General features: G+C 70.0%; 50 protein-coding genes and 6 pseudogenes (1 of these 56 only partly in view). 21 read left to right on the top strand and 35 right to left on the bottom strand.

The window, feature by feature from the left end; translation table 11 throughout:
• Positions 1 to 75: 75 nt before the first annotated feature.
• On the bottom strand, positions 76 to 1,512 hold the full coding sequence (locus ABT137_RS35250) for an aldehyde dehydrogenase (RefSeq protein WP_351715214.1): 1,437 nt from the start codon (positions 1,510 to 1,512) through the stop codon (positions 76 to 78).
• Between the two features lie 360 nt (positions 1,513 to 1,872).
• On the opposite strand from ABT137_RS35250, the gene ABT137_RS35255 reads away from it, so the two are divergent.
• Positions 1,873 to 2,490, top strand: a complete 618-nt coding sequence (locus ABT137_RS35255; RefSeq protein WP_351715215.1) for a TetR/AcrR family transcriptional regulator — start codon at positions 1,873 to 1,875, stop codon at positions 2,488 to 2,490.
• A gap of 293 nt (positions 2,491 to 2,783) precedes the next feature.
• Here ABT137_RS35255 and ABT137_RS35260 read toward each other — a convergent pair whose 3' ends face one another.
• From ABT137_RS35260 to ABT137_RS35290, 7 genes are all read right to left on the bottom strand, one after another.
• A complete protein-coding gene (locus ABT137_RS35260; protein WP_351715216.1) occupies positions 2,784 to 3,746 on the bottom strand; it encodes an NAD(P)H-dependent flavin oxidoreductase in 963 nt (320 codons plus the stop codon).
• A 299-nt stretch (positions 3,747 to 4,045) separates the two neighbouring features.
• Positions 4,046 to 4,513, bottom strand: a complete 468-nt coding sequence (locus ABT137_RS35265; RefSeq protein WP_351715312.1) for a VOC family protein — start codon at positions 4,511 to 4,513, stop codon at positions 4,046 to 4,048.
• Between the two features lie 457 nt (positions 4,514 to 4,970).
• Entirely contained in the window at positions 4,971 to 5,546 is a 576-nt protein-coding gene (locus ABT137_RS35270) for a hypothetical protein (RefSeq protein WP_351715217.1), read from the bottom strand.
• 157 nt (positions 5,547 to 5,703) lie between these two features.
• Entirely contained in the window at positions 5,704 to 6,141 is a 438-nt protein-coding gene (locus ABT137_RS35275) for a DUF1153 domain-containing protein (RefSeq protein ID WP_351715218.1), read from the bottom strand.
• A gap of 153 nt (positions 6,142 to 6,294) precedes the next feature.
• The gene (locus ABT137_RS35280) at positions 6,295 to 6,891 is read right to left on the bottom strand and encodes a hypothetical protein (protein WP_351715219.1); all 597 of its coding nucleotides are present in this window, start codon (positions 6,889 to 6,891) and stop codon (positions 6,295 to 6,297) included.
• Between the two features lie 357 nt (positions 6,892 to 7,248).
• Positions 7,249 to 8,487: a 4-hydroxybenzoate 3-monooxygenase gene (locus ABT137_RS35285; protein WP_351715220.1), complete on the bottom strand. Its 1,239-nt coding sequence runs from the start codon at positions 8,485 to 8,487 to the stop codon at positions 7,249 to 7,251.
• 121 nt (positions 8,488 to 8,608) lie between these two features.
• Positions 8,609 to 9,253 (bottom strand): class I SAM-dependent methyltransferase, encoded by a 645-nt coding sequence (locus ABT137_RS35290; RefSeq protein WP_351715221.1) that lies wholly within the window; start codon positions 9,251 to 9,253, stop codon positions 8,609 to 8,611.
• 280 nt (positions 9,254 to 9,533) lie between these two features.
• On the opposite strand from ABT137_RS35290, the pseudogene ABT137_RS35295 reads away from it, so the two are divergent.
• Positions 9,534 to 9,881, top strand: a pseudogene (locus tag ABT137_RS35295) (methyltransferase domain-containing protein); the annotation flags it as partial.
• A gap of 42 nt (positions 9,882 to 9,923) precedes the next feature.
• Positions 9,924 to 10,043 (top strand): annotated as a pseudogene (locus ABT137_RS35300) (IS5/IS1182 family transposase); the annotation flags it as partial.
• A 410-nt stretch (positions 10,044 to 10,453) separates the two neighbouring features.
• Here ABT137_RS35300 and ABT137_RS35305 read toward each other — a convergent pair.
• Complete coding sequence (locus tag ABT137_RS35305) at positions 10,454 to 11,065, bottom strand: TetR/AcrR family transcriptional regulator (protein ID WP_351715223.1); 612 nt, start codon at positions 11,063 to 11,065, stop codon at positions 10,454 to 10,456.
• Between the two features lie 237 nt (positions 11,066 to 11,302).
• Between ABT137_RS35305 and ABT137_RS35310 the strand changes: the two genes are divergently transcribed.
• A complete protein-coding gene (locus tag ABT137_RS35310; RefSeq protein WP_143604809.1) occupies positions 11,303 to 11,749 on the top strand; it encodes a nuclear transport factor 2 family protein in 447 nt (148 codons plus the stop codon).
• Between the two features lie 65 nt (positions 11,750 to 11,814).
• Here the strand turns inward: ABT137_RS35310 and ABT137_RS35315 are convergent, their stop codons facing one another.
• From ABT137_RS35315 to ABT137_RS35360, 10 genes are all read right to left on the bottom strand, one after another.
• Complete coding sequence (locus ABT137_RS35315; RefSeq protein ID WP_351715224.1) at positions 11,815 to 12,507, bottom strand: 4a-hydroxytetrahydrobiopterin dehydratase family protein; 693 nt, start codon at positions 12,505 to 12,507, stop codon at positions 11,815 to 11,817.
• Between the two features lie 303 nt (positions 12,508 to 12,810).
• Complete coding sequence (locus ABT137_RS35320) at positions 12,811 to 13,470, bottom strand: CoA transferase subunit B (RefSeq protein WP_351715225.1); 660 nt, start codon at positions 13,468 to 13,470, stop codon at positions 12,811 to 12,813.
• Entirely contained in the window at positions 13,467 to 14,231 is a 765-nt protein-coding gene (locus tag ABT137_RS35325; RefSeq protein ID WP_351715226.1) for a CoA transferase subunit A, read from the bottom strand. The genes ABT137_RS35320 and ABT137_RS35325 overlap by 4 nt, the downstream gene beginning before the upstream one ends.
• A gap of 34 nt (positions 14,232 to 14,265) precedes the next feature.
• On the bottom strand, positions 14,266 to 15,018 hold the full coding sequence (locus ABT137_RS35330) for an SDR family NAD(P)-dependent oxidoreductase (protein ID WP_351715227.1): 753 nt from the start codon (positions 15,016 to 15,018) through the stop codon (positions 14,266 to 14,268).
• Complete coding sequence (locus ABT137_RS35335) at positions 15,015 to 15,986, bottom strand: fumarylacetoacetate hydrolase family protein (protein WP_351715228.1); 972 nt, start codon at positions 15,984 to 15,986, stop codon at positions 15,015 to 15,017. Before ABT137_RS35335 ends, ABT137_RS35330 begins: the two co-directional genes overlap by 4 nt.
• A 98-nt stretch (positions 15,987 to 16,084) precedes the next feature.
• Positions 16,085 to 17,023, bottom strand: coding sequence for a VOC family protein (locus ABT137_RS35340; protein ID WP_351715229.1), 939 nt, complete (start codon positions 17,021 to 17,023; stop codon positions 16,085 to 16,087).
• Between the two features lie 15 nt (positions 17,024 to 17,038).
• Complete coding sequence (locus ABT137_RS35345; RefSeq protein ID WP_351715230.1) at positions 17,039 to 18,049, bottom strand: amidohydrolase family protein; 1,011 nt, start codon at positions 18,047 to 18,049, stop codon at positions 17,039 to 17,041.
• A complete protein-coding gene (locus ABT137_RS35350; RefSeq protein ID WP_351715231.1) occupies positions 18,046 to 19,209 on the bottom strand; it encodes an FAD-dependent oxidoreductase in 1,164 nt (387 codons plus the stop codon). The genes ABT137_RS35345 and ABT137_RS35350 overlap by 4 nt, the downstream gene beginning before the upstream one ends.
• A gap of 201 nt (positions 19,210 to 19,410) precedes the next feature.
• On the bottom strand, positions 19,411 to 20,373 hold the full coding sequence (locus tag ABT137_RS35355) for a cyclase family protein (protein ID WP_351715232.1): 963 nt from the start codon (positions 20,371 to 20,373) through the stop codon (positions 19,411 to 19,413).
• Positions 20,370 to 21,353 (bottom strand): fumarylacetoacetate hydrolase family protein, encoded by a 984-nt coding sequence (locus ABT137_RS35360; protein ID WP_351715233.1) that lies wholly within the window; start codon positions 21,351 to 21,353, stop codon positions 20,370 to 20,372. The genes ABT137_RS35355 and ABT137_RS35360 overlap by 4 nt, the downstream gene beginning before the upstream one ends.
• 121 nt (positions 21,354 to 21,474) lie before the next feature.
• On the opposite strand from ABT137_RS35360, the gene ABT137_RS35365 reads away from it, so the two are divergent.
• Complete coding sequence (locus ABT137_RS35365) at positions 21,475 to 22,470, top strand: LysR family transcriptional regulator (RefSeq protein ID WP_351715234.1); 996 nt, start codon at positions 21,475 to 21,477, stop codon at positions 22,468 to 22,470.
• Between the two features lie 170 nt (positions 22,471 to 22,640).
• Here the strand turns inward: ABT137_RS35365 and ABT137_RS35370 are convergent, their stop codons facing one another.
• Entirely contained in the window at positions 22,641 to 23,906 is a 1,266-nt protein-coding gene (locus ABT137_RS35370) for an MFS transporter (protein ID WP_351715235.1), read from the bottom strand.
• Positions 23,907 to 24,704: 798 nt separating this feature from the next.
• Here ABT137_RS35370 and ABT137_RS35375 point away from each other — a divergent pair.
• On the top strand, positions 24,705 to 25,280 hold the full coding sequence (locus ABT137_RS35375; RefSeq protein WP_351715236.1) for a hypothetical protein: 576 nt from the start codon (positions 24,705 to 24,707) through the stop codon (positions 25,278 to 25,280).
• A 109-nt stretch (positions 25,281 to 25,389) separates the two neighbouring features.
• Here ABT137_RS35375 and ABT137_RS35380 read toward each other — a convergent pair whose 3' ends face one another.
• Both ABT137_RS35380 and ABT137_RS35385 read right to left on the bottom strand, forming a co-directional pair.
• Positions 25,390 to 27,378: a tetratricopeptide repeat protein gene (locus ABT137_RS35380; protein WP_351715237.1), complete on the bottom strand. Its 1,989-nt coding sequence runs from the start codon at positions 27,376 to 27,378 to the stop codon at positions 25,390 to 25,392.
• A 954-nt stretch (positions 27,379 to 28,332) separates the two neighbouring features.
• Complete coding sequence (locus ABT137_RS35385; protein ID WP_351715238.1) at positions 28,333 to 29,031, bottom strand: MBL fold metallo-hydrolase; 699 nt, start codon at positions 29,029 to 29,031, stop codon at positions 28,333 to 28,335.
• A 226-nt stretch (positions 29,032 to 29,257) separates the two neighbouring features.
• On the opposite strand from ABT137_RS35385, the gene ABT137_RS35390 reads away from it, so the two are divergent.
• The 5 genes and pseudogenes from ABT137_RS35390 (at position 29,258) to ABT137_RS35415 (ending at position 32,722) form a co-directional block, all read left to right on the top strand.
• Positions 29,258 to 29,875 carry a TetR/AcrR family transcriptional regulator gene (locus ABT137_RS35390; protein WP_351715239.1) on the top strand — a complete coding sequence of 206 codons (618 nt, stop codon included), beginning with the start codon at positions 29,258 to 29,260 and terminating at the stop codon, positions 29,873 to 29,875.
• Between the two features lie 905 nt (positions 29,876 to 30,780).
• Positions 30,781 to 31,053 carry a VOC family protein gene (locus tag ABT137_RS35400; RefSeq protein WP_351715240.1) on the top strand — a complete coding sequence of 91 codons (273 nt, stop codon included), beginning with the start codon at positions 30,781 to 30,783 and terminating at the stop codon, positions 31,051 to 31,053.
• Positions 31,054 to 31,572: 519 nt separating this feature from the next.
• Positions 31,573 to 31,815: a hypothetical protein gene (locus ABT137_RS35405; protein ID WP_351715241.1), complete on the top strand. Its 243-nt coding sequence runs from the start codon at positions 31,573 to 31,575 to the stop codon at positions 31,813 to 31,815.
• Positions 31,816 to 32,094: 279 nt separating this feature from the next.
• Positions 32,095 to 32,379: pseudogene (locus ABT137_RS35410) on the top strand (transposase family protein); the annotation flags it as partial.
• Positions 32,380 to 32,479: 100 nt separating this feature from the next.
• On the top strand, positions 32,480 to 32,722 hold the full coding sequence (locus tag ABT137_RS35415) for a transposase family protein (protein ID WP_351715313.1): 243 nt from the start codon (positions 32,480 to 32,482) through the stop codon (positions 32,720 to 32,722).
• 89 nt (positions 32,723 to 32,811) lie between these two features.
• Here the strand turns inward: ABT137_RS35415 and ABT137_RS35420 are convergent.
• The 5 genes and pseudogenes from ABT137_RS35420 to ABT137_RS35435 all read right to left on the bottom strand — a co-directional run.
• Positions 32,812 to 33,129 (bottom strand): annotated as a pseudogene (locus tag ABT137_RS35420) (hypothetical protein); the annotation flags it as partial.
• 38 nt (positions 33,130 to 33,167) lie between these two features.
• Complete coding sequence (locus ABT137_RS35425) at positions 33,168 to 34,091, bottom strand: IS5 family transposase (RefSeq protein WP_351715242.1); 924 nt, start codon at positions 34,089 to 34,091, stop codon at positions 33,168 to 33,170.
• 190 nt (positions 34,092 to 34,281) lie between these two features.
• Positions 34,282 to 34,788: a hypothetical protein gene (locus ABT137_RS35430; protein WP_351715243.1), complete on the bottom strand. Its 507-nt coding sequence runs from the start codon at positions 34,786 to 34,788 to the stop codon at positions 34,282 to 34,284.
• 193 nt (positions 34,789 to 34,981) lie between these two features.
• Positions 34,982 to 35,177: pseudogene (locus tag ABT137_RS51095) on the bottom strand (hypothetical protein); the annotation flags it as partial.
• Positions 35,178 to 36,387: 1,210 nt separating this feature from the next.
• Positions 36,388 to 36,546, bottom strand: a complete 159-nt coding sequence (locus tag ABT137_RS35435) for a hypothetical protein (RefSeq protein WP_351715244.1) — start codon at positions 36,544 to 36,546, stop codon at positions 36,388 to 36,390.
• A gap of 160 nt (positions 36,547 to 36,706) precedes the next feature.
• On the opposite strand from ABT137_RS35435, the gene ABT137_RS35440 reads away from it, so the two are divergent.
• A complete protein-coding gene (locus ABT137_RS35440) occupies positions 36,707 to 37,453 on the top strand; it encodes a hypothetical protein (RefSeq protein WP_351715245.1) in 747 nt (248 codons plus the stop codon).
• A 161-nt stretch (positions 37,454 to 37,614) separates the two neighbouring features.
• On the opposite strand, the gene ABT137_RS35445 is transcribed toward ABT137_RS35440, so the two are convergent.
• Both ABT137_RS35445 and ABT137_RS35455 read right to left on the bottom strand, forming a co-directional pair.
• On the bottom strand, positions 37,615 to 38,838 hold the full coding sequence (locus ABT137_RS35445; protein ID WP_351715246.1) for a glycosyltransferase: 1,224 nt from the start codon (positions 38,836 to 38,838) through the stop codon (positions 37,615 to 37,617).
• A gap of 545 nt (positions 38,839 to 39,383) precedes the next feature.
• Positions 39,384 to 39,647, bottom strand: a complete 264-nt coding sequence (locus tag ABT137_RS35455; RefSeq protein ID WP_351715247.1) for a DUF2630 family protein — start codon at positions 39,645 to 39,647, stop codon at positions 39,384 to 39,386.
• Positions 39,648 to 39,906: 259 nt separating this feature from the next.
• Here ABT137_RS35455 and ABT137_RS35460 point away from each other — a divergent pair, with 259 nt between their 5' ends.
• Together ABT137_RS35460 and ABT137_RS35465 are read left to right on the top strand one after the other, a co-directional pair.
• Entirely contained in the window at positions 39,907 to 41,679 is a 1,773-nt protein-coding gene (locus ABT137_RS35460; protein ID WP_351715248.1) for an ABC transporter ATP-binding protein, read from the top strand.
• 190 nt (positions 41,680 to 41,869) lie between these two features.
• Positions 41,870 to 44,890 carry a glycosyl hydrolase gene (locus ABT137_RS35465; RefSeq protein WP_351715249.1) on the top strand — a complete coding sequence of 1,007 codons (3,021 nt, stop codon included), beginning with the start codon at positions 41,870 to 41,872 and terminating at the stop codon, positions 44,888 to 44,890.
• 205 nt (positions 44,891 to 45,095) lie between these two features.
• Here ABT137_RS35465 and ABT137_RS35470 read toward each other — a convergent pair whose 3' ends face one another.
• Positions 45,096 to 45,677, bottom strand: coding sequence for a TetR/AcrR family transcriptional regulator (locus ABT137_RS35470; protein ID WP_351715250.1), 582 nt, complete (start codon positions 45,675 to 45,677; stop codon positions 45,096 to 45,098).
• Between the two features lie 105 nt (positions 45,678 to 45,782).
• Here ABT137_RS35470 and ABT137_RS35475 point away from each other — a divergent pair, with 105 nt between their 5' ends.
• Entirely contained in the window at positions 45,783 to 46,979 is a 1,197-nt protein-coding gene (locus ABT137_RS35475) for an MFS transporter (protein ID WP_351715251.1), read from the top strand.
• A 139-nt stretch (positions 46,980 to 47,118) separates the two neighbouring features.
• On the opposite strand, the gene ABT137_RS35480 is transcribed toward ABT137_RS35475, so the two are convergent.
• Together ABT137_RS35480 and ABT137_RS35485 are read right to left on the bottom strand one after the other, a co-directional pair.
• Positions 47,119 to 47,514, bottom strand: a complete 396-nt coding sequence (locus tag ABT137_RS35480) for a VOC family protein (RefSeq protein WP_351715314.1) — start codon at positions 47,512 to 47,514, stop codon at positions 47,119 to 47,121.
• A gap of 64 nt (positions 47,515 to 47,578) precedes the next feature.
• Positions 47,579 to 47,947: a VOC family protein gene (locus tag ABT137_RS35485; RefSeq protein WP_351715252.1), complete on the bottom strand. Its 369-nt coding sequence runs from the start codon at positions 47,945 to 47,947 to the stop codon at positions 47,579 to 47,581.
• Between the two features lie 63 nt (positions 47,948 to 48,010).
• Between ABT137_RS35485 and ABT137_RS35490 the strand changes: the two genes are divergently transcribed.
• Positions 48,011 to 48,469 (top strand): MarR family winged helix-turn-helix transcriptional regulator, encoded by a 459-nt coding sequence (locus ABT137_RS35490; protein WP_351715253.1) that lies wholly within the window; start codon positions 48,011 to 48,013, stop codon positions 48,467 to 48,469.
• 417 nt (positions 48,470 to 48,886) lie between these two features.
• Positions 48,887 to 50,314 (top strand): glutamate decarboxylase, encoded by a 1,428-nt coding sequence (gene gad, locus ABT137_RS35495; RefSeq protein ID WP_351715254.1) that lies wholly within the window; start codon positions 48,887 to 48,889, stop codon positions 50,312 to 50,314.
• 38 nt (positions 50,315 to 50,352) lie between these two features.
• Here the strand turns inward: gad and ABT137_RS35500 are convergent, their stop codons facing one another.
• On the bottom strand, positions 50,353 to 51,783 hold the full coding sequence (locus ABT137_RS35500; protein WP_351715255.1) for an MFS transporter: 1,431 nt from the start codon (positions 51,781 to 51,783) through the stop codon (positions 50,353 to 50,355).
• A 190-nt stretch (positions 51,784 to 51,973) separates the two neighbouring features.
• On the opposite strand from ABT137_RS35500, the pseudogene ABT137_RS35505 reads away from it, so the two are divergent.
• Positions 51,974 to 52,405: pseudogene (locus ABT137_RS35505) on the top strand (transposase); the annotation flags it as partial.
• On the opposite strand, the gene ABT137_RS35510 reads toward ABT137_RS35505, so the two are convergent.
• Complete coding sequence (locus tag ABT137_RS35510) at positions 52,372 to 53,316, bottom strand: alpha/beta hydrolase (protein WP_351715256.1); 945 nt, start codon at positions 53,314 to 53,316, stop codon at positions 52,372 to 52,374. The pseudogene ABT137_RS35505 and the gene ABT137_RS35510 sit on opposite strands and share 34 nt — an antisense overlap.
• A 571-nt stretch (positions 53,317 to 53,887) precedes the next feature.
• On the opposite strand from ABT137_RS35510, the gene ABT137_RS35515 reads away from it, so the two are divergent.
• The 3 genes from ABT137_RS35515 (at position 53,888) to denD (ending at position 56,472) form a co-directional block, all read left to right on the top strand.
• Positions 53,888 to 54,292, top strand: coding sequence for a hypothetical protein (locus ABT137_RS35515; protein ID WP_351715257.1), 405 nt, complete (start codon positions 53,888 to 53,890; stop codon positions 54,290 to 54,292).
• A gap of 414 nt (positions 54,293 to 54,706) precedes the next feature.
• Entirely contained in the window at positions 54,707 to 55,450 is a 744-nt protein-coding gene (locus ABT137_RS35520; RefSeq protein WP_351715258.1) for a pantoate--beta-alanine ligase, read from the top strand.
• Entirely contained in the window at positions 55,447 to 56,472 is a 1,026-nt protein-coding gene (denD, locus tag ABT137_RS35525; RefSeq protein WP_351715259.1) for a D-erythronate dehydrogenase, read from the top strand. Before ABT137_RS35520 ends, denD begins: the two co-directional genes overlap by 4 nt.
• Positions 56,473 to 56,694: 222 nt before the next feature.
• Here denD and ABT137_RS35530 read toward each other — a convergent pair whose 3' ends face one another.
• Positions 56,695 to 56,922 carry the final stretch of a hypothetical protein gene (locus ABT137_RS35530; protein ID WP_351715260.1) on the bottom strand. Its footprint extends 357 nt past the window's final position, so 228 of the gene's 585 nt are visible here — the last part of the coding sequence; its start codon lies beyond the right edge, outside the window; it ends in the stop codon at positions 56,695 to 56,697.

Consider the following 56,922-nt stretch of genomic DNA (forward strand, 5'->3'; position numbering starts at 1 on the left):
ATGGTGGCTCCCCCGCCCGGCGGGCATCCGCCGCCGGCACTCGCCCGAGCCGGGCGGCGGATGCCCGCCGTGGCATCAGGGGTGGTAGACCGACTGGAACTGCTGGTACGCCTGGAGTCCCTCGGGCCCCAGTTCGCTGCCGAGTCCGCTGGCCTTCCTGCCCCCGTAGGGGGAGGTGAGGTCGGGAAGGTAGCCGTTGAGCCCGACAGTGCCGGTCCGGATACGGCGGGCCACCTGGACACCGTGGTCCAGGTCCGTGGTCCAGACGGTGCCGGCGAGGCCGTAGGCCGACTCGTTCGCGAGGCGCACTGCCTCGTCCTCTCCGTCGTAGGGGGTGATCGTGAGGACCGGGCCGAAGATTTCTTCCTGCGCGATGGTCGATGAGTTCCCGACGTCGGCAAACACGGTGGGTTCGACGAACCAGCCTCGGTCGAGGCCGGGTGGCCGGCCTCCCCCGGTGGTGAGCCGCGCCCCTTCGTTGAGGCCGGTCTTGATGTGCCCCAGGACCCGTTCGCGCTGCTGTTCACTGACCAGAGGGCCGATCCGGGTGCCGGGGTCCAGCGCGTCACCGACGACGGCGTCACGGGCCATCGCCGTGCAGAACTCGACCACTTCCCGGTACCTGCTGCGGGGGGCCAGGATCCTGGCACTCGCGTAACAGGTCTGACCGTTGTTCAGCAGACTGGCCATGAAGAACTGCTCCGCGTTTGCGGCGAGGTCGGCGTCGTCGAGCACGACGGCGGCGGACCTGCCGCCCAGTTCCAGGGTCACCGGCCGCAGCAACTCGGCGCAGACGGCTGCCACTTGGCGCCCCGCGCCGGTGGATCCGGTGAACGACACCTTGTCGATGCCAGGATGGGAGACCAGATACGCGCCGGTCTCGCGACCGCCCGGAACGATGTTGATCACGCCGTCGGGAATGCCCGCCTCCTCGACCGCCTCCGCCAGCAGCACCGAGTCGAGGACCGTCTGCGGAGCCGGCTTGAGGACGAGCGCGCAGCCGGCCGCCAGAGCCGGGGCCGCCTTGAAGAAGGCGATGGTCTGAGGGAAGTTCCAGGTCATGATGGCGGCTACGACGCCTGCGGGTTCCCGGCGGACCAGGGTGGTGCCACGGGGCAGTCCGGTGCGCAGTTCCTCGGACGTCATGCTGCCGGCCAGCCCCGCGTAGTAGCGCAGCAGGGCTGAGGGCACCACACCTTCGAAGGACCGGGCGACAGTGATCGGCATGCCGTTCTGCGCGCTGACGGCGGCGGACGTCGCCTCCCTCCTGGCGTCGAGCGCATCCGCGAGACGGATCATGGCGGCCGCGCGGCGTTCAGGACCCCAGGAGGCCCATCCGGTCGGTGCGTCGAATGCGGCACGAGCGGCTCCGACCGCCCGGTCGATGTCGCCCTGGGAACCGTCCGGCACGGCACCGAGATGATCGCCGGTACTCGCGGATGCGACGTTGATGACACGGTCGCCGGACGTGTGCACCCAGCGCCCGCCGATGAACAGATGGTTGGGATCCATGGTGAACTCTCCCCACGGCATGGCCCTGGGACCACGGCACTCCGTGGTGTTCGATACGTGGATGACCAGCGGGCACGAGGGTGCCCAGCGCGGTACGCGGGCCGCTGCCGGTCATGGCTTTCCTGCGCGGTGGCCCTGCGCGCAGAACCTGCGGGTGGGCCACATCTGCGACGCCCCTTGCGCCTGGTATCGGCCCTGGGGAGCGCTTTCACGGTTCACGACTGAATGAATGCGACATTACACCCATCTGGGGTAATCTGTCACCAGATGAGAGGAATGTGGATAGAAACGCCGTGGCCGCCGCCTAGCGCGGAAGGGCCGGACGGACGGCTCAGACGCCTCAAGGAGAGGTGGCATCGCATGAGGACATATGGCGGGGCCACGGCCGAAGAGCGCGCTTCGCTCCGCCGTCGGCGCCTCATGGAAAGCGGCCTCGAACTCTTCTCCAGCCGGGGATACGCCCACACCTCCGTCCGTGCCGTACTCCGCCACGCCGGGCTGAAGGACAGGTACTTCGCGGAAAGCTTCACGTCCCTCGACGACCTCATGGCAGCGCTCATGAGAGACATCTACGAGGAACAGATCACCCGGTGCGCCGACGCGGTCGCCACGGACCGGCCGCTGCGCGACCGTGCCCGCAACGTCATCGACACCCTCGTCGGCCTTTCCCTGGAGGACCCCAGAAAAGGGCGCGTCAAACTCACGGAATCCCTGGGAGCCGGCCCCCTCACCGCACGCGAACGCCGTCTGGGCCTGCGGCGCATGAGCGGCCTCGTGGACTCCCTCCTGAGAGAAGGGCTGCACGACCCCCGGATCGACCCCGCCACCCTGTCCGTGGCCGTCGTGGGCGCGGTCAGCGAGATGCTGCTGAGCTGGTTCAACGAAGAACTGGGCATCTCAAGGGAGGAGCTGGTGGATCAGGGCCTCCTCCTGTTCGAGGCGATCACCGAGCACGCGCCGCCGGCATCACGAGAATGACGGAGCAGCCACCGTCAGCAGCTCCCCGGCTCCCCCGGCTCCCTGACTCCCTGACTCCCTGACTCCCTGACTCCCTGACTCCCTGACTCCATGGCTCCATGGCTCCATGGCTCCTTCAGATCATCCGGGACCCTGTGGTCCGCCCACGCGGGCGGCCGTGCCCACCGGCATTCCGTCGCCTCCCCAGCCGCCCTCCCAGCCGCCCTCCCAGCCGCCTTCCCGCCGGCGGTGCCCCAGGCGATCACGACCGGGCCGCAGAGGTCCGCCGCCCCCGCACGAGCAGGGAGCGCGCGTCAGCTCAGCAGCGAGCGGGGCCGTGCGGACAGGATGGCCTCGGCCTCTTCAGCGACCGTCCGAACCACCTCCGCGGCGGGACGGACGGCGTCGACGAAGACCGCCGACTGGCCGTAGAGAATCGCGCTCGTGTCGGGGTCGGGCGGGCCCTCGACCGGGCTGACGCCCTTCGGGGCCGCGAATTCCTCCCTGCGGTCCCGCAGCGTCGCCTCGCGCTCCGACCACTCGTCGGTGAACCGGTTGCGGCGGACCCGTTCACCGATGGCCGCCGGCCACGGCAGTCCCGACACGATGTCGTAGGCCCGCGTCCACACGGTGTCGCCGCCGTCGCTCTCGACGATCAGGCGCTTGTGGGCATCGTGTACCTCGATCGCTTCGGGCGTGGCGAGAAACGCCGTGCCCAGCCAGGCACCGTCCGCCCCGGCGGTGAGGACGGCCGCGAGGGTGCGGCCGTCGCCGATGCCTCCTGCGGCCAGCACCGGAACGTCGGGGTAACGCCTCACGATCCCGGCCAGGAACGGCAGGAGGCCCATCGTCCCGGTATGGCCACCGGCCTCGGTCCCCTGCGCCACGAGGACATCGGCACCCGCGGCGACCGCCGTCCGCGCGTCGTCGTAGCTCTGCACCTGGCACATCACCCGGGCTCCTGCAGCCTTGGCACGAGCAAGCCACGGCCGCGGGTCGGCGAACGACAGCGCGATGACCTCCGGCCGCCCTTCCAGAGCAGCCTCGAAATGCGGTTCCGTGAAGGGGAGGAACGGCGTGATGAAGCCGACCCCGAACGGGAGGCGGGTCCTGGCACGGATGGCCGCGATCTCCCCACGGATCCAGTCGGGCCCCTTCCAGGGATGCGTACCCCCGAACGAGCCGAGCCCGCCGGCCGCGGAGACCGCGGCGGCGAGCGTGCCACCGCTGTGCAGGCTCATCGGAGCCGCCATCACCGGGTAGGTGATATCGAACATTTCGGTGAATCTCGTATGCAACATGAGCAGACGCTAGCGAACACAGTGAGCCCGGCCCGCCAGAAGCGCGCCGTCTCCCCCGCATGAAGCTACTCGCATGCACAGCGGAATCGGCGACGCTTTATGGTTCGGCTGAATCACGACACACAGCAGGGGAATGCGCGCGCTGATCTTCGCGGACGGTGCGGTGGGCAAGTAGGAGCCTGCGCAACTGCTGAAGCCTGTAAGTCGTCCAGAGGCCCGAGCCTGGTTGGGAGGGACCCGGGCCCTATGCGCGCATGCCGATGTTGTGAGGCTGGTCAGGAACCGGCGCCGGGCAGCTCCTGCGACAGTTCGATCATGTTGCCCCACGGGTCACGGAAGAACGCCAGCCGCCGGCTGATGTCCTCGATCTCGAAAGGTTCACCGACAAGGTCGACACCACGGCCGGCAAGCTCCGCACGTGCTTCGTCGACATCGTCGACATGGACGCACAGGTGCTGGTAGCCGCCGTGCTGCAGACTGACCCCGAGGTCGTCGAGGACCTCGTTCGGGAACGGTACCGGTCCCGCCAGCAGTTCCACATGGAAGTTGTCGTCGTTGGGCGGGCAGAGGTACGCGAGCTTCAGCTCACCGTAGGGCCATTCCTGCAGCACCCGGAAGTCCAGCTTCTCCGTGTACCAGGCCTTCGCCGCATCGTAGTCGGGAACGCGGACACCCACATGGTGACCGCTGAAGGACGAAAAAGGGCTCGACGGGTTTTTCGGCGGGTGCGCCGGCATGGGCATCGCAATCACTCCGATCCTGCTGAACCCTCAGGGGACGGCTCGATGAATCAGACAGTCCAGCCTATCGTGCGGTTCGGTGCGGCATAATCAAGCCCCGGCATATTCGCGATCAGGTTTGACGGCTCGCCGATCAGTACTCCGGTGAGAAATCGTGTCCTGAGGTGGATCCTCTTCGGTGGTGGCAGCGGCGGGCGATGGTTCGGTGGTGCCTGCGCCGGCGGGACCGGTTCACGCCCTCTACCGGCCCCGGAGCAGTTCATCGGCTTGCGTGCCCGGAGCAGGGGGCGGATTCCTCGGCCACGGCCATGGCATCGGCAGCAGGCGCTCCGGTGACGGTTCGCTCGGTCGGGTTCGTTCGTTCGGTTCGGGTGATGCTGCGGGCGGGGCACCGTGCGGGAGCCCGGTGCAGGAACCCGGCGGCGGCCGCGGCCCTTTTCGTCCGCCGGGGACGGGTCCGTCAGCCGGTGCCTCCCTTGCCGCCCGTGCCGCCGCTGCCGCCGCTGCCGCCGCTCGCGCAGCCGAGCCCCAGGCAGATCCCGCCGGTCCCGCCCGTGCCGCCGCGACCGCCGTCGCCGGTGCCCACCGCGGCTCCGCCCATGCCGCCCGTGCCGCCGTCGGCGCTGCCGCTGCAGATCCCGGCGCAGATCCCGCCCGTGCCGCCGGTGCCGCCCTCGCGTCCGGGCGCGCCGGCTGTTCCGGTGCCGCCGTTGGCGCTGCCGTTGCACAGTCCGGCACAGATCCCCCCGTCCCGGCTGCCGTTGCTCCCGCTGACGGTGGCGTTGCAGTTGCCCGCACAGACCCGGTCGCCGATCCGCACACTGCCGTCGCCCGCCCTGACCGTGCCGAATCGGATGTGGCCGCCGCCGGGCCGGGCGCTGTCGGCGGGAAACTGCCGGGCGGCCGCCACGGTCGTACGGCTCTGCGGCATCGGCGCCGCCGTCGCGGCCGGTGCCAGCGCGCCGGCCGCGACACCGGCGGCCAGGGCGGCCGAGGCCGTGAGTCCGAGACGGGCCTTCCAAGAACGCATACGCATGGCATTCCTCATTTCCGAAGAATTGATTTCCGTACGACTGCTTCGCTGTATCGAATAAACCCGGTCATGGGCCGTACCGTCACGGGCCCGGGAATTCGGGGCTTGACAGGAACGCCCCAGCCCGCATCGGGCCGGGGCGCCGGGGAGGGAAAGCACCTCAGTTACCGAAGAGGGAGTTCAGACCCAGCAGCGCGGCCCAGTCCCCGTGGCGGAACTGCCGGTCCCAGGTGTCGAACTCCTTCTCGGAGATCTTGTACTTCTTGACGCCATCGGCCTTCTTCGTCTGCCCGGACTCCACGCTCAGCACTATCCGCGCCTTGTCCAGACCCGTGAGCTCCGACTTGGGCTTGTCGGGCAGGTCACCGAAAGTGAAACAGCCGGGCTTTCCGGGCTTTCCGGGTTCTCCCTGCCGGCCGGGCGCACCGCCCTTCCCGCCTTCCCCGCCTTTGCCGCAGTGGGACAGGGCGGCAAAGGACGTCCGACTGGTTCCAGTGGTGACACCCGGCGCCGCCTGAGCGGCGCACGCGGTGCCGGCGGCGAGGGCCAGGGAGGCCACCGCCAGGACGACCGGACGCTGCCAGCGAGTTCTGGACATGAGGGTTCTCCGTTTTCCTTGATCGAGGTTGTGGTTCTGCGGGCGCCGCGCCGACCGCTGGGCTCCGCGCACCGGTCAGTGAGATGCGGGGATGAGGTGCAGGGGTGGGGGGCGGAGACCGCGTGGGCCTTCGCCCCCACCGGGGCGAGACGGTCAGAAGATGCTGCCGCCGCCCGCACCTCCGGCTCCGCCCAGGCCGCCGAAGAGGACGCCGAGCCCGCCGGCACCGCCCTTGCCGCCCTTACCGCCCTGGAAGACACCGAAGCCGCCGTTGCCGCCCTTGCCTCCGTTGCCGCCCTTGAGGATGCCGGAGCCACCGGAGCCACCGGAGCCTGCGCTGCCGCCGAACAGACCGGAGCCGCCGTTCCCACCGGCACCGCCGTTGCCGCCGACGACACCGTCACCGCCGCCACCACCGCCGCCGCCACCACCGCCGGACAGGATGCCGTCGCCGCCGGTGCCGCCCCTGCCCCCGTCACCGCCGGCGCCCAGGACGCTGCCGCCGCCGGAGCCGCCGGAGCCGCCGCCACCACCGATCAGGCCGCCGCCTCCGGCGCCTCCGTCACCGCCGGCGCCGCCGCCGTGGACAAAGCTCACGACATGCGAGGCGGGCATCGGGGCGGCCATCGCGGCGGACGCCGGCAGGACGACGCCCCCGGCAATCACCGCGGCCGAGGCCGCGAGCGCCGCAAGACCGAAACGCCGGCGCCCGGAACGGATGCCGCTGCGGGTGCGAAAAATACGAGTCATGGTTCCTCTCCTGTCGATACACGGGATTCTTCTGCCGGCTCCGGAAATTCCGGACGACAGCCGGTGAAGCGTTCTCACAGGAACGCCCGACCGGGACAACTCGCGGTTTCAACGGAAGAGGAAACAACCTGTCGGATTTCCGTCCCACCGTTCTGCCTCGTTCGTGCTCCGGATTTCCTTTCCGGTGAGGCCCGCACTTCAAGTAGGCCCCGCGGACACCCCACGGTCACGTTCCGAGGGATCGTGACTTGACCCGACTGGACACATCGGGTAATGCACGCAAAAGGGCGCCCAGGTGGCCCTGCAGACACCCTGCGGCGTACGAACGGTTCCAGGGCCCCGATCCGGCCGCGGTGGTCAGCGGCCGGTGGAGGCGGGGCCGCCCTGGGCCGGGTCCAGGCCGGCCATCAGTTCCGCGAAGGCCCGCACGGCTGCCGGGGAGGTGAAGAGCCGGTCGAGGCGGGCGCGGGCCAGACGGTGCACAAAGGGGCCGCAGCGGGTGCTGTCGCCGGCGTCGTGGACCGTCCGGGTCAGCCAGTGGGAGAACTCCTGGTCGCTCCAGACCCGGCGCAGGCAGCGCTCGGAGTAGGTGCGCAGTGCGGTGTCGTCCCCGTCGCGGACGTGGTCGCGGACGGCGCGCGCGAAGACGTCGGCGTCGTACAGGGCGAGGTTCATGCCCTTGCCGCCCATGGGAGACACGATGTGGGCGGCGTCCCCGACGAGGAACAGCCGGCCGTACTGCATGGGGTCGGTCACCAGACTGCGCAGCCGGAAGGTCTCACGGTCGGTGACCGGGCCGGCGGCCAGGGCGGGATCGCCGAGCCGGGCGCGCAGCGCGTCCCAGACCCGCTCGTCGGGCCACGCAGCGGGGAGGGCGCCCGGCGGGCACTGGAGGTAGTACCGGCTGCTGTGCGGCCCGCGGGGGAAGTGCGCGGCAAAACCCTGCGCGCTGACCGCGAGCAGGGGGTGGGCGGGGGGCGGGGCGTCGGCGAGGACCGTGAGCCAGCCGATGCCGTGGTCGAAGGTGTGGGCGGTGAGGTGACCGGCGGGGACGGCGGTGCGGGTTGCGCCGTGGTCACCGTCGCAGCCGGCGACAAAGGCGCAGGTGATCGCGTGCGGGGTGCCGTCGGCGGAGCGGTAGCGGACCACCGGGCGCTCCCCCGTCAGGCCGTGCAGGGTGACATCGGCCGCCTCGTAGCGCAGGTCGCCGCCGTCGGCGAGGAGGGCCGCGGTCAGCCTTTGCACCAGGACCTGCTGGGGACACAGACGCGCCCCTGGGCCCTCCCCGCCGCCGCTGTCGTCGACAAGGTGGCTCACGCCGTCCACCCGGAACTCCAGGATGCCGTCGTGCGCCGGCCCGTCCAGCACCAGGCCGGCCAGCCCCCAGGACTCGAACATCCGCACAGCACGGGCCTCCACGATGCCCGCCCGCTGCCTCTGCGCCACATGCTCACGGCTGCGGCGCTCCAGGACGACACAGTCCACCCCGCACCGGCGCAGCAGAGCAGCAACGGTCAGCCCGGCCGGACCCGCACCGACCACCACAACAGTCGCGGACTCCCGCACCTCACCCAACTGCCCCTGTGCCTCGACCACTTGACACCTCCGGAGCCAGCCTAGCCGCGCAACCGGCAGACCCGCTCCCCGACCACGGCGAGCTGCCGACGGGCCAAAGCAGACGCCCACGACAGCAGCTCAAGCGGGGTGGCTGAGCACGCTAGGTGACGGGCACGGAGCGTGGTTCGGCGATGCCGATGATGAACTCCTCCCGCAGCCGGATGTCGGCCGACCACCCCGACGCGGCGAGTTCGCCGGCGAGTTCTGCCGGGTCGTGGAGGACCTTCACGATGCGGTACTGGCTGCCGTCGTCGAGCCGGCGCACGTCCGCGGCCACTTGCTCACGGGCGGCCGCAGCGGGACCTTCATCGATGAAGATGGCCTTGCCGCCTGGCGCGAGGGCGGCAGCGACGGTGTGCCAGAAGTCGCCGAGCCGAGACGGCGGGACATGGGAGAGAAAGAAGGCGAAGAACACAGTGTCGTAGCGGCGCGGCGGCCACCACTGGAACACGTCGGCCCGATCGAACCGGACGTTGGAGGAGGGGACCCGCGCTCGCGCAATGCCCAAGACCTCCGGGGACGCATCGACAGCAGTCACCGAGCGCGCCCGCGCGGCCAACGCCCCAGTCCACTGCCCCGTTCCGCAGGCAAGCTCCAGCACGTCCCCGGCAACCGGGAAGTCGTCGGCCAGGGCCAGCAGCTCGCGCAGGTCCTCGCGCTCGGCATAGACCCGGTCGTACTCGGGCGCGCGAGCTCGGTAGTAAGCAATCTGCTCCGCCAGAAGGGCATCCTCATCGATTGCCATGACCTCGACCCTAACGGGCCCAGGCACAAGTAGTCCCAGAACAAGCCAGTCCCCGGGGCCACTTGAAGATGTCCAGGCAATACAGGATCTTCATCACACGGGGCCAACCGAAGCCGACATGCCGGGGCCGTTCAACGACGTCAAAGCCACCGGTCGGGTCGGCCCGCGCCTGTCCCGTCCCGAAGGATCTGGTCTCCGTCACAAGTGACCTGGTCTGATTCGTCGTTGATCTCAGTTGATCTTGTTCGTCATCCTGATCGCTGCACTATTCTGTCGGGCCATGAACGCGGACCGCTGGTTGGCAGACACCCGGGCCTCCTACGACACGGTCGCGGTCAGCTATGCCGACCAACTACGCGAGGCTCTGGCCGGGGCGCCGTATCTTCGGGCGGCTCTGGCGCTGTTCGCCGACTTGGTGCACGCCGCCGGCGGTGGGCCGGTGGCGGACGTGGGTTGCGGACCTGGACACGTCACCGCTCACCTGCACGAGCTGGGTGTGGACGCTTTCGGCATCGACCTTTCATCCGGGATGATCGACGTGGCTCGGCGTGACCACTCCCGCCTGCGGTTCGAGGTGGGCTCGATGACCGACCTCGACCTCGCCGATGCCTCAGCGGTGTGCATCGTGAAGTCGCAGGTCACGGGTCTGATGTGAATGGCGAGTTGGGTGCACGGCTTCGCGCATCTCAAGAACTGGCGCGTCCTCGGCAAGGTCCGCACCGACCCGAACCGGGCGACCGCGCTGGTGCGGGCCCTGCTCGTGCTGACGAACCGGGAAGTCGCCCGCTGACGGATGATCTTGTCGGTCGACTACCGCTGCGGACCTGCCCGAGCTTCCTGATGCCTACGCACACCAGGCCGTCTGACGTGCAGTTTTCATGATGCACGGGTGTCAGTGCGCCGCGCACTCCCGCAGACCGCCTTCGTCATCGCCACCCCATATCCCGGGCTCGTCTGCAGCATCCTCACCGTCGACCAATACGTCGACCTCTCGCCGACGACGCGCATTACCCCTTTGAAAGCTTCCCTGCCACGACGTCCTGGCAACAATGCTCCCCATTCGATCACTTGGGAGCCTGCCGACCGCGAGGGCCCCGAAGTGGCGCCCTGCCGGGGCAACGAGGGCATTCGGTCATGGGACTTCGGGCTCGCGGACGGCGGACCTACGGGATCCTGACAGCCGGCTGGGGCGGCCCGTCGTCAGCCCCGGGTGGCCCGGTTGGCGCCGTAAGCACGGCTGACGGTGTCCACGATGCCTGCCTTCGCCTCCTGGAACTGTGCATCGTCAATGCCGGACTTGCGCAGGAATTCGATGCCCTGCATGGCCGCGAGCAGGCTCAGCGCGGCCTTTTCGATGTCTGTGTCCGACCGGATCTCACCTGCGGCCCTGGCCCGCTGCAGTGCGGTCGTGAAGACGGCGATGATGCGGTCATACGTGCGCCGTGCCGCTTCGCTGACGTCATCGTCCTGCCGGGCCAGCGCGGCGGCCGAGCCGGAGAGGTAACAGCCGTCCTCGGTCAGTCCCAGGCGGCCGCTGTCACCGAAGGTCACCGCGGCCATGAGCCATTCCCAGGCGCTCTCGGCCGACTCCTGGTCCGCCTGCAGCCCGTTCACCTGCTGCTCGCAGTAGTCCCGCAGGCTCTTCACGAACAGACCGTGCTTACTGCCGAAAGCACCGTACAGACTCTGCGACGCCACCCCCGTCGCCTCGCAGAGGTCCGCCATGCTCGTGGCCGCGTACCCAGTGCGCCAGAACTGCTGCCGAGCGGCCTTCAGCACCGTGCTCTCGTCAAATTTTCGTGGTCGCGCCATGGGGAGACTCTACCCCGCAATTTGGGTACACGACCAAAAATGGCGGCGCCGGGCCCTGGCGGGCCGTCCACCCGGAGGCGATGGAGCAGGTTTTTGGTTGTTTAACCAGAAACCGTGTTACGGTGGTGCCATGCCGCGTACCCCTCGGCGGGCCGACGCGACTCCTCAAACGAATCAGGTCGAAACGGTGCTCCATGGAAACCACGAGCATCGGCAAGACGGAAAGCGGAACGAACCATGAACGAAAACGACCTCCACGCGCAGCGCGAAGCAACAGCCATCCAGTACTTCCGCCTGGTCGATGCCGCCGATCCGGCACTCCTCGAACTCTTCGCAGACGACGCGCAGATGTTCTTCCCGAAGTTCGGAACCGCCAAGGGCCTGGCGCAGATCGGGGCCTTCGCCCAAGGCTTCGCCCGGGGCATCGCTGACATCGAGCACGACATCGCGCACTTCAACGTCCTCACGTCCGGCGACTACGTCGTCGTCGAAGGGGCCGTCAAGGGAGAGACGACATCCGGTGTGGAGTTCCCCGATGGATCCTCATCCTTCGGACTCTTCTGCAACGTGTTCGAGTTCCAGGGCGAAAAGATCAAGAGGCTCCACATCTACGAAGACCCCGACTTCGCAGGCACCCACACAGACGGAGCGTCCTGGGGTCAGTCCGTACGTGACAGCATGTAGCCGGTACGACCTGTTCGTGACTGCACCAAAACGGGTGGCTGCGACCAGCACCTTCGAAGGAAGTTTCAGCCGTCTCGGCTCTGCCATGTGGTCACGCAGGCTTCGTTCCCCTCCAGGTCGGCAAGCACCCAGAAAGCCGGGGCACGGGCCGCGGACACAAGTCGGCCCCCAGCCGCCAGTGCGGTCTCGATCCGCCGGGATGCCTCGTCATGCGGAACACAGATGTCGAAGTGGATGCGATTGCGCTGTGGGCGCGCCCGGTCCATCTGCTGGAACCAGATGGCCGGGCCTTGCCCGACCGGGTCGATGAGCGGATCCTCCGGTCCTTCGGCACCCGCCTCATCCGCATAGCCCAGCACTGCCTTCCAGAACGGCCGAATCCCGGCGATGTTCAGTGCATCAATCGCGATCTCCAGAAGCTGGACGGACCGCGGTGCCCCCGTTCCGATGTCGGGCCGCGTCACAAGCCCGGTCCTGTCCGCGGTGGCAGAGATCTGACGCGCGAGTTCGACATCCCTGGTGGTAACCGCTGCACGGTCCAACGTCTGCAACGTGAAGACGACCCGATCGGGGCGGACATCGACCCGAAGGTGCCGGTCGGCGTCGTCACCACACACCGCGACAGCCTCCGCCGCCAAGCCGATCGCCTGAGCCAACGACCTGACCGGGACCGACGTTCGAAGAGTCCCCAGCAAGAAGCGCCACCCGTAGTCCTGGACCGCCTCTGACGCTTCCTGCCGATTCAATATCTGCTCCATGGCCGCATCCTTGCAATCCCCACTGTCAGCCGCGCCTGCCGGTACTTCTGAAACAGGCCCTGGCTTGAGTTTCAACTTCAGGCCAGCCCTCAATGCTCCTGCTGAGCGGCGACTCCTCGTGCCGTGATCGGCCGTCGCCTGGGTTATGAGACGCCGGCCGATACGGCGCCCATCACGCGCGGGTTCCGGAACCTGCGGACCGCTCGTGTGGTCGGGTTCAGGCGAAACACACCGCGCGCTGCCCCACTCGACGCGGCAACGAGGCCGATCCGTACCGGCCCGGTGATGTCCGACCGGGATGGCTCAGAGCCGCCGGATCACAGGTGCGTCAGTGCGGGCCGTGATGTCCCGGGCGGTCACACCGGGCGCGCATTCCGTCAGTACCAGGCCGTCCGGCGTGACGTCCAGGACGCCGAGGTCGGTGATGACGCGGTGGACGCAGCGCTCGCCCGTGAGCGGGAGCGTGCACTCCTTGACGATCTTCGGAGTGCCGTCCTTGGCCGTGTGTTCCATGAGGACGATGACGCGGCGGGCGCCGTGGACGAGGTCCATCGCGCCGCCCATGCCCTTGACCGTCTTCCCCGGGACCATCCAGTTGGCCAGGTCGCCGGCGGCGGAGACCTGCATGGCGCCGAGCACCGCCGTGTCGATGTGGCCTCCGCGGATCATGCCGAAGGAGAGCGCCGAGTCGAAGAAGGAGGCTCCCGGCAGGACGGTCACGGTCTCCTTGCCCGCGTTGATCAGGTCGGCGTCGACTTGGTCCTCGTGCGGGTAGGGGCCGGTGCCCAGGATGCCGTTCTCCGAGTGCAGGACGACGTGGACGCCGGGCGGGAGGTGGCCGGGGACGAGGGTGGGCATGCCGATGCCGAGGTTGACGTAGGAGCCGTCGGCGAGTTCGGCGGCGGCGCGGGCGGCCATCTGGTCGCGGGTCCAGCCCGGTTGACTGCGGACGGGGGCGGTCATGGTCGTACAGTCCTCTTCTCGATGTGCTTGTCCGCGGCCTGCGCCGATGTGAGGGGCACGATGCGCTGGACGAAGATGCCCGGCAGGTGAATCTCGTCGGGGTTCAACTCGCCCGGTTCCACGAGCTCTTCGACTTCGGCGACGGTGACGCGACCGGCCGTCGCGGCGAGCGGGTTGAAGTTGGCGGCGGACTTCCGGAAGACCAGGTTGCCGTGGCGGTCTCCGCGCCAGGCCCGCACGAGCGCGAAGTCGGTGGTGATGCCGAACTCCAGGACGTGGGTGCGGCCGTGGAAGTCACGGGTCTCCTTGGCGGGGGACGCCACGGCAACCACGCCGGAGGCGTCCCCGGGCGCGTATCGCCACGGCAGCCCGCCGCCGGCGACCTGGGTGCCGACGCCTGCGGGGGTGTAGAAGGCGGGGATGCCCGCACCGCCCGCACGCAACCGCTCGGCCAGCGTGCCCTGCGGTACCAGCTCCACCTCCAGTTCGCCCGACAGGTACTGCCGGGCGAACTCCTTGTTCTCGCCCACGTAGCTGCCCGTGACCCGGGCGATCCGGCCGTCGGCCAGCAGGACCCCCAGTCCGCGTCCGTCCACGCCGCAGTTGTTCGACACCACCTGCAGACCGGTGCTGCCCTGGGCGTGCAGGGCCCGGATGAGGACGTCGGGGACGCCGCTGAGGCCGAAGCCGCCGACGGCGAGTGTCGCTCCGTCGGGAATGTCGGCGACCGCGTCCGCGGCGCTCGGACTGACCTTGTCCATGAGGGGGGCCTTTCTGCCGTGCGTTGTTGCTGGGTCAGCCGCCCGTGCGCAGGGCGTCCGAGATCGACTTGGCGCCGCCGTGCGCGGTGAGTCCGCCGTCGACCGGGATCTCCGCCCCGGTGATGAAGGACGCGTCGTCGGACAGCAGGAACACCACGAGCGGGGTGATGTCGTCGACGGTGCCGGTGCGGCCGAGCGGCGTTTCGCGGAGGTTGGCCTCGCGGAACGCCGGCGCCGCGGAGGCGGTCATCTCGGTCTCCACGAAGCCGGGGTGGATGGTGTTCACGCGGATGCCGCGGGGGCCGAGTTCCATGGCGGCCGTTCTCGACAGGCCGCGCAGCGCCCACTTGCTGGTCGTGTACGCGACCGGGTAGTGGGCGGTGAGCGCCGCCGAGGAACCGACGTTGACGATCGATGCCCCCACGCGCATCAACGGCAGCAGATGCTGGATGCCGAGGAGCGGCCCGGTGACGTTGACCGCGTGGACCCGGGCCATGTCCTCGGGCCGCACGTCGTCGATGCGGGCGCGCCAGGTGACGCCCGCGTTGTTGACCAGCCCGTGCACGCGCCCGTGGGTCTCGCGCAGTTCGACGGCGAGTCGCGCCCAGTCCTGTGCGCTGGTGACGTCGAGGCGGCGGCAACCGGGGGCTTCCGTCACGTCGGTGGCGATGACCCGCGCGCCCTGGCGGGTCAGTTCCCCGGCCTCCGCGGCACCCTGGCCGCCGGCCGCGCCGGTGACCACGACGACCTTGCCGCGCAGCCGCCGGGAACGCTCTTCGTCGGTCACGGCCGCTCCCGCGGGCGGCGCCGGGCGACCGGGACCGGCACCGGATCGGCGCCGGGTACCACGGTGTTGGAGACGGTGCCGATGCCCTCGACGGTGAGGGTGACGGTGTCGCCGGGCTTCAGCGGCGCCGGGTCCTGGCGGCCTCGCAGCCCCCACAGTTCCGCCAGACAGCCGCCGTTGCCGCAGGTGCCCGAGCCGAGGACGTCGCCGGGGCGCACCCAGGTCCCGCGTGAGGCGTAGGCGACCATCTCCTCGAAGGTCCAGCTCATGTTGGACAGCAGGTCCCTGCCGACCACCTCGCCGTTGATCTCCGCGGTCAGTGCGAGGCGCAGGAAGCCGTCCGCGTCGCGGTACTCGTCCAGCTCGTCGGCGGTGACCAGGAAGGGCCCCAGGGTGGTGGCGGTGTCCTTGCCCTTGCACGGGCCGAGGCCGACCTTCATCTCGGCGGACTGCAGGTCGCGGGCGGACCAGTCGTTGAGGACGGTGTATCCGATGATGTGGTCGCGGGCCTGCTCGGGGGTGAGGTCGCGGCCCTCCTTGCCGATGACGGCCGCGACTTCGAGCTCGAAGTCGAGCGTGCTCGATCCCGGCGGCATCGGGATGTCGTCGTGCGGGCCGAACACGGCGTAGGGGTTGGTGAAGTAGAACGTCGGGGCTGTGTACCACTGCCCCGGCACCCCGGCGGAACCGTCCACGGACCGTCGTACACCCTCGACGTGTTCCTCGAAGGTGACGAAGTCCCGCACGGTGGGCGGCTGGAGCGGCGCGAGGAGGGTGACGTCGGCGACGTGCGGACCGGCCGGGACGTCGAGCGTCGCGGAGCCCGCGTCCAGCAGCTCGGCCAGGCCGCCTCCGTCGGCGAGCAGGCCGGTCAGCGAGCTGACGCCGGGCAGTGGACAGAGCCTGCCGTCCTCTTCGACGACGGCCACCTGACGTCGGTCGCGGTGTTCGTACGTGGCGAAACGCATGCAAGGGGTCCTGTCGACGGGAGGGCGGGGGAACAGGGCCGGGGACGCGGCGGGGAGCCAGGACAGGACAGGGCTGCCGCGTCCCCCGGGGTTCGGGATCAGACCGGCGGGGCGACGAAGCAGCCGCGGTCCACGTCGTTGAAGGACTCCTTGGTGACCAGCTCGTTCATGGGGTTGGCGGTGCCCCACTGGTCGGTGACCTCGGGCTGGGAGAAGTCGTAGACGTGCGGGTGCCAGGTGTCCTCGTCGAGGAGTTCCAGTTCCGTCGTGTACTCGACGGTGTTGCCGTGCGGGTCCAGGAAGTAGGTGAAGGTGTTGTCGCCCGCCATGTGCCGCCCCGGACCCCAGACCTTCCTGAAGCCGGCGCGGATCACCCGCCCGGAGCCGCGCATGTACTCGTCGATGCCGCGCATCTCGAAGGAGACGTGGTGCAGGGAGGTGTGCGGGCCCCTGGCGATGGCCATGGAGTGGTGCTGGTTGCTGATCCGCATGAAGTGCATGACGTCGCCGATGTGCGGATGGCCGAGCGTGTCGGTCAGGCGGAAGCCCAGGTGGGTCTCGTACCACTCCCGGGTCCTGTCGAGGTCCGGTGAGTTCAGGACGACGTGCGACAGCTTGACCGGGATCGACTCCTTCTCCTCGATCCTGCGGTGCTGCCGTGCCTCGACGTCGGCCGAGACCTCGATGGTGCGGCCGTCGACGTCGAAGAAACGGAACCCGTAGCCGCCGCCGGGGGTGTCGACCTTGCCCGGCTGGGAGACCAGCTGAACGCCTCCGTCGAGGAGACGGCCGGCGAGGGTGTCGACGTCCTCGGCGCTCGCGGCCCCGTAGGAGACGAGGTCGAGGCGCTTCTCGTCGGCCTTGCGCAGCCGGACGACGTACTGCTCGGGGCTTCCCTCGGCGGCCAGGAAGGAGATCCCGGAGTCGTCCGCGACCTTGGTCAGGCCCCAGACACCGGAGTAGAAGTCGAGCTGCTTGTCGTAGTCGGGCACGGCGAGGTCGACGTGCCGCAGATGGGTGAGCAGACGGTCGCTCATCGTGGGGGTTCCTTCTCAGTCGAGGTCGAGCAGGGCGGCCGCGTTGCCGCCCCGCACCGCGTGGAAGTCGTCGTCGGGCAGGTCCGCCGCGCGCAGTGCGGCCAGCGGGTCCTCGGTGCCCATGTCGAACGGGAAGTCGGAGCCGAGCAGGACCCGCTGCGGTCCGGCGGCGCGCAGCAACCCCCGCAGTACGTCCGAGTCGTGGACGAGGGAGTCGAAGTACAGCTGCTTCAGGTAGCTGCTCGGCTCCCGGGCGCAGTCCCGTGCGTCCGGACGGACTCGCCAGGCGTGGTCGGAACGGCCGAGGTGGGTGGGGAGGTAGCCGCCGCCGTGCGCCGCGATCAGCCTCAGCTCCGGGTGGCGGTCCAGGACGCCGGAGAAGATGAGGTGGGAGAGGGCGACGGCGTTCTCGGTGGGCTGGCCGACGGTGTTGGACAGGTACCACCGGTCCAGTCGTTCGTCGAGGGTGCAGCCGAACGGGTGCAGGAAGACGAGGGCGCCGCGTTCCTCGGCCCGGGACCAGAAGGGCTCGTACGCGGGATCCGACAGCTCGTGGCCGGGGGCGTGCGAAGAGATCTCCACGCCCTTCAGGCCCCGGTCCAGTGCGTGGTCGAGCAGCTGCACGGTGAGGTCGGGGTGTTGGAGGGGCACCAGACCGAGGCCTTGCAGCCGGTCGGGGGCCTTCGCGCAGTGTGCGGCGGTGCCCTCGTTGGCCAGCCGGCATATCCGTGCCGCGAGCCGGGGCTCGGCCCAGTAGTGGTAGTGCGACGGGGAAGGGCTGATCAACTGGATGTCCACGCCCTGGCCGTCCATGGCCGCGAGGCGTGCGGCGGCCTCCGTCAGCATGGGCGCGCGTGCCCCGACCATCGGACCGTTCACGGCCAGGGCCGCCGGGCCGTTGCGCCGGGCGTCGAGCTCCCGGGCCTCGACGAGTCCGGGTTGGCCGGCGACGGCCTCCTCGACCTCCGGCAGCAGCAGGTGGGCGTGGACGTCGATCGTCGGCGCGGAGGACGCGGTGTCGGTCACGGGAGTTCCTTGAGGAGGTTCATGGTGCTGCCGACCAGCCCGGCCATGTCGGCGTCGCGCACGCCGTCCAGCTGCCACCGGCCGATCTGCATGGACGCCTCGACGACGGTGCGTACCCGTGGGACGCGGCGGTCGTAGTACGCCTGGAGCAGGTCGTCGTCCCAGTCCCGGCCGCCACCGAGCAGCTCGGCGAGGACGAGGGCGTCCTCCAGGGACATCGCCGCACCCTGGGCCATGGTGGGCGGGCAGCAGTGGGCGGCGTCGCCGATCAGCACGACCCGGCCGCGGTGCCAGGAGCCCTCGACCAGCAGGCGGTCGAACCAGGTGTAGTTGACCTGCTTCGGGTCGGTGATGTGCTCGGTGATCTCCGGCCATACGCCTCCGTAGCCGCGCGCCAGGCGGCGCATCTCGTCGGCGTGGCCGGCCGGGTCGATGGAGGCGCGGTCGCGGCACGCCTCGACGACGTAGGCGTAGATCGTGGTCTCACTGGTGGGGCAGTAGCCGGCGATGTAGGCGGGGCCGCCGTAGGTCAGGTCGGTGCGGGTCACGCTCGCGGGCCGTGGGGCGGCGATGCGCCAGATGGCCATGCCGGTGGGTTCCGGCTTGTCGGTGATCCCGATCGCGGCGCGGGTGGCCGAGTTGAGGCCGTCGGCGGCGATCACCAGGTCGTAGCGGCCGGTCGTGCCGTCGCTGAAGCGCACCGAGACACCGTCGGCGTCCTGGTCCAGGGTCTCGGCGGTGGTGCCCAGACGCACACCGGCGCCGGAGGCGCGGACCGCGTCGATGAGGATCTGCTGAAGCCGGGGGCGCTGCATGCCGAGGGTGGCCGGCAGGTCCTTCCCGCCCGTCTGGATGTCCTCGGCGACGAACAGGACGGTGCCGTCGGGGGCGGTCACGCCGAGCGAGCCGAAGGCGTATCCGGAGGCCTCCACCTGCTCCCACACGCCCAGTTCGCGCAGGACCCGCAGGGCGTTGCCCTGGAGGGTGATGCCGGAGCCGGTGGTGGCGTTCCAGTCGGGTCTGGCCTCGATCAGGTCGACGGCGATCCCGGCGCGGCGCAGCAGGACGGTGACGGCGTTGCCCGAGGCGCCCCCGCCGATGACCAGGACGGCGGGGGTCCTCCGGGTCGGGGGTTGAGGGAGAGTGCGGCTGTCAGCCATGTCGGGGATACCTCCCGGGGTTGGGCCGCGCGGCATCGGGCGGCTGGGGTGCGGCTCGCCCGCTGGGGACGCGGGCCAGGAGTGGGGACGGGGGTGCGGGCCGGATGCGCCACTGCTGTCCGGGCACGGCGCATCCGGCGACTGAACAAGCCTGCTGGGCGGGTTACTTGAGCGGGCAACCTGAGCTGGTTGCTCGGCGGCTCACTTGACGGCGATCGGGTTGACGGGTGAGCCGACGGCGCCGGTGATGGGCAGCGGCGCCGCGGTGAGCCAGAACTCGTACACGCCGTCGGCCGCGCAGTCGGCGGCGAGCGCGTCGAGGTCCCACATCTCACCGATGAGCAGGCCCATGTGCGGGATGGCGACCTGGTGCAGCGGCTGGAAGGCGTCGTCGAACTCGTTGGGCCGCACCTCGAAGCCCCAGGTGTCGGTGGCGATCGCGGCGATCTCGGCGCGGTGCAGCCAGTCGGCGGCGGTGAAGGACAGCCCGGGCGAGTCGCCGCCGGCGTAGTCGCCCCAGCCTTCGCGGCGGGCCCGGGCCAGCCGTCCGGTGCGTACGGTGACGATGTCGCCGCGCCCGACCGCCACACCGTGCGCCTCGGCGGTCGCCGTCAGGTGCTCCTCGGTGATGGCGAACCCGTCGGGCAACTCCCCTGCGGTGCCGATGACTTGGCCCACGTCCAGCAGGACCCCGCGCCCCGCGACGTACGGCGCCATGTGCTCGATGCCGGTGACCAGGTCGCCGTCGGAGGTGACGGTACGGGCCGCGTCCCGGCCGTTCCAGGCCTTGCCGTGGTCGAAGATGTGCCCGAGCCCGTCCCACTGGGTCGAGCACTGCAGGGGCATCGCGATCACGTCGTCGGCACCGCCGATGCCGTGCGGGAAGCCCTGGTTGCCGAGGGCCGCGTCGGTGCCGGTGTCCAGCATGGTGTGCACCGGATTGGTGCGCCGACGCCAGCCCCTCTGCGGGCCGTTCATGTCGAAGGACTGCGACAGCGAGAAACTCACGCCCCGCCGCACCAGTGCGGCTCCCTCGCGCCGCTTGGCCTCGTCCAGGAAGTTGAGGGTGCCGAGCACGTCGTCCGCGCCCCAACGCCCCCAGTTCGAGAACGCCTTGGCGGCCTCGGCGATCGCGCCCTCGGGGTCGTGGCGGTCCACGCTCATGCCGACGCCTCCGCCACACAGCGGGTGCGCTGCACGCCCAGACCGGTGATGGTCCCTTCCATCACATCGCCCTCCCGCAGCAGCCGCCCCCAGTGGAGGCCGTTGCCCGCCGGGCTGCCCGTCAGCACCAGGTCGCCCGGCAGGAGTCGGGCCGTCTGCGAGATGTAGGACACCAACCGTGCCACGCCGAAGAGCATGTCCTTGGTGGACTCGTCCTGCATGGTCTCGCCGTTGAGCCTGAGGGTGACCCGCAGGTCACCCGGGTCCGCGACCGACCCGGCCGGGACGAGCCACGGGCCGAGCGGCGTGAAACCGGGCGCGTTCTTGCAGCGCAGCCAGTCCGTGCCGATCGCCTTCATGTCCCGCCGGAAGACGGTGGCCCGGTCGGTGAGGTCATTGGCGATCGTGTAGCCGGCCACGTGGTCCAAGGCTTCCTCGACGGAGACCCGATGGGCCGTCCTGCCGATGACGGCTGCCAACTCCAGCTCCCAGTCCGGCTGTTCGGCCCACGACGGCAGTTCGACGTCGTCGTAGGGGCCCGTGACCGTGCTGGGCAGGCCGATGAAGACGTACGGCAGGTCCTCGGCGGCCCGCCGGTCCATCACCGCGGCGATCTCCGCGCGCGCCTCCTCGACCGTGCGCGGGTCGTCCGAGGCACGGTGGGCTACCTCCAGGTCGATCACGTGCTGCCGGTAGTTGGCACCCGACTGGAAGATCTGGCGCGGCTGCAGCGGAGCGTGCACCCGGAGGCTCTCCAGGGGCTGCCAGTCGAGGGCGTCCTCGTTGGCCAGGCAGTGCAGGACGGAGAGGGATTCCTCCCAGCGCTCCACCACGGCCCGCACCTCGGACGGCGCCCAGGCGAGCGCCCGGCCGAGATCGAGCACGCGCCCCTTCGCCAGGATGCCGGGGAACGGCTGTCCGTCCGGAAGCGAGAACGTGCCGAGCGCGAACGGGCCGGCAGGTTGCACGAGTGTTGCCATCAGATGTCCTCCCGCTGGGATGGGGTCTACTCTGACCTCGATCCGTCAATCATGGAAATCAATCCTGTGGATGCGCCTCATCCATGGCGCGGATGGCTTCCCCTGCGTTCGGTGGTGCCCGGTGAACCTGTCCCGACTCGATCTCAATCTGGTCCTCGCCCTGCGCGCGCTGCTGGAGGAGCGCAACGTGACCCGCGCCGGCGAACGCGTCGGACTGAGCCAGCCCGCGATGAGCGCGGCGCTGGCCCGGCTGCGCCGTCATTTCGACGACGAACTGCTCGCCCGCACCGGCAACGCCTACGAGCTGACCCCGCTCGGCGTCGCCCTGCGCGACCGCAGCGCCACCGCCTGCGACCTGCTGGAGCGCGTCTTCGCCAGCCAGGCGGACTTCGATCCGGCCGCCGAGGTCCGCGAGTTCACCCTGCTCGCGTCGGACTACGGCACGGCCGTCTTCGGCGCCGCGCTCGCCCGTAGCCTGCACCACGAGGCGCCCGGCATCCGGCTCACCTTCCAGCACCCGGCACCCTCCGTCCAGGAGAACACCGCCGCGCTCCTGAGCACCGTCGACGGCCTCCTGATGCCGCACGGTGTCATCGACGGCTTCCCCGCCGTCGACCTCTACACGGACCGCTGGCTGTGCATGATCGCCGACGACCACCCGGAGGTGGGTGACGCACTCACCCTCGACCAGCTGGCCGGCCTGCCCTGGGTCGTCTATCAGCGTCCCTACGACGCCCCGGTCGCCCGCCAGCTGAGCATGCTCGGCATCAGCCCCCGGGTGGAGGTCTCGGTGCAGACCTTCCAGCTGCTGCCGCACATGGTCGAGGGCACCCGCCGGGTCGCGATGATCCAGGAGCGCCTGGCCCGCAGAGCGGTTCTCGCCGCCGGGGTACGCGTCCTGCCCTGCCCGTTCGAGTCGGTACCGGTCCGGGAGGCCATGTGGTGGCATCCCGTGCACGCCCAGGACGCGGCCCACATCTGGCTGCGACGCAAGGCCGCCGAGGTGGGCTCGACCCTGACGAGCGGCAGCCCGGAGGAACCCGCGTCCGCCGCCGCACCGGGCACGGGGCCGGGTGTCCTGCCATCCCGGCCCCGCGCACTCCGCGCCGACCGGTGACCGGCGGCCAGCAACCAGCAACCAGCAACCAACAGGACACCGACCAGCAGGACACCGACCACGGCACGGTGTGTCCACCCCGTGGCGGTGGTGCCGTCGGACGGCACGACGGCACCACCGCCGGACGGAACGGGACGCCTCGCGCTCCCGGTCCGCCGACCTCCACGGCCTCAGACCAGTTGCTCCGGCAGCGGCCGGGGATCCACGGCGCCCACCCTGCGGCGGGCCTCCCACAGCCATGCCGCGCCGGCCGCGGCGGCCAGCCCCAGCACGCCCACCGCGCCCGCGAGACTGCCGACCGCCGACTCCCCGGCGAGCAGCACGAGCGGGCAGACGAACTCACCGCCGAAGAAGGCCGCCATCCACAGTCCCGTGCCGCGGCCGCGGTCCTCGAACGCCAGCCGGGACATGGCACTCGTCAGGAGAGCAGGCAGCAGCATGCCGGTGCCCACGCAGTTGACGACCGCGCCGACGACCAGCAACGGAGCGTTCCCCGCAAGGAAGATCAGCCCGAAACCAAGCGCGCTGAGCCCGAGAGCGACGGGCAGCACCGGGCCGGGAGAGCGCTTGAGGCGGGCGAAGGTGACCGCCCCGCCCATGGTGGCGGCACTGGCGACCGCGCTGGCCAGGCCGATCACTCCGGAGCTCTTCACCCCGAGGTCGTCGAGCAGGTACGACATCTCGACCGGCACGGTGTAGAAGACGACCGCCCCGAAGAAGGTGAGGGTGCAGATGCCGCCCAACTGCCGCCAAGGGAAAGGGCGTCGTACCTCGGCAGCCGAAGTCGCGGCGGCCGTCGCGCCTGTCGCCGGGTTGGTCAGGGAAGCGACCATGAGGGGAGCGAGCGCCAGGCTCACGGCGTAGATCCAGAAGGGCGCCCGCCAGCCCACCGATCCGGCGGCGCCGCCGAGCACGAAGAAGACGGTGGCCGACGCGGACGCGCACATCGTCTGCAGAGCGAGGTACTTCACCCGCCGAGCGCCATGGTAGTAGTCGCCGATCAACGCGGTGCAGCACGTCATGATGACGGCTTCGGTGACCCCTACCAGGGCGCGGCTGGCAATGATCGCTCCCAGCGACTCCAGCCAGAGCGGGGCGGTGCCGAACACGGCGTACAGCAAAGTCGCCGCGATCAGCAGGCGTTTGCGGCCCAGCCGGTCCACGAGCACACCGGCGAAAGGTGCCAGCAGCGCCAGCGAGAGAGCCGGAACGGTCAGGGCGAGGGGCACCAACGCCTTGGCTCCGGGCACCGACGCGAAGTGGTCCTGCATCTTCGGCAGCACCGGGGCGATCAGCACGGCCCCCAGGATCGGCAGACAACTGCCCGCCATCAGCAGGGTCACACGCAGCATGTGGGCGGGGCCCGAGACGGCCACGGACGACCGGGGGGTGTCGTCGATCGCGATCGGCGAGGGAGATGGAACGGAACCAGGCATGGCGACTCCAGGGGACGGTGGAAGGGAGCGGGCATACCGTCCACGGGCGCCTGTGGCGCGCAGCATGCCGCGGACGGCCGCACGTCGGCGGCTGGTCCGGACAGCGGCGTGCGGGTGGGGACGACTATGGGCGTTCGCCGGGCCCGTTCGCCATGCTCCACGCGATCCGAATCGCGTATCCGGCTCATCCACGGCGTGGATGAGCCGCGCGCACGACCCACGACCGGCAGCCGGCGGCCGTACGGCGGCCGCACGAATCGCCGCGCGAGAACGGGCCCGGCGGCGGGGAGGCTGGGAGATCTCTCGTCGTCTCCGGACTTCCCGGCTTGCGGGAAGGGCTGACAGCAGACAACGGGTTGTTGTGGCCCAGTCAGACTCTGGTACCGACGGCAACGGCTACAGTGCGCGCTGCCAACAAGAAGCACACAACCCGGCGGACAGCTACGTGCTGACGTGACTGCCGTCGATGACCGCGCCTCAGACGGATGGGGTGCCGTCGGGGTGGCACTGGAAGTCGCGCAGGGGGCCGGGTCTCGTCTGCGGTGCCTGCAGCAGACGCGACGACTGCGGTCGGCCTCCCCCGTTCCCCAACGGTTGTGGCTGGCTTCCCCCATTCCCCATCCGCCCATCATGTCGCTTCCCTACGGGGACCGGGCACGGTCAGGCAAGTCCTACTTGTCTACCGAGGGCAGGGAGCCTCCGGGCAGAGGAACCAGCGTCTGGGATGTGGAGGGCGAGTGGGGTTGGCAGACGGCACTGGTGCAGTGAGCGGGCCGGGTGGAGTGGCGGGGGAACGGCGTGTCGGACGCGGTGATCACGGCGTGGATTGCTGCCGGTTCTGCGGTGGCCGGAGCATTGGCCGGTGGCGGAGTGACGGGCTGGTTCACGCTGGCGGCGGCTCGCAGGCAGGCTCAGAGCACGGTGGACGCCGCGGCGCGGCAGGCGGATGCCGCGTGGGAGGCGGGGCGTCGTCAGGCAGATGCTGCGTGGGAGGCCGGGCGGTTGCAGGCCGAGGCCCAGCTGGATGTGGCCCGCCAGACACTGGCGGGCCAGCATCTGGCGGCTCAGCGTGAGGTACGACGTGCGGCCTATGCCACGTTCCTGGCCGCTGCCGACGCCGCGTGTCAGCGGCGTCTGGAGTGGCAGCAGGCCCTGGGCACCGCGCAGGCGACCGGCTGCCGTGACCGTTACCGCGTGTCCTTGACGGCTGTGGCGGAGGCGCTCACGCTCGTCCGTCTCGAGGGTCCGGACGCGGTCAGCACAGCAGCTCTGACGCTGGAGGGCTCGCTGGAGGTGAGCGCGTCACCTGACCGGTATCAGGATGCGCACGCCGAGTTCCTCAGCACTGCGCGTACCGCTCTCGCCGCACCGTGACCATCGGCAGCGTCAAGCGGTTCGCGCTCCGGCTGGCAGGACCGGGCGCGGCTTTGGGCGGAGCGTGAGGTCCGGGGCTAGCGCAGTCACGGACGGTCGCGACTCGCGGTCAGGACGGTGTAAGGCCGGGGCCAGGGGCATGAGGGTGCAGGGGTGTGCGGGGGGCAGCGGCCCGCAGCGTGTGGCCAGCGTCGATGACCTGGCGGGCCAAGGAGTTGGCCGCCGCCTCGTGGCCGGCGCGGCGGCGTACGGCGATGAGGTGGACGAGGGCGTGGTGCTGGCCCGCTTCGACGGCTTGCCACGCGATGGCTTCGGCCTCGGCGGGTTCGCCGCGCTTCTCGAGCAACACGGCCAGCGCGGTGAGGGCGGGGAAGTGGCCGGCGTCGGCGGCCTGTCGGTAGAGGGCGTGAGCACCTGCGGTGTCGTCGGCCCTCTCGCGCAACCGGGCGACGGACATGAGCGCGTGGACGTGGCCGGTGTCGGCGGCCTGCCGGTACAGGGCCTCGGCCCGGTCGAGGTCGCCGGCCTGTTCGCGTAGTCCGGCCTGCGCGAGCAGTGCGGGGACATGGCCTGTGTCGGCGGCTGTGCGGCAGAGGGCTTCGGCGCCCGCCCGGTCACCGGCCTCGGCGCGCAGCCCGGCCAGCAGGGACACGGCCCGGGTGTGCCCGGCCTGGGCGGCCTTGAGGGCCAACGCGTCGGCGCCGGCCGGGTCGTGGGCCTCCTCGCGTAGTAGGGCGAGACAGACCAGGGCGTAGGTGTGGCCGGTGTCGGCGGCCTGCTGGTACAGGGTGGCTGCGCTATCGAGGTCGCCGTTCGCCTCGCGTAGTCCTGCCAGCACCGCACAGACCTGCGGGTGTCCCCGTTCGGCGGCGAGGGCCGCGGTGGCTTCGGCGTCCTGGTGCAGTCCGCGGCTCTCGCGCAGCAGAGCCAGCTTGAGCAGGGGCTGGCCGTGGCCGGCGTCGGCAGCCCGCAAGGCCAGCGCCTGCGCCCCGGCACGGTTTGAGGCGCGTTCTCTCAGCACAGCGATCCGGGCCAGCGCACGCGGGTGGCCAGCCTCGGCCGCCTGCCAGGCCAGGGTTTCGGCCACGTCGGGCTCGGCAGTTTGCTCGTGCAGTTCCGCCAGCAGAGCCAGTGCCCTGGTGTGGCCGGCGTCGGCGGCCCGCCGGTACCAGGCCATAGCGCCATCCAGGTCAGCGTCCTGCTCGCACCGGGTCGCTTGGGCCAGCAGCGCCTGAACGTGACCGTTGTCAGCGGCTCGCTGGTTCAGCTGGTCGGCCCACCGCAGGCGGTGCCGGGCGCGGGCGGCCCGGGCCAGGTTGTAAAGGTCGTCCGGGTGCGAGAGGTGCTGCAGGGCGGAATTCCAGAACGAGGCGGGCGGGCACAGCCGGTGCCTCGTTTTTCTGCCGTGTTGCTCAAGGTAGTCGGCGATTTGGAAGAGCGAAGGCCGCAGGGGCGCACGGCCGTCGTCGGGCGGGCTCGTGGCCAGGTGCTGGGGGCGGGGAGCGACGCGCCGCAGGGGGGCTTGCTTGCCGTGGACCGGCTGGGTGAGCTCGGCGAAAGCCGACTCGACCCAGTTCTGGTCGAGTTGGGCGTAGTCGATGTCGTCGAGGTAGTCGCCGGCGGCATCGGCCAGGTACGCCTGCGGCAGCGATGGGCCTGCTCCCAGACGCCGCGCGTCCATGGCAGCGTGCAGGAGCGCTACTGCGGCTGGGGAGGCGTGCTGGTAGCGGCGCAGCAGCTCCGGTGCCCCGGCCAGGTCCTGGGCGATGCGGCCGGTGGTGGCGGCCCGCGTGAGTGCATCGGCGAGCAGTGCGTCTCCCTGCTCCGCCAACGTGGCAGCCGCGCGTAGCGCCTTGTCGTCGAATGCCTCCGGCACCGCCAGCGTGCGGCCGGCCAGCAGTTCACGTACCCGGCTGTGCGGATCCGGCTCGCCCGGCCGGGGCAGGGCCATGAACTGCCTGGCGTACTCGGGCCACAGAGTGGCCAGAACCAGCACCGGGCCGCGACCGCCGGTCAACAAGCCGTGCAACGCGGCACCGATCTGCTCGCCCAGACGCGGGTCGCCGAGGTAGTGATGGGCCTCATTCAGCCACACCACAGTGTTCGGTGTAACGGAGGGAAGGGCCGCGAGCGCTGCCTCGGCTCGAGTCGGGGCATAGGGATGCCACAGCCACCAACCCGCTCTCTCCAGCGGCCGCACGGCTTCCCAGCAAGCCCGGGTCTTCCCGGTCGACGACGAACCGACCAGCACCACCAGCCGGCTGCTTCCCCGCCCGGTCTCGCTTACCACCTGCGCCAGCACTCGGTCGTGGTCACGCACCACATACCCCGGGAGTAGCTCCTCGAGCGCGCTGTACCCCTCAACGGGATCGGGCAGCACACCGGCCGGATGCACCTCGAGGTCATGAGGGCTGCACTGCGCGATCGGCCGCCCTATCCGGCGCTCCCCCACCACGCCGTGCCCTGGGGCACGTTGCGTCCGCTCGTCCTGCACCCGCCAGGTCTCCCACCGCTGTCATGAGATCCGCTCTTAGCCCATCTTCGCCCGGGGCACCGCCCCACGCACTGGCGTTGCAGGGCTTTCCTTCCCTGGGACTCGACTAGGTAAGAAGCCGTTGACTTTTCGATTTTGAGAGATGCGCGTCGAACGGGAGTCCCGATCGGGTGGTCGCGGGGCGCTGGGCTCATGCGAACAGGGCCTCCTGAACAGCTCGTTGGTGTCGAATCACCGAGCGGCGGGAGGCCCTGGTGCAGCAGTCGTGCGTGCCGATGGCCGGGCAGTCCAGTGCGGTCACCTGGGAGTGTGACTGTCTGGCTCACCGGTTCGCGAACGCCGCCGGCAACGGGACGCGGCAGCCTCGCTACCGGACCACCAAGCCTCGGCCAACACGACGGATTTCAAGAGGACTTCACCGGAGCGAATAAAGATCGCCAACGGCATCCTTTCTGGGGCAGAGTTCACGAAGTGGACCAGAACCGTTGTTCATCGACATAGCCCCCCCACTCCTCGGCTGCACGTGCGACCGTGCCGCGGACCGTAGCGCCACCTGCCTCACCCGGATGCCGCGAGCCGACTGGGCACCGGAGCGACCTTGTCGAGGCGTCGTCGGGTCTCGTCGGCGTCGAGGGGTCCGCCATGGCCGGGGAGCAGGCGCTGCGGACGGCGGTCGAGCTCGGTCGTGAGCGCCCTGCGCACTCCGGCGGCGTCCTCGGTGAAGAAATGGCGCTTCGGGCTCTGGCGGCGCAGCACGCCACCGCGGACCAGGTCGCCGACCAGCGTGTCGTCGCCGACGCGGACGACGAGCGAGCCGGGGGTGTGGCCGCCGAACCGCTCGGCGTGCGCGTCGACGCCGTAGGGACTCAGGTCGAACTTGTCCTCCACCAGGATGTCGGCTTCGACCGGCTGGGCCTTCGCGCGGAGGACCATGGGCCTCAATATCGCACCGGCGGGATGGCTGATCGGGAGTACGCCGATGCGTCCGGTACGCAGGAGTTGTTCGTCGCCCAGGCCGACCGCAATCGGAACGCCGGCCTCCGCGAACGACGCCGCCGTGCCGCTGTGGTCGTTGTGGCCGTGGGTCAGGAGGACCAGAGCGATGTCGCGAGGCTGAAGGCCCTGGGCGGACAGCGCGTCACGCAGGCGGTCGACGTCCTCCGGTCCGCCCGTGTCCACGAGGACCGCTTGCTCGCCACGCAGGAGGTAGGCGTTGCTGTTGCCCATGGAAAGCGGGGTGACGGTCGTGGCGCTCATGCGGTGCACCGCGACGCTTCGACGCCGGCACCGACGTGCGTGCGGCCGTCGATTGTGCCTATCCGAACGGAAATGTCCATGATCATCTTCCCTCGCATCATCCCTGTAACCTTACGGCCGTAAGTAGAGCATGAGAACTTACGCCTGTAAAGTCATCGCCATGGCTCCACCGGCATCACGCAGACGCAACCCCCGAGGTCAGGGAGGGCAACTCCGCGACGAGATCGTGACCGCAGCCCGCGAGCTGCTGGTCGAGACCGGATCGGACAGCGCGGTGACCTTGCGGGCGATCGCCCGCAAGGTCGGCATCGCGCCACCGTCGATCTACGCGCACTTCGACACGCCCGACCAGATCGTGGAGGCCGTGGTCACCGAAACCCGCTCACTGCTGGTGCGTCATCTTGAGACCGCCCGGGCGGGAGCGGAAGGCGCGCGTGAACGACTTCTGGCCGACTGCCACGCCTATCTCGTCTTCGGTGCCGAGCAGCCCGAGCTCTACGCCCTGCTGTTCTCCCGGCCGCGGCCCAGGGGTAGCAGCACCACAGAAGAACGCATCGACCAGGCGGTACGCCAGCTCGCGCCCATTGTCGGCGAGCCCATCGCGAGTCAGCTCGCTCCCGCCGAAGCATTCTCGATACTTCTGCGCGACGTCGCCGATGCGATGCACGACGGCACGTCCCGTGCAGAGGATGCTCTCGCCACGGCGACCGCTCTTTGGGCGGCCCTGCACGGCCTCATTCTGCTCCGCGCTCACATTCCCCGATTCCCGTGGCCGCCACCCGGTCCGCTGGAGGAGGAGATCATCAGCCGGCTCGCGTTCCCGCACGGCCCTGCACCCAGATGACCGCTTGCTCGGCGCGACGCTGCCAGATCGTCAGGGCCGGATTCGTTGGGCCGCAGCGGGACGCGCAGGTGAGCCGAGGGCAGGACGACGGGCAAGGAACTTTCTCCAAGAAGTTGTTGTCTTTACGATCTTGAGAGATGCGCGTCGAACGGGAGTCTCGATCGGGTGGTCGCGGGGCGCTGGGCTCATGCGAACAGGGCCTCCTGAACAGCTCGTTGGTGTCGAATCACCGAGCGGCGGGAGGCCCTGGTGCAGCAGTCGTGCGTGCCGATGGCCGGGCAGTCCAGTGCGGTCACCTGGGAGTGCGACTGCCTGGCTCACCGGTTCGGAAACGCCGCCGACAACGGGACGCGGCAGCCTCGCTACCCGACAGACATGACGGACGGGGAGTGGGCCGTGGTCCGCCCGCTACTTCCGGTGCCGGGCTGCATGCGTGGCCGGGACGGCCGACCGAAGGGGTCGCGAAGACTGCTGCCTTTCCCGTGTGGTGCACTTTCCAGGGTGAGAAACCGTTCCAGGTCACTCATGGCGGCCCGCTGTACGCCCAGGGCCATTACACGGGTTGCTCAACTCCGGCACCCGACCAGTGCCGGGTCCAGGTCGATCTTCAGGAGTACGTGCGCGACGGGTACTGGCGCGCGGTGAAGCACAAGGACAACGGGTGGACGCAGTGCAGCGGGCGGTACACCACTCCAGGGCTCACGTGCGTGCATGATGGAGAAAGGGAGACGTACAACACTCAGGTGACCTTGCAGGTCGAGTACCAGGGACGCTTCAGCGAACCCGGAATCGCAGACACGGGCAACACCGTGATCGGCTGCTGAAGTTCACCCGTAACGGCCTGCCGGACTGATTCGGTAGGCCGTTTTCGGCTTCGGTCGCACAGATGAAAGTGAGACAGCAGCATGCACGTTCATTTTGAAGCAGTAGACCCAGAGAGAATGATCAGGTTCTGGGGCGGCATCCCGGGTTGGGGTGGGTACAGCGTCGGCGAAGCGGAATCTCCGGCTGTGCTACCGGTCGTCACCGTCCTTGTCGGAACGATCGCCGAGCAGGTTCAGACACTGATCGCCAAGGGCGCCTCTCTCGTGGAACCTCACGATTGCATGCACGCCCTGATGACGGATCCGGAAGGCAACAGGTTTATGGTGGTGCTCGACCCCGATCACGAAGCATGATGTTCTCCAGCGTGGATGCGGCCCGGCGTACGGCACTCGCCCTTCAAGGGCGCCGGGTGGACGATCCGGTGTGGGGCGTTTTCACCGTCGCTCCGACGTCGAGGCCGACGGAACCTGCTGGCCAATCCAGGTCGCTTTCTCGGCAGCCGGATGGCGTTGGGAGGCGGCCTGCACCGGTAGGTGAATCGACGGCGACGCGAGGGCGCCGACAGCCGGCGCGGGTGAGGGACGTGCGGGAGGCCGCCGAGTAGGAGCGGGCAGCTCTGCGGTTCCCGCTCGCTGAGGCCGGGTGGCCTTCTCCGACCCAGTGCATGGATCCCGAGCTGCTGGAACGGATCACCGCGCGGCGTGCGGAACTGGACGAACTCGAAGAACAGCTGGCCAAGCAGTTGGCGGAGGCGCGGGCCGAGCGGGACGAACTTGCCGTCGCCGAGCGGGTCCTGGAGCGGGTGAGCGAACAACTCGCGGACGCGCGCCTCAGCCGCGCCGATGCCCGGGCAGGTGGGTGGACGGTCGGTGATGCTGATTCCGCACCGCGAGCCGGACCTGGAGGAGACCATGCTCCCGCCGGGCTATCAGCGCATCCTCGCCGCTGTGCGGCAGGCTGCCGGCCCCGTCATGGCCCGGCATGTCGGCGAGATGCTGGGAGTCGACGTCAGCGTGCGGGCCAAGCTGGAACCGCTGCGCGGGAGACTGGTCAGACTCGTCGATCGCGGCTGGCTGCGCAAACTGCCTGACGGCCGGTTCACCACCCGCCTGTGACCGGGGACGCTGTCGCCCGGAGCAGTCCGGCGCGAGCGTAACCGCGGTGCCCCCAGCGGCCGTTGGAATTGTGTGACGAAAACCAAAGGACGCGCCGAGGACACGAGCACGCTTGTCTACCAGTGCCGTCTGCCGCTGTCCACGCACACCGTCAACCACCTCGCCGGTATGCCGCGCCGCCATCTGAAGGCGATACGGTCCAGGTGGCGGATCCTGCCGCCCGGCCGGATCGCGGTGATCGTCCTGGCCATGCTGCGGCACGATCAGCGCCTGGCCGACATGGCCGGCGGCAACAACGTGTCCGAGTCCACCGTCCGCCGTTGGCGCGACGAGCTGATCGCCCTGCTCGCAGCCCAGGCACCGTGCCTGGACCGCGCCTTGAAGAGGGTCGCTAAGACAGGCGGGGAGGTGGTCCTGATCGACGGCACCCTCATCCCCAACCAACCTCGCACCGGCAAGGCCAACCGGCGGAACTACTCCGGGAAACAACACCATCACGGCCTGCACTTTCTCGCCTTGACCGACGAACGCGGCCGCCTGATCTGGATATCCGCCGCCCGGCCCGGCCGCACCCACGACATCACCGCCGCCCGCCACGACCACATCCTGGCCCACCTGCGCGCCGCCGGCCTCGGCCGCCCTCGCGGACCTCGGCTTCCGCGGCCTGGACAACGACGTAGGCGACCCCGTGATCGTCACCGGCTTCCACGCCAGCCGCACCCACAAGCTCACCCCAGGCCAGAAGGACGCCAACCGCGTCCTCGCCGTCGGACGCGCGCCAGTCGAACACGGCTTCGCGCACCTCAAGAACTGGCGGCCCCTCACCAAGCTCCGCACCGACCCCGCCCGCGCCACCCGCCTCCTGCGAGCCTTGCTCGTTCTGACGAACCTCGAAGTCAACCGCTGACAAACGATCTACTCCACAGGCTCCCGCCCACGACCAGCGTGAGTACCCTGAGTACCGGCCACAGATGATCTACTGGTCGATGACCCTGCTCATGACACGCCGTCTTGCCCGGCCAGCCCCGGGGCGAGAGTGAACCGGCCCGGCTGTTGCTCGGCCAGCCGGCCCCGCGCGACCAGGCGCTTCGCTTTCGACCGCAGCGCCTCCACCTTCGCCGGCACCGCGTCCAGGCCGAACATCACGGCCAACTCCTGGCAGGTCAGCGCCCCTTGACGGAGCCGCTGCCGGTCCGCGAGCGCGGTAAGGATGCGCTGGTAGTCCACCGACAGCACCGCCCAGCCCAGCCCCTCACGCCACACCGGCACCTGCGACTTCGGCTTCGCCGCATCCCGGGGTTCCGGCGATGCGTCCGCATCCCGCGGATCCTCAGAGCCCGTGAACAAACTGATCATTTCCGGTGTTTGGCGTCCTTCGTGCCAGCCAGGCGTCGTGACATCAGCATGATCATGGACCACTTGACCATGGCTTCATGGTGCTCGGGTAACCGCTCGTAGTCGTGTACGCAGCGGCGGCGCTGGAAGATCCACGACAGCGTGCGCTCCACCACCCACCTGCGTGGCAGTACCACGAAGCCCTTGCCGTCATCGCTGCGCTTGACGATCTCGATCGTGAGCTGGAGCTTCTTCTTGGCCCAGGTGACAAGTTTCCCGGCGTAGCCGCCGTCGGCCCAGACCAGACTGATCGATTCGAAGAGGTCCCGCAGGTGCACCAGTGCGGGGCGGGCTCCGTCGCGATCCTGCACGCTCGCGCTGGTGACCATGACGACCAGGAGCAGGCCGATCGTGTCCACGATCACGTGGCGCTTGCGGCCTGCCACCTTCTTGCCCGCGTCGTACCCGCGGCTGTCGGCGCCGACCGTCTCCGCAGCGCGTACCGACTGCGAGTCGATGATCGCGGCAATCGGGTCGGTGTCCCGGCCCTCGGACCGGCGGACCTCGTCACGCAGGTCATTGTGGATGACGTCGACGCTTCCGTCCTGCCACCACCGGGTGAAGACCGTGTGTACCGTGCGCCAGTGCGGGAAGTCGCCCGGCAGGTTGCGCCACTTGTTGCCGTTGTCCGCGACGTAGAAGATCGCATCCACGATCAGCCGGCGGCAGTACTCCTCCGGCCGCCCGCCGTTGCCGTCCACCCATGTCGGCCACGGCAGCTCCGCCGCGATGACCTGCCACTCCGCGTCCGTGGTGTCCGAGGTGTAGCGGCGGGACCGGGCCGGATGACGGCGGCCGTGACCGAACCGGCAGGCCAGGCACGGGCAGTCAGCTTGCCCATCCGGGGCGACAGCGGGGGTGGCAGGGGCATACAACGGCATCACAGGACCTCTTGGCGCGACTGGGCTTCGACACCGAAGTTGCTACCAAGAGGTCCTGGCCGTGCACGTCACTTCGCCGATTCCCACCCGTCCTCGACGATCAGTTTGCTGAGTCGCGGGTCAGAGCACTATGCGCGTCCACTCTTCCTCGCGACCGAACCAGCAGGGCCCTCGTCACGTCGTGGAGTGGTCAGCTGTGTGTGCCGTACCAGGTCCATCGTCCCCACTCGATGCCGGACTGGCCCCAGGAGGTGGAGTAGAGGGCATCGCCGTTGGCCGAGGTGCGCAGGTAATTCAACCCGCTGTAGGCCGCGAGTTCGTTGTTGTCGCCGTTCCACAACTGCCCGGAGGGGAGGCCGCTGTCGCAGGTGCTCAGCCACACGGCGTTCGTGTCGGTCTCGTTGTCCGTGGTGAGGCACTTGCCGGTGTACCAGCTCTTCAGCTGGCGGTAGGTAATCCCGCTGGGGTAGGCGGTATACGAACTGCCCCAGTTCCAGTAGGTGCCTGGCGACTGGTCGCAGGGGCCCGACCAGACGTTGCTGGTCGTGGTGGAGCCGGTGAGGCAGTTGCCCTCGTAGGCGTTCTTGTACACCCAGTCGGTCGCCGCGAACGCACTGGACATCGAGCCCGCCACGGTGAGCATGAGGGCAGCAAACATCATGGGCAGGGTCAGTCTCAGGGTCTTCCTAGATTTCATGATCGCGAGGATTGAGGGCAGAAGGGTTAACCACGTGAATCGAACATGAACATGCCGTGTCACGGTGGTCACACTCTCGGCATGCATGCGTCAGCGAACCCGCACTCCGGCGTCGACAACGAGCGCCTCACGCTCCACCACCGCCAAGCACCCTAAACAATCAGTTTGTTCACAGGCTTTCAGTGACCTCCGTGCCGGCGGTGTTGCCGTCGTCCGGAGCCAGCACCGTGTCGACCCGCCTGCGAGCAATCGCCCACTCCTGCCATTCCTGCTCGGCCGCGGCCAGTTCGGCCTGGATACGGTCGGCCTCCTCCCGCAGCCCGTTGACTCGACGGCGAGCGGCGAGCGGCGAGCTCGTGCTGTTCCAGCAGTCCGACGACTGACGGCATTCATGACCTCCCGGGGAGCGACGACCCGACAGGCCACAACTCCCACGGAATCACCACTGCTATCCCCGACCAGCGGAAACGCACCGATCACACCCGAAAAGACAACAGCTTCTAAGGAGTCGACCAGCGGAGAGTTCGCGTACATCGCGGTGTCGGCGGGCTCGACAACGCCCGATCTTCACCACTGCCGCCCGGCCTTCCAGTAGGGCCCGACACAACTGCGCGTCCTTCAGGTGAATATCCGAAAGCCTCATCTCGCCGGGCAAGTCAGAGCAACACTCTGCAGGGGAACCAGGAGCGAGAGGAGCCCGGCCTGGCTGTTGGCGTGTGTCGCACGGGGAAGCGGCATGACGCCAACGCTCGCGAGGGGCCGGCGGCGAGGTGGCCATGTGCGCCGCGTTCTGAGTCGGGGTGGCCTGGACGGGACCATGCTGGGACGCCGCCACGTGCGGCCCTTCCGGCGTGCCCATCTGGTACGCGACGACGACTACATGGGACTGGTGCGGATCATCGAGCGTGCATGCCAGGCGTCCAGACGCGTCCTACGAGGGGATCGTGCTGGAGAACGAGTGCTACGCCGCCCGCACAGTGGGTAGCCGTGTCGGGGTGGGCGGCGCACTGTGAAGAGACGCAGTGGCACCAGGCGTTGGCGTGGACGGTGGCCACCCGCGCATGGGCCGCGGCGTGCTGAGCGGCGAACGCCCGCAGCCCGGCGAGGTCCTTGGAGCGGGGCGGCATCCGGCATGCCGTGGTGCTGCAGGTGACCGTGGCGGTCCGGTCGGCGTGCCCGGTCAAGCGGATCGTCCAGACCCGGCCGGGGACAAGCTCGGTGGAGGATTCGCTGGCGGCGGTCGTCACAGGCGTCCGTTTCTCGCGTGGCCCCGCCCGGAGGGCTGGAACCACAGGACGTGCTCGTGGTCGTGAAGGGGCGGTCGCCTACGCGGCGAAAGGCTCCATGAGGCTTCAGCCGAACGATCGTCCTCATGGGCAATAGGTGAGGCCCGGGGACACTGTCCCCTTCACAACCACACCCTCCACAACGTGGTCGGCTGCCCGGGCATTTCCGACGCTCTTGCCTCGGCCCTGGCACGTGTAGTGCCCCGCACACCACAGAGCGGCCGCCTGTGACAGGAACCTCAGCCGAGAACGAGCAGCACCAGGACGCCATGCTGTCGCGGCCTGACCAGGATGCCCGGCCACCGGCGAGCGGTCATAGGTCGCTGAGCAGCTCTGCGACGAACACGTCGCCGTAGTCGTGCAGCCGAGTGCCAATGAGCAGCACCTTGACGGCACGGCCCTCCACTTCGACGGGGACGACGGCACCGGCCAGAATCGCCGTGTCCCGGTCGTTGCTCCACACGCGGGGCATCAGGGCGCCGGTACCGTGAGCCAGCGCCTTCGGCGTTCCGGTCCCACGTCCATGCGGGGGCTCGTGTACCTCGGCTCGCGCCAGGGTGAGTTGACCAGTTCCTCGGTGCGCCGCTATTTCTGGGAGCGGCCGCGGCGGCGCAGCCGCGGAAGGGGGACACATGATCGCACTGGGGTGGGTCGTCGCGGCAGCGGCCCTTGGGGTGTGGTGGGTGCTCTGGCGGCTTGTCCGGTACCCCGGGGGTTGGACGTACGCGTTCCACGAGGAGCACCGGGAGGCGCGCAGAGTTCTGGAGGATGCCCGCGGAGCCGTACGCGGGCTGCGCCGGACAGCTCGGCGTGAGAGGTGGCAGGCGCAGGCCGCGGTGAAGCGGGCGGAGTGGACCTACCGGCGCCGGGTCCGCCGGGCAGAGTCCGAGCTGGAGCAGCTGCACACTCCGCACCGCGGGGCACGGATCGAGCAGCTGGGCGAGATCGCCCTGTACGAGCACGCGGTTGTCGTCCGCGACGACGAGGTTGCGCTGGCGGGCCTGCAGGTCCGGTTCGAGTTGGGCAGCTCCAAGGGCACGTCGTACGTGTATCTCACGCCGCCCGACGGACGCGAGCGCATGGAGCGTTACGGTGACGCGGAGTACACCGAGGACGCGGTGCGCCGATTCGCCGTGCAGGTCCAGAACACGGCCGCGGCGGCGGGCGAACTGCGGGAACAGCAGGTCGGTAGTGTCCGTGCGGCCAAGGCCAAGCTGCGGGAAGCTCTTTCGGCGACGGAGCAGATGGAAGCGGCGAAGGAGCGGCTGGAGAACATACGGGCCCGCCAGGACGCGGACGTCAGGCTCCCGAAGGCGCGCGTGGCTCTCGATGACGCCCGAAGTGCGTGGCAATGCCGTACGGGACGTCGTCCTCTTTAGGACTCCTAGCAGAATGGTCTTCGAAGGCCAGTGCTGTTGCTCACCGGTGAGTACGACGTTGACCAGAAGGCCACCGACTATGCCGGTCTCTTCGAGCATGTCGCGGCGGCGGTGTAACCCGGCGCCGGGCACTTTCCCGGCTCGGTGATCCCGTATGGGGTTCACGCGGGTACCGACGGCCTTTCTCGGCTGACGGTGTCGAGCAGTAGTTTCGCGGCCACTGTTGCTCCGTCGATGCGGATGCCGTCGGCCACGGCCCTCGCCCGTGCGAGGGTCTCGGGGGCGAGGGCGGTCCCGAGTGCGGCTGACAGGGACTCGGTGGTCGGAGTCGGGCCGTCGTGTGCCGCGCCGATGCCGAGGGCGGCGACCCGGCCGGCCCAGTAGGGCTGGTCCGCCGCCTGGGGCACCACCACCTGTGGCACTCCTGCCTGGGCGGCCGTCGTCGTGGTGCCCGCGCCGCCGTGGTGCACGACGGCGGTCACCCTGGCGAACAGTGCCTGCTGGTTGACCTCGCCGACGACGAAACAGTCGTCGCGGTCGTCGATCAGGGCCAGTTCGGCCCAGCCGCGGCTGACGAGTGCGCGGCGGCCGTGCGCGCGGACCGCCTCGATGGACACCCGGGCGATGTCCGCCGAGACGCCCCGCATGCTGCCGTAGCCGACGAACACCGGGGGTGTGCCCGCGTCCAGGAACGCCAGCAGGTCGTCCGCCAACGGGCGTTCGTCGGGAAGGATCCACGCCCCGGTGTGTACGACCTCGAACTCAGTGGTCTCCTGCCACGGACCCAGGACCGGGTCCGACGCCAGCCAGGGCCGGTCGGTGAAGACGAAACCGTAGACGTCGTCGACCGGCGGCAGACCGACCGAGGCCCGGTGGGCGTTGAGCGCCTCGCCGTGCAGCGTGTTGAAGGTCCGGGCGTTCAGGTCCCACAGCGTCCGGTTGTCGGTCACCTCCGGCGGGAACGACTGGCCCGGCAGCAGCGCGGGGGGCGCCTGGTGCGGCGACCGCAGCAGGAACGGACAGAAGGTCGCGTACACGTAGGGGATACCGAGTTTCTCGGCCGCCGACCGCGAGGAGAAGTGCGCGAGCCCGGTCGCCAGGAGGACGTCGCATCCCTCGGCGGCCGCGACGACCGTGTCGAACTGCGCGGCCAGCTCGGCCACCCGGCGGGAGGCCGCCGATCGGGTCGACGGCGCCGACATCGTGCCCATCGGCCTGCCGACCGCCACCACCTCCACGCCGGCCCCCGCCAGCAGCCGGACGAAGACCTCGTCCGGCGGCGCACAGACCCTCACCTGCGCACCGAGCTCCCGCAACCGCACCGCGAGCGCCACCAGCGGCTCGACATCCCCGCGCGACCCATACGTCGACAACAACACACGCACTACGCGACTCCCGTTTCCGCAGGTACTGGCCTCGGTCGGCGATTCTGCGGCCTGACGGGGACCTTGCCGCAAGCCCCCCGGTGCGCTATACGTTGAGCACGGCAAGGAGTCGGAATCTCCTTGCCGTTGCCTTTTGCCGTCCGCGGTGAACGAACGACCTCCCCATGAAGCGTCGGCGTGGCGCGCAGGCAGCGCAGCGCGCGCGTCGGCTCAGACGGTTGTCACCTACGCCCCGCACTGTCCTGAAGCTCATGGCGATGTGTTGTTCAGACGTCGCCGGCAGAGCGGCGCGCGGTCCAGGGTGAGACAGGCTTCGTGGATGGCGTCGTGGATCTCCCAGCGGATCCGCAGGCGGCGGAACCAGGGCAGGCGGGCGAACGCCCGCTCCACGACCCGGCGTTGGGATCCCAGACCATGCGGCGGTACGTGTCGTGGTCGTAGCCGTGGTCACCCAGCCCCGCCTCCGGGCGGCGCCGAGGCCGACCCCGCTCCCCCACACCGGCGGCACGGCTTGGAGCAGTGGGATCAGCCGGGTGACGCGGTCCTCAGGACAGGTAGTCCTCCACCTCTGACGCGGGACGGACGTTCGCCTCGCCCGGATCCTGTCCCGCCTCGATCCTGGCCCGGCGCTGCCGGAGCAGGTCCCAGCACCGGTCCAGCTCGGTCTCCAGACCGGCCAGGCGGGCATGCTCGGTCGGCTCGTCGATCTCCTGCCGTGCCAGACGATCGCGCAGTTCCTTCTCCTGGCTGATCATTTCCGTGATGTGGCCGAGGATCTCCCTCTCGGCGCCGGCCTCGAACCCTGCCATGGCTGCCCCTTCCCGGACGACGCGACGGACGACGCGATGGACGACGGACTCGAAGGGGGCGTCCGCCCATCCGTGCACCCCTGCCCCCTCACCACCTTCTCTCACCCCGGCCTCAAACGCATCGGCCGGACAGCCGCCGGCTCCCGGCCCCTCCCGAAAATCCCGCGCTCGCGCCATCCGGGCGAGGTACGGTGGCCCGCGAACCGAGGGAAAGCGGTTGCTACAGGTCGGGGACAGGGACAGGGGAGGATCACCGCCGATGGCGTCGACGTCGGAACGGCCGCTCGACCACCGCTACCGGGGCGAACACCCCGTCCGGACACTCGCCTATCTGCTGCGCGCGGACCGCCGCAAGCTGGCGGCGGCGGTCGGCGTGTTCACCGTCAAGCACAGCCCCGTCTGGCTCCTGCCCCTGATCACCGCCTCCGTCGTGGACACGGTCGTCCAGCACGGGCCGGTCTCCCGGCTGTGGACGTCCGTCGCGGTCATCATGGCGATCCTGCTCGTCAACTATCCGCTGCACGTGCTGTACGTACGGCTCCTCTACGGCAGCGTCCGCCGGATGGGCACCACGCTGCGCTCGGCGCTGTGCACGCGGATGCAGCAGTTGTCCATCGGCTACCACTCCCGGGTCAGCGCGGGCGTGCTCCAGGCCAAGGTCGTACGGGATGTCGAGACCGTCGAGCAGATGGTCCAGCAGACCGCCGAGCAGGGTCTGGGCGCGCTGACCGTGCTGACCGGCGGACTGGTCATCATCGGCGTCCGTACACCGGAGTTCCTGCCGGTCTTCCTGGTGGTGGTGCCGGCGGCAACCCTGCTCGTGGCCCGGTTGCGGGCGCGGCTGCGGGCCCACAACGAGCACTTCCGCCACGAGGTGGAGACGCTGTCCTCGCGGGTGACGGAGATGACGCGGCTCATCCCGGTCACCCGGGCCCACGGCCTGGAGGGCAAGGCGCTGCGCCGGATGGACGGCACCCTGAGCCGGCTGCTCACCTCGGGGATGCGCCTGGACCTGGTCAACGGCCGCTTCGGCTCGCTGGCCTGGGTGGTCCTGAACGTGATCGGCGTCGCCGTCCTGGCCGCCGCCGCGCTGGTGTCGTACTACGGCGTGTGGGGTGTCACGCCCGGCGACGTCGTCATGCTCAGCGCCTTCCTCACCACGCTCACCAACTCCACGACGACGCTCACCAGTCTGGCGCCGGTCATCACCAAGGGCCTGGAGTCGGTGCGTTCGGTGGGCGAGGTGCTCCAGGCGCCCGAACTGGAGGACAACGAGGGCCGGGAGGAGGTCACCGCCGTCCGTGGGGCGGTCACCTTCGAGCGGGTCGGCTTCGGCTACGAGGACACCGGGCGTCCGGCCGTGGCGGAGTTCAGTCTCGATGTCGTCCCGGGCGAGACGGTCGCTCTGGTGGGCGCCTCGGGGGCCGGCAAGTCCACCGTGCTCAACCTCGTCATCGGATTCATCCGGCCCACCTCCGGCCGGCTGCTCCTGGACGGCACCGACATGAGCGGCCTCGACCTGCGCACCTACCGGCGGTTCGTCTCGGTCGTGCCGCAGGAGTCGATCCTCTTCGACGGCACGGTCCGGGAGAACGTCGCCTACGGCATGGAGGACGATGCCGACGAGGAGGCGGTGCGCGCCGCGCTGCGGGACGCCAACGCCCTGGAGTTCGTGGACCAGTTGCCGCACGGACTGGACACCGTGGTCGGCGAGCGCGGCGCCCGGCTCTCCGGCGGCCAGCGTCAACGCCTCGCCATCGCACGGGCGTTGATCCGGGATCCGCGCGTCCTGGTGCTGGACGAGGCCACCTCTGCGCTGGACACCCGCTCCGAGGCGCTGGTGCAGCAGGCGCTGGCCCGCCTGCTGCGCGGCCGTACGACGTTCGTGGTGGCCCACCGGCTGTCCACCGTGCGCGGTGCCGACCGCATCGTGGTGATGGACGAGGGCCGTATCCGCGAGATCGGCACACACGAGGAACTGCTGCGCCGGGGCGGTGCCTACACCGCGCTGCACGGCGGCCAGGTGGCCTGACGGGCGTCAGCGCCGGGTCACGGCGCGGGGCGAGCCGGCAACCCTCGGCAGTCTTCGTCCTCTTGAATCGTCGTCACATCTCTTGACCTCGGTTTGCGGACCGGACTACCGTTCCCGCGTCCATCTTGGTTGAAACGATTCACTCCATGGCTTGTCCATGACCGCGCTTGGGACCACTTGGGGTTGAACCATGCTCGAATCCTCCTCTCAGCGCGGCGGGGCGACCCGCCGGTCGGTGCTTGCGGCCGGTGTGTCGGCCGGTGCCCTCGCCGCCCTCGGGCCTGCGGCGGGGGCCTTCTCCGCGCCCGGTGGTGCCGTCGCCAACGGGGCCGTAGCCGCCGCCGACTGGTTCGCCCAGCCGGCCAAGGCCGTTCGGCCGAAGTTCCGCTGGTGGTGGCCGGACGGGCTGGTCGATCCGGCCGAGATCGCGCGGGAGGTCGACCAGATGGCGGACGCGGGATTCGGCGGGGCGGAGATCGCGGCCGTGCACCACAGCATCGCCGACACCTCTGTGCTGGACACCGACCGTCACGGCTGGGGCAGCGCCCCCTGGCGCGACGGTGTGAAGGCCGCGCTGCGCCAGGCGGCCCGGCGCGGACTGACCGTCGACCTCACCCTCGGCCCGAGCTGGCCCGTCGCCGTACCGGGCGTCACGCCCGACGACGACGCGGCGGTCAAGGAACTCGCTTACGGCAAGGTCACGTTGACGGGCGGCGCCGGGTACGACGGACCGGTGCCGGCCTCGGTCTACCCGGCCGCTTCCGGAGTCACCGTGCAGGAGCTGTTCGCGGTGCAGGCCGTCCGGGTCAACACCGCCTACTCCAGCGGCAAGGCGACCGGCCTGGATGCCGACAGCGTCACCGACCTGACCGCCCGGGTGTCCGGCGGCAGGCTGTCCTGGACCCCGCCGGACTCGGCGACCTGGGTGATCCTGGCGTACTGGCAGCGGGGTTCGGGGCAGCAGCCCGAGGCGGGCCCGCACTCCTCCCCCGCCGCGTACGTCGTCGACCACTTCAGCGCGGCCGGTACCGAGGCCGTCACCCGGTACTGGGACCGCGAGATCCTCGACGCCGGTCTGCGCAGACTGCTCGGATCGGCGGGCGGCGCCTTCTTCGAGGACTCCGCCGAGCTGGAGACCAAGGGGCTGCAGTGGACGCCCGCGCTGCCCGACGCGTTCCGCCGGCACACCGGGCGCGACCTGCTGCCGTACCTGCCGGCCGTCGTCCTCGACAACGGCAACCAGATCTTCGCCTTCGAGGCCCGGCTCACCCAGGAGATCCGGCACGACTTCTGGGAGACCGTGTCGAACCTCTTCGACGAGCACCATCTCGGGGCGCTGCGGGACTGGGCGCACGGCCACGGCATGAAGCTGCGCTCACAGCCGTACGGGCTCCAGACCGACGCCATCGCCTCGGCGGCCCTCCTCGACATCCCCGAGGGCGAGTCGCTCGGCTTCAAGAACCTCGACGACTACCGCTGTCTCGCCGGCGGCCGCGACATGGCCGGCCACCGCGTCCTGTCCTGCGAGGCGGGCGCGTACGCGGGCGGCGCCTACAACACGACCTGGGACAAGTTCCTGCGCACCATGGGCGGCGCGTACGCGGCGGGGGTCAACCAGACCGTGATCCACGGCTTCTCCTACGCGACCGTGCCGGGGGTCGGCTGGCCCGGGTTCGCCGCGTTCAGCCCGTACAACGGCGCGGTGGGGTACGGCGAGTCGTGGGGACCGCGCCAGCCCACCTGGCGGCATGTCCCGGACATCGCAGGCTACCTCGGGCGCGTGCACCAGGTGCTCCAGTCCGGCACCGTCCGCGCCGACGTCGCCGTCTTCCGGCAGACCGGCTACAGCGCGACCGGCATCGGCGCGTCCTGGCTCACCTCCACCGGCGTCCCGCTCGGGTGGACCCACCAGTTCCTCAGCGGGCCGCTGCTCGACCTGCCCTCGGCCAGGGTGTCCGGAAAGCGGCTCGCGCCGGACGGGCCCGCCTACAAGGCGCTGTTCCTCGAAGGCGACTTCTTCTACGGTTCCAGCCCGACGCTGGCCGTCGCCGACGCCCGCAGGCTGCTCGCGTTCGCCCGGGCCGGGCTGCCCACCGTACTGTTCGGCGCCTTCGACCAGGCCCTCACGCCGGGCCTCCCCGACGACGGCGAGACCGACGAACTGCGTGCTCTCACCGCCCGGTTGCTGGCCCTGCCGAACGTCCGCAAGGTCACCGACAAGACCCTGGTCGGCGCGGCCTTCGCAGACCTCGGCGTGACGCCCGACGTCGCCTACGGCGCGTCCTCGACCCTTCTCAACGCGCACCGGGCGACCGACGACGCCGATTTCTACTACTTCTGCAACGGCAAGCACGCCGAGACCGTCAAGCCGCCGGTGGCCGCCGTCGACCACGACGTGACGGTGCACAGCACCCGGGGCAGCGGTTCCGGCACGGTCCCGTATCTGCTGGATCCCTGGACCGGGCGGGTCGCCCGGCTCGCCGAGTACACCCGGGACGGGGACGCGTTCACGTTCCGGGTGGCGCTCCAGCCCGGTGAGACGCTCGTCGTCGCGCTGGCGCGGCCCGCCGCGTTCGGGGACCGCACCGGGGCCCGTCCGCACGCGGTGGCGACCGAGGCGGACAGCGTGCTGTTCGCGGACGGTTCGCTGGCCGTGCGCGCGGCGACGGCCGGCACGTATGCCACCACCCTGTCGAACGGGCGCACGGTCACCGCGCACATCCCCGAGGTGCCCGCGCCCGTCACCCTCGACCAGTGGACCCTCACCGTCGACGACTGGCGGCCCGGCGCCGACGCCACCAGCACCGAGGTCGTCGGGCACACCCTCGCCCTCGACGCGCTGCTGCCCTGGTCGCAGATCCCGGAGCTGGCCGACATCGGCGGCATCGGCCGCTACCGGACGACCGTCACACTGCCGCGGACCTGGACCTCCTCCACGGGGGCCGTGCTGCGGCTCGGCAGCGTCGGCGACACCTGCCGGGTCACCGTCAACGGCACCTGGGTCGGGCCCGTCGACCGCCTCAACCCCGAGGTGGACCTCGGCGGTCTGCTCCGCCCCGGCGCCAACACGGTCGAAGTCGAGGTCGCCACCCCGCTGTTCAACCGGCTGCGGGTCAGCAACCCGGCGGTGTTCGGGACGGCGACACGCCAGGCGTACGGGCTCGTCGGCCCGGTCCGGCTCGTCCCCTACGTCCAGCGGACCGTGGCCTGAGCCGTGGACAGGGTGCCCCCAGCTGGAACGGATCTTGGTGCCGGGTGGCTCGGCGCGGACAAGTCGACGCTCACACCGGCCCTGAGCGGCCGGGTGCGACAGGCAACGCCAAGGGCCCGCCCGCTTGCGGACGGGCCCGGCTCGGGGATCTCGGCCGCCGGTTGCTCTCCCGCCATGGCCGACACCGCGCAGACGTCGGTGCGGTTCAGGTGGCGTCCGTGGACAGGCGTGGGTCGGCGGCGACGATCGCGCGGACCGTTTCGGTGACCAGCCGGCGGTCCAGGGGTGCGTCGGCGAAAGCCCGGTGCATCGGCCAGCCCTCGATCAGCGCGTCGAGGGCGCGGGACACTCCGGGCGCGAAGTGCAGGGCGAGGCTGTCCCTGCTGCGTTCGAGCCAGGTGCGGGTCGTGGCGGAGACCGAGGCGTTGTGGTTGGCGTAGGCGTACATCTCGAAGATGAGGGTCATGTCGCGTTCGGTGGCGTAGGCCGGACCGCAGATCAGCTCGACGACGGCCGCCTCGGCCTCAGCCGTGGAGGCGGCGGACTCCAGCGTCCGCCGGTACAGCCCTGACATCGTGTCCGACAGCCGGGCGAAGGCCTGGGCGAGCAGGTCCGCCATACCGTCGAAGTAGTAGGTGAGCGAGCCCAGCGGGACGTCCGCCCGCGCCGCGATCTTCCGGTGGGTGGTGCTGTGTACGCCGCTCTCGGAGATCACGTCCAGGGCTGCATCGAGGATCCGCTCCTTGCGTCCGGGATCGTTCGGGATCTCGCGTCGTGTACCGCTCACGCCCTCAATGTGCCATGGGTTGCCCCCTCCCGAGTGTGTACAGACGTACAGGTTGTGTGTACGGTCGTACAGACTTGTGAACGGATCCCGCTGGAGCCACCGCCCATGACCTCTGACCTCGCCCGGCGTCGCACCGCCGTCTTCGTCCTCTTCTTCGCGCCCGGGCTGACCATCTCCTCGTGGGTCACCCGCACCCCGGACGTACGCGACATGCTCGGCGCCTCCACGGCGCAGATGGGTCTGATCCTGTTCGGGCTCTCGGTCGGCTCGATGCTCGGCATCCTGTGCTCGGGCACGGTCGTGGCCCGCTGGGGTGCCCGGCTCGTCATCCTTGCCGGCACGTCGACCGTCGCCGCCGGTGCCGCGGTGGTCGGGGTGGGGGCCGCCGTCGGTTCGGGGGCCTGTGTCGCGCTGGGCCTCGGGCTGTTCGGACTCGGCATGGGCGGCGGCGAGGTGGCCCTCAACGTCGAGGGCGCCGAGGTGGAGCGGCTGCTCGGCCGCTCCACGCTGCCCGCCATGCACGGCTTCTTCAGCTTGGGCACCGTGCTCGGGGCGGTGGCCGGCATGTGCCTGACGGCGGTCGGCTTCCCGGTCCTGGTCCATCTGCTCGTCGTGGCCGCGGTGGTGCTGGGCGCGCTCGCCCTGGTCATCCGGCGGGTCCCGGCCGAGGTGGGCCGGCAGACCGTCGCCGGACGCCGCGCAACGGGCGCGCCGCGCGCCGCGGTGTGGAAGGATCCCGCGCTGCTGCTCATCGGCTGTGTCATCCTCGCGCTCGCCATGGCCGAGGGCACCGCGAACGACTGGCTGCCGCTGGTCATGGTGGACGGTCACGGCTTCGACGCCGCGCTGGGCTCAGCCGTGTACGCGGTCTTCGCCGCCGCGATGACCGTGGGGCGCTTCGCCGGCGGACGGTTCGTCGACCGGTTCGGGCGGGCGGCGGCGCTGTGCGGGAGCGCGCTCGTCGGGGCCGCCGGGCTGGCCCTCGTGATTTTCGTCGACAACCAGGCGGTCGCGGCTGCCGCCGCCGTCCTGTGGGGCCTCGGGGCGTCACTCGGGTTTCCCGTCGCGCTCTCCGCGGCGGGCGATTCCGGTGCCGACTCCGCCGCCCGCGTCGCGCTCGCCGCGACCGTCGGCTATGTCGCCTTCCTGGTGGGCCCGCCCTCCCTCGGTTACCTCGGTGAGCACTTCGGGCTGCGGCACGCCCTGATCCTGGTCCTCGTCCTGGTGGTCGCGGCCGTCTTCGCCACACCGGCCGCCCGCTCACCCCGGGAGGTGGGCGACCCGGAACCGGCGGGCACCTGAGAGCGGAGCCCGTCAGTCCCTCGGATGGGAGCACGGAGTGTGGCCGAAGGTGCGGGTGCGGGCATCCCGACGTGAGGGAGAATCCGGCTTCGTTCCCGAAGACGAGCCGCGCTTCACACGCCGCCGCGAGTATCCCGCGTCAGGACGGGGCAAGGACGCAGAACTCGTGGCCTTCCGGGTCGGCCGGGGAGGTCCACGGGACGTCGACCTGGCCGACGTCGAGGTCGGTGGCCCCGAGGGACCGCACCCTGGCCACCTCAGCCGTCTTGTCGTCACCCGGGTACGACAGCAGGTCGAGATGGACGCGGTCCGGCACGGTCTTCGTTGCCCGCCGACCGAGCGGGACGTGCGCCCGTCGGCGCAGCATGCTGTCGCGCGGCACCCCAAGGCAGCCGCAGGCATGGCACCCGTCGTCAGGGGCGGCCACTCGACAGAGCAGCACGGCGTGGTCGGGATGCAACTGTTGGCCGACCCCTTGCAAGCCGAGGTCATCCAGCCGGCAGAACGTCGTCAGGGCAGCAGGGCAGCAGGGCAGAAGGTGGCGTCACGCACGAGCCCGGGGCGCAACCGCTGATGATCGTTCGGTGGCGTTTGGTCGATCAGGCGCGGTCGTGGAGCGTGACCTGGTAGCCGTCGGGGTCGGCGAAGGCGAAGGTCCGGCCGAAGGGGCCGTCGATCGGTGCGGAGACGATGGTGTGACCGTCGGCGACGAGCGCGTCGTGGATGGCCTGGACGTCGGTGGCGTGGAGCCAGATCGCGGCACCGATGCCGGGCTGGGCGACGGATGCGAGGTCCGTGCCGGGAATGACGTCGCGGAGTGCGAACGCGATCGGCTTCGTCTCGAAGACGACGGCGTGCGCAGGTCCGGCCGGCGAGCGGACGAGGCCCAGGTACTGCTCGTAGAACGCCTGCGAAGCGTCGAGGTCGCGCACTTGGAACGAGATGAAGTCGGGGCCGGTGGCGGGCATGATGACGCTCCTTCTTTGCATGTCAGTTTTCTGACACGCATCAACCTATGTCAGAATGCTGACATGAGTCAAGAAGGTGTTGGCGTCGACCTGGAGACGTCACTGGGCTACCTGCTCAAAGAGGCGTCGAGCGCCCTCCGCGCGGCCATGGAGGAAGTGCTGCGGCCGCTCGGGATGAGCGTGACGCACTACTCCTGCCTGGAGCTGCTGGCGCAACGACCGGGCTTGTCGAACTCCGAGCTCGCGCGGGGCGCGTTCGTGACACGGCAGACGATGAACGTGCTGCTGCAGGCCCTGGAACGAGACGGCTACGTGACCAGGCCTGCGGAGGCACCCGTCGGGAAGGCGCTTCCCACGCGCCTCACGCCTCGCGGCCGGCGAAGCCTCGAGAAGGCGAGCGCAGCCGTCCGGTCCGTCGAGGCCAGAATGCTGGCCGGCCTGACCGGGACCGAGCAGTCAGACGCGTTCCGGATCCTGCAGGGCATGATCCATTCCCTGCGCGGTGACAACGAGGGTGCATAGCTCGTTCCGCGGCGCACGTCTCATCGCGCTCGGACAGGTGGCTGAAGGAGTAACCGATCCCGCCGAATACTCCGCTGACAATGCCGCCGACCGCCGCACTGCCGCTGGGCGTCAGACAGCGCGATTTCGACGGCCCCCCGGAGGGCCAGTTCTCCGTCCCCGCGGCCCAGAGCCCGGTGTCGCCGGACTCGATCAGAACGTTTCCGTCGGCGTCTTCCGGGTCTGTAGTGGACCCCTGTCGCAGACCCCGGATCCGGCCCCGGCCACCGTCCGCCCGTATACGCGAGGGAAAATTCAGTTCATCGGTCCGCAAACCGGTCGCTGGATCGGTGTAATCGGCAGAGATGCGGCACCGCTCGGCGATCTAGCGTCAAAGGTGCACGGGGGCCACACGCACCAGAAAGCACCGAGACGCACATGCCCATCCCGGATACCGACGTCATCACCACGGCCGACTTCCACATCGACACCGACACCGACACCGACATCCCGCCCGCCGCCCAGCTTCCCGGACCCGCCGACGAACTGCCGGCGGCGGCATCCCCGCCCGAGCTCGTGCTGCAGCAGGTGCGCGACGAACTCGCGCTCGACGGCAACGCACAGCGCAACCTCGCCACCTTCGTCACCACCTGGATGGAACCGCAGGCACGGCAGCTGATGGCCGACACCGCGGAGAAGAACCTCGCGGACCGCGCCGAGTACCCGCAGATCACCGCCATGGAAGAACGCTGTGTGCGGATGCTCGCCCGGCTGTGGCACGCGCCGCACCCGGAGCGGGTCCGGGGCTGCTCCACCACCGGCTCCAGCGAGGCGGCGATGCTGGGCGGCCTCGCACTCAAGCGCCGCTGGCAGCAGCGCCGGCGCAGGCAGGGGAAGGACACCACCCGCCCCAACCTGGTGATGGGTGCGAACGTCCAGGTGTGCTGGAAGAAGTTCGCCAACTACTTCGAGGTCGAGCCCCGTTACGTCCCGATGGAGCCCGGCCGCTACCACCTCACGCCCGACACCCTCACCGCCTACTGCGACGACAACACCATCGGCGTCGCCACCGTCCTCGGCTCCACCTACGACGGCTCCTACGAGCCCGTCGCCGACATCTGCATGGCCCTGGACGGCTACCAGGCGGCGACCGGCACCGACATCCCCGTGCACGTGGACGGCGCCTCCGGCGCGATGGTGGCCCCGTTCCTCGACCCGGGTCTGATGTGGGACTTCCAGCTCGAGCGCGTCGCCTCCATCAACACCTCGGGGCACAAGTACGGGCACGTCTTCCCCGGCCTCGGCTGGGCCCTGTGGCGCGACACCGAGGCCCTTCCGGAGGACCTGGTCTTCGAGATCGACTACCTCGGCGGCCGCTCCCCCAGCTTCACCCTCAACTTCTCCCGTCCGGGCGCCCACGTCGTCGCGCAGTACTACAGCTTCCTGCGGTACGGCTTCGAAGGGCTGCGCCACCTCGCGGTCCAGAACCGTGCGACGGCCCGCGCGCTCGCCACCCGCATCCGGGCCCTCCCGCCCTACGAGCTGGTCACCGACGGATCCGAACTCCCGGCCCTCGCCTTCCGCCTCGCGCACGGCGCCCACGGCTTCACCGTCTTCGACGTCTCCCGCGCCATGCACGCACGTGGCTGGCAGCTGCCCGCCTACACCTTTCCCGCGCCCTGCCAGGACGTCTCCGTCCTGCGACTCGTCGTCCGCACCGGGTTCACCGCCGAGCTCGCGAGCATGTTCCTCGCGGACCTGACGGAAGTCACGCGGCAGCTCCAACTCCGCCGGTCCATGCCCGCGCCGGCCGTCAAGCCCCTCGTCGTCGCAGCAGAGCCGGCGCACGCCAACACCTCCGCGTAGGCACGGAACTTCCGCATCTGCAGACCCGCACAACGTTCTCAAGCAGTCCTGGGCTTGTGTGGCACCGCCGGTACGCACAGCCATGCGAGGCCCGCGGCGGTCAGGTAGGCGAGCGCGCCGATGGCCATGCTGGTACGCAGGCCGGTGTTGTAGTCGGTGGCAGTGGCCAGGAGGCTGCCGCCGAGCGCGACGCCGGTGGCGCTGCCGATCTGGCGGGTCGTGTTGAACAAGGCGGAGGCGGCGCCCGAGTAGGCCGCGGGCGCGGTCCCCATCACGGTGGCGGTCGAGCCGGTGAGGGCGAAGGAGGTGCCGAATCCCGCGGCCATCATCGGGGCCACCAGCAACGGGTAGGCGGGGTCGGCACCCGCGGCGGCCCAGCCGGTCAGCCCGAGGGCGGCCAGGAGCATGCCGGAGATCACCAGCGGGCGATCGCCGGTGCGGCGGGCCAGCCGCCCGGACAGGACGGAGGCGAACATGGTCATCGCCACCGCCGGGAACAGCGCCACCCCGGTGCCCAGGGCGCTGAAGTGGCGCTGGTGCTGGAATTCCAGACTGGCGGTGAACACCATGCCGTAGAAGCCGAAGTTGAACAGCAGGCCGATGACGGCTCCCCCGCTCATCGCCCGGGAGCGCAGGAGGCTCGGTGGCAGGACCGGAGAGCGGGCAAGTCGCTCGCGTACCGCGAACGCCGCGGCGGCCAGGACTGCCAGGCCCAGCCCGGCGAGTACGGCCGGATCGGACCAGCCCCGCCGGCCGGCCTCGTTGAGCGCCGCGGTCAGGAGTGCCGCCGTCGCCATCACCGCGCACTGCGCCGGCCAGTCCAGGGCCCGGTCGGCGCGCCGGGGCGAGCGGGTCACATGTCGCAGCGTCAGTACCAGGCAGGCCGCGCCGACGGGCAGGTTGATGAGGAACACCCAGCGCCAGCCGAGGGTGGAGACGAGCAGCCCGCCCAGCAGCGGACCGGCGGCGGCCGCAATACCCGCCATCGAACCCCACAGTCCGAAGGCCCGGGAGCGTGCCGCCGTCCCCGGGTAGGCCTGTTGGAGCAGGGCCAGGGAGCCAGGCACGATCAGGGCCGCGCCGAGCCCCTCCACCAGCCGGGCCGCGACCAGGAAGGGGGCGCTCACCGCGAGCGCGCACGCAGCCGACGCGAGCGTGAACACCGACACGCCCGCGCAGAAGACCCGCCGGTTGCCCAGCCGGTCGCCCAACGCGCCACCGGTGAGCAGGAGTCCGGCGAAGACCAGGGTGTATCCGTCGGTGATCCACTGGATGCCGGTGAGCGAGGCCGACAGTTGCCGGCCGATCACCGGCACGGCGACGTTGATGGCCGTCACGTCCAGGATCACCATGAAATACCCGGCGCACACCGCCAGCAGCGGTGCCCAGGACCGTTGCCCGGGCTCCGGGACCGTACCGGGAGAGGACTTCGCCCCACCGTCGCCGGCCGACGACTCCGCGAACGCCACGGCCCCAGCTCCATCCCATCGACTCAACCGAAACACGACACCGAAAGCCACAATAGGGGACATATTGCGGGCTGGGAGATCGCGCGGTGGCAGGTTCGCGCAACGTCTCGCAGGCGCTGCACGTCGTCGCGGAGCGCAGCGGAGTATCGGCGAGTAGAGGTAGCCGTCCTCGTCGCCCTGGAGGCCCCCCTTCCGGACCCACGAGCTGGCCGACACCGTGGCCGGCATGCCCGGCATCGGGCCACTACTGGGCGCCGAATTCCTCGCTGCGATCGGCGACGACCTCACGGCCTTCGACAGCCCGGACCGCCTCGTGGCCTTCGCCGACCTGGCTCCGGCACCGGCACCGGCACCGGCACCGCACGATTCCGGGCAGCGGAACGGCAACCTGCATCGACCGCGCTACTACCACCGGGGTCTCCAGCGAGTCTTCTACATGTCCGCCCTGATGAGCGTGCGCTACGACCCCAACTCCCGAATCCTCTACGACCGAAAGCGGGCCGAGGGGAAACGCCATACCCAGGCCGTGATCGCTCTCGCCCGCCGCAGGGTCGACGTGCTGGGGGCCCTGATCCGAGACCGGCGACCCTACGAAGTGGCCCCGCTCCAGCCGACCGGCTGATCCGGGCGATCACCCGACCGCCACAACCAGCGCAAGGCATCAGGGAGCAGGACTCCACCGTGGTTGGGGCTGTGACCGCCGTCGCCCAGGACGAGGCGGAAGTCGTAACCGGCTTCCGCGAGTGCGGCCGCGACACGCAGGTTGTTGGCGAGCCAGTTCGCTTCGGGCTCGTTCCAGCGCAGGTCACGATGGCCCGCTTGCAAGAAGATGCGCAGTGGCTTGCGGGGAACGCCGGGGATCAGTTCGGGGTACGGGTTGCCGCCCGGCATCTGCGTGAAGCTGGACAGGTACCCGATGACGCGGCGGAACTTGTCCGGGCGCAGCCACGCTGCGGTAATGGCGCAGTTGCCGCCGCTGCTGCCACCGCAGATGCCCCACCGATCGGGGTCCTCGGTGATCGTGTACCGCTGCGTGACCTCGGGGATGATCTCGTCCAGGAGGAAACTGACGTACCGGTCGTCGAATGTGTCGTACTCGGTGTTGCGGTTCTTCGGGTCCTCGGCGTCGGGGAAGATGCCGGGGTCGACGAACACGCCGATGGTGACCGGGATGTCGCCGCGGTGGACGAGGTTGTCCAGGACGATCGCGCCGCGGACCTCTCCTTCGGGGTCCAAGTACCACCATCCGTCCTGGAACACCATCAGCGACGCCGGCTGTGCGGGGTCGTACTGGGCGGGCACGTGAACCCAGAACCTGCGGGACGTGCCCGGGTAGATCGCACTCTCGTTCCAGATGCACTCGATTGTCTCGCCGACAGGTACGCCGGGCTGGACAGCCGAGTCGGGGCCGTGGGCGTAGCGAACGTCCGACTGGTCAACCGGAAGCGACCGGTAGGGCACCTCGATCATCATGCGGGCCAACCTAGGAGAGATCACGAACCCTCTCAAAGGGGTTTGGTAGCCATGCCTCACGGCTTCACCTCTCCATTGAAGCCATGAAGTCGTTCTCGACGGCGGGGGTCAATGCGAGTGAGCCGGAACTCCGCTGAACCAACCATGCCTTGGTCGGAGTCACCGACAAGCCGGTCCGCAAGCGGTGTGCAGCTGGAAGTTGTCCCCGACACCGCTCAGCGTGAGGGCATACCCATGTATGGAGCTGTACCCAGGGGTGGTTACGGCCCGGCGTTGTCGCCGTTCAAGTGGTCCCGGGCCGCGGTCACGTATGCGGCGATGGCTTTGGTGAGGTGAGCGTGCTCATCACGGGCCTCCTGCGCGGAGGCAGCGTCGGAGCAGTTCCTCTGTCGAGCGGCGAGCCGAATCTGAAAGGCCGCGCTGGCGAATTCTTGGGCAAGGATGGCGGCATGCTCGGACCCTTCGAGCAGGACGACAGGAAGTGTGGCCCGCAGGGCGTCGTCCCTCTCCGCTGCCTCGGCTCGCAGCACGACGGCACGTGCATCGACGGCCGCAGGATCGGCAGGACCTTGTGCGCCGGCGATCTCCGCGCGAGCCTGGGCGATGGTTATGGTGCGTCGCGTCCCAGACCATGGCGCTCGAACCGGCTGTCATCGCACCAGTGGTCAACCATCCGTCCCTTCCGCTGGACGATCCCGGCGGTCTGGAGATCAGCGACGAAGACGCTGCTGCCGTGGCTGAACGCGTAGCGCGAGAGGGATTGAAGGTTCGCGCCTACCGCTTCGACAACGACAGGTGGTGCACTGGTCAGCGGTTCGCGGCTTACCGAGCGCTGCTCGGGGACGCATTCGACGGCCGTGTACTCAAAGCCGAGACGGCGAACACGAACCCTCCGCCCTTCTTCCGTGACGTCGGCGGTTGCGCCCACAGCGTCGTCACGGCACACCTCGTCGACCAGGACGGTCACCCCACCATGCAGGCCCGGAACGAGATCATCGCCTTCCTGGCCGAGCGGCTCGGGATGCGGGCTGAATGAGCCCTTGGCACTCCGGCACCTGGCGATACGGCAGAGCAGCGCCGCTTCCCGATGCGATCTGGTCGTCGACCTGTGTTACTCGTGACCGCCCCTCGACGACCACGAGTGACACAGGCCACTCAGATTTCGATGACACACGCTCAATCTTCAGTGGTACAGGACACTGAGCACCCTGCTCGGCCGTACGGGCCAAGCAAGCCGCGCAGTCACCGCACGTCAGAGTGTGGGCGGCGGGCCCTTGAGCACGCCGGCCACCTCATGTGTGCGGTAGTTGGTCCGTGAGGCAGCTGAGGATTTTCCTGCCGACTGCGATTTCGGCCCTTCTCGGCCCATACCTGTGGCGGCATTCCGGGGTGCGGTTTGGCTGTTGCTCGGGCCGGGGTAGCCCAACGTCGCTGTCGAACTGTCCGGCTGGTGGGGAGGCGGATCGGCCATGTGGTGGTCACGGTGCATGTGAACCCGCCGCGGTACGAGGATCCCGCGGTGCACCCCGGCACGCCGGAAGCGGACTGCGAGCTGTGCCGGGAGTCGGGCGCGGACGTGGGGTGTCTGCCGGCGACGAGCGAGGTGTACCGCGGCGACGGTTCCCTGGTACGGGTCGTGGCCGGTCCGGGCGGCGAGGGTCTGGAGGCCGCGGGACGGCCCGGTCACTTCGACGGAGTCCTGACCGTGATGCCGAAGACGACCAACCTGGTACGCCCCGACGCCGTCTTCCTCGGCACGAAGGATTTTCAGCAGTCGGCCCTGTTCCGGGGCATGGTCTTCGATCTGCGCGTGCCGGTCGAGGTCGTCGGCGTCGAAACCGTGCGCGAGAGCGAGGGCCTGGCCCCCTCCAGCCGCAACGTCCGCCGGTCACCGGCCGAACGCCTCGCGGGACTCGTCCGGCCCCGCGCCCTGACGGCCGGGGCGGTGGCGGGACGGGAAGGCGGAGCCGATGCGGACGTCATGGCCGCCGCGTGCGGGCTCCAAGACGAAACCGCTTGGGCCGCGGCACCGGTCGACACGCTCTGCCTGCGGTTGACCGGCCTCGATCCGGAACCGCGCCCGGACCGCACGCGGACCTCCGCACGCACCCGCCAGCCCGTCACCGAGCGCTTCGGCCACGCACCGCGGCGTCCGGGGCCCGATCCGGCCCGATTCCGAGGAGACCACACATGAGGATCGCCGTCACCGGTGCGTTCGGATTCCTGGGATCCCGGCTCACCGCCACCCTGCTCGAACAGCGGATGCTCTGCGGCGCACCGATCGAAGGGATGGTGCTCGCCGACCGCATCGTGCACGACGACGCGGCCGGGGTGGACGATCCCCTCGTCACGGTCGTGCACGGCGACCTGTCCGACCGTCTCGACGACCTCTTCGCCGACCCGGTCGACGTGATCTTTCATCTCGCCGCCGCCGTGTCGGCCGAGTGCGAGGAGGACTTCGACCTGGGCATGCACGCCAATCTCGACGTGACCCGCGCCCTGCTGGACGCCGCCCGCGGACAATGCGCTGCCGGCGGGCCGGTACCGAGGTTGGTGTTCTCCAGCAGCCTCGCCGTCTACGGCATGCACCCCGACCAGCCACCGGCGTCGCTCGTCGACGAGTCCACGCTCCCCACCCCGCGCACCAGCTACGGAACCCAGAAACTCATCTGCGAGCAGCTGATCGCCGACTGCACCCGGCGCGGCTTCGTCGACGGACGCGTCGCCCGCCTGATGACCGTGGCCGTACGCCCCGGCAAAGCGAACGCGGCCGCCTCCGCCTTCCTGTCCGCCATCATCCGCGACCCCCTCGCCGGCCTCTCGGCCACGTGCCCCGTCGACCCCGGCCTCCAGGTCGCCCTCGCCTCACCTCAGCGCACCGTCCGAGGACTCGTACGCCTCGCCGAAGTCTCCCGCGGCACCGGACCGGGACAGCTGTCCGGCACGGCACCGGTCAACCTGCCCGCCCTCACCGTCTCGGTCACCGACATGCTGGCCACGCTCCGGCAGGCTGCCGGAGACACGGTCGCCGACCTGGTCACCATCGCACCCGATCCCGCCGTCGAAGCCATCGTGGGCTCCTGGCCCGCCGCCTTCGACAACACCCGCGCCGCGGCCCTCGGCCTGCACCCCGACCCGGACTTCGCCTCGGTCCTGCGGCACCATCTCGCCGACCAGGCCGTCACCCGCACCACCGATGAGCCCCCGCGGCCGTGACACGATTCCCGGCGTACGGCTCACACCGGTTTCGCCGACGCGTCCTAGTTCAGGGATCGGTCGCTCGGGCCGAGGGGAGTTGGGCGCGGAGCGCAGGCAGTCGAGCACAGTCTTCAGCTCCGGCCAGGCCCTCACCCAGGGCCAGGAGCGAAAGGAGTTGCACCGGCCGACGGGCCATGGCCGCAGCCTCCAGTTTGTGGTGGCCATCGAGGAGGAAGTGCGTCAGGCCCCAGTGCCGGTAATGGCCGGTCGGCATGCCTGCGGCGGGTTCGCATACGTCCAGGGTGGAGACCGCCACGGCAGTCGGGACCGTTCCCCGCCCCATGAATTCGGCGTACGCCTCGACGCGGCCCCTCTCATTCCAGGTCGGGGGAACCATGGGCACCACGAACTCATAGACGCGAACATCAGGCCCCTTACCGGGGCCACGAGTATGAGCAGTACGTACCT

This window comes from Streptomyces sp. NPDC001980 (genome assembly GCF_040296885.1).
Lineage (GTDB): Bacteria > Actinomycetota > Actinomycetes > Streptomycetales > Streptomycetaceae > Streptomyces.

Coding starts and splice junctions, on each gene's coding strand:
- ABT137_RS35400 (WP_351715240.1), top strand. CDS start 30,781: ATGCACGTTCATTTTGAAGCAGTAGACCCAGAGAGAATGATCAGGTTC.
- ABT137_RS35260 (WP_351715216.1), bottom strand. CDS start 3,746: ATGTTCGATATCACCTACCCGGTGATGGCGGCTCCGATGAGCCTGCAC.
- ABT137_RS35275 (WP_351715218.1), bottom strand. CDS start 6,141: ATGTCCAGAACTCGCTGGCAGCGTCCGGTCGTCCTGGCGGTGGCCTCC.
- ABT137_RS35430 (WP_351715243.1), bottom strand. CDS start 34,788: ATGAAATCTAGGAAGACCCTGAGACTGACCCTGCCCATGATGTTTGCT.
- ABT137_RS35405 (WP_351715241.1), top strand. CDS start 31,573: ATGCTGATTCCGCACCGCGAGCCGGACCTGGAGGAGACCATGCTCCCG.
- ABT137_RS35310 (WP_143604809.1), top strand. CDS start 11,303: ATGAACGAAAACGACCTCCACGCGCAGCGCGAAGCAACAGCCATCCAG.
- ABT137_RS35385 (WP_351715238.1), bottom strand. CDS start 29,031: ATGAGCGCCACGACCGTCACCCCGCTTTCCATGGGCAACAGCAACGCC.
- ABT137_RS35435 (WP_351715244.1), bottom strand. CDS start 36,546: ATGCCCCGCGTGTGGAGCAACGACCGGGACACGGCGATTCTGGCCGGT.
- ABT137_RS35490 (WP_351715253.1), top strand. CDS start 48,011: ATGAGTCAAGAAGGTGTTGGCGTCGACCTGGAGACGTCACTGGGCTAC.
- ABT137_RS35325 (WP_351715226.1), bottom strand. CDS start 14,231: ATGGACAAGGTCAGTCCGAGCGCCGCGGACGCGGTCGCCGACATTCCC.
- ABT137_RS35250 (WP_351715214.1), bottom strand. CDS start 1,512: ATGGATCCCAACCATCTGTTCATCGGCGGGCGCTGGGTGCACACGTCC.
- ABT137_RS35265 (WP_351715312.1), bottom strand. CDS start 4,513: ATGCCCATGCCGGCGCACCCGCCGAAAAACCCGTCGAGCCCTTTTTCG.
- ABT137_RS35350 (WP_351715231.1), bottom strand. CDS start 19,209: ATGGCTGACAGCCGCACTCTCCCTCAACCCCCGACCCGGAGGACCCCC.
- ABT137_RS35425 (WP_351715242.1), bottom strand. CDS start 34,091: ATGCCGTTGTATGCCCCTGCCACCCCCGCTGTCGCCCCGGATGGGCAA.
- ABT137_RS35290 (WP_351715221.1), bottom strand. CDS start 9,253: ATGGCAATCGATGAGGATGCCCTTCTGGCGGAGCAGATTGCTTACTAC.
- ABT137_RS35460 (WP_351715248.1), top strand. CDS start 39,907: ATGGCGTCGACGTCGGAACGGCCGCTCGACCACCGCTACCGGGGCGAA.
- ABT137_RS35340 (WP_351715229.1), bottom strand. CDS start 17,023: ATGAGCGACCGTCTGCTCACCCATCTGCGGCACGTCGACCTCGCCGTG.
- ABT137_RS35465 (WP_351715249.1), top strand. CDS start 41,870: ATGCTCGAATCCTCCTCTCAGCGCGGCGGGGCGACCCGCCGGTCGGTG.
- ABT137_RS35255 (WP_351715215.1), top strand. CDS start 1,873: ATGAGGACATATGGCGGGGCCACGGCCGAAGAGCGCGCTTCGCTCCGC.
- ABT137_RS35315 (WP_351715224.1), bottom strand. CDS start 12,507: ATGGAGCAGATATTGAATCGGCAGGAAGCGTCAGAGGCGGTCCAGGAC.
- ABT137_RS35305 (WP_351715223.1), bottom strand. CDS start 11,065: ATGGCGCGACCACGAAAATTTGACGAGAGCACGGTGCTGAAGGCCGCT.
- ABT137_RS35320 (WP_351715225.1), bottom strand. CDS start 13,470: ATGACCGCCCCCGTCCGCAGTCAACCGGGCTGGACCCGCGACCAGATG.
- ABT137_RS35355 (WP_351715232.1), bottom strand. CDS start 20,373: ATGAGCGTGGACCGCCACGACCCCGAGGGCGCGATCGCCGAGGCCGCC.
- ABT137_RS35485 (WP_351715252.1), bottom strand. CDS start 47,947: ATGCCCGCCACCGGCCCCGACTTCATCTCGTTCCAAGTGCGCGACCTC.
- ABT137_RS35335 (WP_351715228.1), bottom strand. CDS start 15,986: ATGCGTTTCGCCACGTACGAACACCGCGACCGACGTCAGGTGGCCGTC.
- ABT137_RS35280 (WP_351715219.1), bottom strand. CDS start 6,891: ATGACTCGTATTTTTCGCACCCGCAGCGGCATCCGTTCCGGGCGCCGG.
- ABT137_RS35475 (WP_351715251.1), top strand. CDS start 45,783: ATGACCTCTGACCTCGCCCGGCGTCGCACCGCCGTCTTCGTCCTCTTC.
- ABT137_RS35455 (WP_351715247.1), bottom strand. CDS start 39,647: ATGGCAGGGTTCGAGGCCGGCGCCGAGAGGGAGATCCTCGGCCACATC.
- denD (WP_351715259.1), top strand. CDS start 55,447: ATGAGGATCGCCGTCACCGGTGCGTTCGGATTCCTGGGATCCCGGCTC.
- ABT137_RS35270 (WP_351715217.1), bottom strand. CDS start 5,546: ATGCGTATGCGTTCTTGGAAGGCCCGTCTCGGACTCACGGCCTCGGCC.
- ABT137_RS35440 (WP_351715245.1), top strand. CDS start 36,707: ATGATCGCACTGGGGTGGGTCGTCGCGGCAGCGGCCCTTGGGGTGTGG.
- ABT137_RS35515 (WP_351715257.1), top strand. CDS start 53,888: ATGGCGCTCGAACCGGCTGTCATCGCACCAGTGGTCAACCATCCGTCC.
- ABT137_RS35370 (WP_351715235.1), bottom strand. CDS start 23,906: ATGCCTGGTTCCGTTCCATCTCCCTCGCCGATCGCGATCGACGACACC.
- ABT137_RS35360 (WP_351715233.1), bottom strand. CDS start 21,353: ATGGCAACACTCGTGCAACCTGCCGGCCCGTTCGCGCTCGGCACGTTC.
- gad (WP_351715254.1), top strand. CDS start 48,887: ATGCCCATCCCGGATACCGACGTCATCACCACGGCCGACTTCCACATC.